The 57671-nt window shown below is 63.6% G+C and carries 47 protein-coding genes, 1 tRNA gene and 2 riboswitches (2 of these 50 cut by a window edge); of the genes, 30 read left to right on the top strand and 18 right to left on the bottom strand.

Features of this window, described 5'->3' with window-relative positions; all coding sequences use genetic code 11:
- Positions 1-610 carry the 3' portion of an alpha/beta hydrolase gene (locus P9255_RS18775; protein ID WP_309790259.1) on the top strand. 338 nt of this gene lie to the left of the window's left edge, so the window shows 610 of its 948 coding nt (coding positions 339-948); its start codon lies beyond the left edge, outside the window; the stop codon is at positions 608-610.
- A 4-nt stretch (positions 611-614) separates the two neighbouring features.
- Here the strand turns inward: P9255_RS18775 and P9255_RS18770 are convergent, their stop codons facing one another.
- Complete coding sequence (locus P9255_RS18770) at positions 615-1445, bottom strand: transporter substrate-binding domain-containing protein (RefSeq protein WP_309790258.1); 831 nt, start codon at positions 1443-1445, stop codon at positions 615-617.
- Between the two features lie 179 nt (positions 1446-1624).
- On the opposite strand from P9255_RS18770, the gene hemE reads away from it, so the two are divergent.
- Positions 1625-2710 carry a uroporphyrinogen decarboxylase gene (gene hemE, locus P9255_RS18765; protein WP_309790257.1) on the top strand — a complete coding sequence of 362 codons (1086 nt, stop codon included), beginning with the start codon at positions 1625-1627 and terminating at the stop codon, positions 2708-2710.
- Between the two features lie 417 nt (positions 2711-3127).
- Positions 3128-5362: a primosomal protein N' gene (locus tag P9255_RS18760; RefSeq protein WP_309790256.1), complete on the top strand. Its 2235-nt coding sequence runs from the start codon at positions 3128-3130 to the stop codon at positions 5360-5362.
- A gap of 6 nt (positions 5363-5368) precedes the next feature.
- Here the strand turns inward: P9255_RS18760 and P9255_RS18755 are convergent, their stop codons facing one another.
- The gene (locus tag P9255_RS18755; RefSeq protein ID WP_309763751.1) at positions 5369-5527 is read right to left on the bottom strand and encodes a hypothetical protein; all 159 of its coding nucleotides are present in this window, start codon (positions 5525-5527) and stop codon (positions 5369-5371) included.
- Positions 5528-5825: 298 nt separating this feature from the next.
- Between P9255_RS18755 and putA the strand changes: the two genes are divergently transcribed.
- Positions 5826-9755, top strand: a complete 3930-nt coding sequence (gene putA / locus P9255_RS18750) for a trifunctional transcriptional regulator/proline dehydrogenase/L-glutamate gamma-semialdehyde dehydrogenase (protein WP_309790255.1) — start codon at positions 5826-5828, stop codon at positions 9753-9755.
- A gap of 97 nt (positions 9756-9852) precedes the next feature.
- A complete protein-coding gene (locus P9255_RS18745) occupies positions 9853-11001 on the top strand; it encodes a branched-chain amino acid ABC transporter substrate-binding protein (RefSeq protein ID WP_309763754.1) in 1149 nt (382 codons plus the stop codon).
- Positions 11002-11133: 132 nt separating this feature from the next.
- Here P9255_RS18745 and P9255_RS18740 read toward each other — a convergent pair whose 3' ends face one another.
- The 3 genes from P9255_RS18740 to P9255_RS18730 form a co-directional block, all read right to left on the bottom strand.
- On the bottom strand, positions 11134-11655 hold the full coding sequence (locus P9255_RS18740) for a cytochrome b/b6 domain-containing protein (RefSeq protein WP_309790776.1): 522 nt from the start codon (positions 11653-11655) through the stop codon (positions 11134-11136).
- A 20-nt stretch (positions 11656-11675) separates the two neighbouring features.
- The gene (locus P9255_RS18735; protein WP_309763755.1) at positions 11676-11939 is read right to left on the bottom strand and encodes a PepSY domain-containing protein; all 264 of its coding nucleotides are present in this window, start codon (positions 11937-11939) and stop codon (positions 11676-11678) included.
- 76 nt (positions 11940-12015) lie between these two features.
- Complete coding sequence (locus tag P9255_RS18730) at positions 12016-13707, bottom strand: thiamine pyrophosphate-binding protein (protein ID WP_309790254.1); 1692 nt, start codon at positions 13705-13707, stop codon at positions 12016-12018.
- 249 nt (positions 13708-13956) lie between these two features.
- On the opposite strand from P9255_RS18730, the gene flhF reads away from it, so the two are divergent.
- The 3 genes from flhF to P9255_RS18715 are packed head-to-tail and all read left to right on the top strand — an operon-like array spanning position 13957 to position 17337.
- Positions 13957-15675, top strand: a complete 1719-nt coding sequence (gene flhF / locus P9255_RS18725; protein WP_309790252.1) for a flagellar biosynthesis protein FlhF — start codon at positions 13957-13959, stop codon at positions 15673-15675.
- Entirely contained in the window at positions 15668-16585 is a 918-nt protein-coding gene (locus P9255_RS18720; RefSeq protein ID WP_309790251.1) for a MinD/ParA family protein, read from the top strand. The genes flhF and P9255_RS18720 overlap by 8 nt, the downstream gene beginning before the upstream one ends.
- A 20-nt stretch (positions 16586-16605) precedes the next feature.
- Positions 16606-17337 carry an RNA polymerase sigma factor FliA gene (locus tag P9255_RS18715; RefSeq protein WP_309763758.1) on the top strand — a complete coding sequence of 244 codons (732 nt, stop codon included), beginning with the start codon at positions 16606-16608 and terminating at the stop codon, positions 17335-17337.
- Between the two features lie 231 nt (positions 17338-17568).
- Here P9255_RS18715 and P9255_RS18710 read toward each other — a convergent pair whose 3' ends face one another.
- The gene (locus P9255_RS18710) at positions 17569-19614 is read right to left on the bottom strand and encodes a DUF262 domain-containing protein (RefSeq protein WP_309790250.1); all 2046 of its coding nucleotides are present in this window, start codon (positions 19612-19614) and stop codon (positions 17569-17571) included.
- Between the two features lie 544 nt (positions 19615-20158).
- Positions 20159-20234 (bottom strand) — tRNA-Arg (locus P9255_RS18705).
- Positions 20235-20518: 284 nt separating this feature from the next.
- Here P9255_RS18705 and P9255_RS18700 point away from each other — a divergent pair.
- Positions 20519-21418, top strand: a complete 900-nt coding sequence (locus P9255_RS18700) for a c-type cytochrome (RefSeq protein WP_309790249.1) — start codon at positions 20519-20521, stop codon at positions 21416-21418.
- Positions 21419-21471: 53 nt separating this feature from the next.
- Here the strand turns inward: P9255_RS18700 and P9255_RS18695 are convergent, their stop codons facing one another.
- Positions 21472-23559 (bottom strand): UvrD-helicase domain-containing protein, encoded by a 2088-nt coding sequence (locus tag P9255_RS18695; protein ID WP_309790248.1) that lies wholly within the window; start codon positions 23557-23559, stop codon positions 21472-21474.
- 241 nt (positions 23560-23800) lie between these two features.
- Between P9255_RS18695 and P9255_RS18690 the strand changes: the two genes are divergently transcribed.
- From P9255_RS18690 to P9255_RS18680, 3 genes are all read left to right on the top strand, one after another.
- Positions 23801-24844, top strand: coding sequence for an oxidoreductase (locus tag P9255_RS18690; protein ID WP_309790247.1), 1044 nt, complete (start codon positions 23801-23803; stop codon positions 24842-24844).
- Between the two features lie 108 nt (positions 24845-24952).
- A complete protein-coding gene (locus P9255_RS18685; RefSeq protein WP_309790246.1) occupies positions 24953-25744 on the top strand; it encodes a hypothetical protein in 792 nt (263 codons plus the stop codon).
- Positions 25741-26133 carry a hypothetical protein gene (locus P9255_RS18680; protein WP_309790245.1) on the top strand — a complete coding sequence of 131 codons (393 nt, stop codon included), beginning with the start codon at positions 25741-25743 and terminating at the stop codon, positions 26131-26133. The genes P9255_RS18685 and P9255_RS18680 overlap by 4 nt, the downstream gene beginning before the upstream one ends.
- Positions 26134-26150: 17 nt before the next feature.
- Here P9255_RS18680 and P9255_RS18675 read toward each other — a convergent pair whose 3' ends face one another.
- Positions 26151-26477 (bottom strand): hypothetical protein, encoded by a 327-nt coding sequence (locus P9255_RS18675; RefSeq protein WP_309790244.1) that lies wholly within the window; start codon positions 26475-26477, stop codon positions 26151-26153.
- Between the two features lie 151 nt (positions 26478-26628).
- Positions 26629-26739: riboswitch (glycine riboswitch) on the top strand.
- 9 nt (positions 26740-26748) lie between these two features.
- A riboswitch (glycine riboswitch) is annotated at positions 26749-26882 on the top strand.
- Between the two features lie 116 nt (positions 26883-26998).
- On the opposite strand from P9255_RS18675, the gene gcvT reads away from it, so the two are divergent.
- The 6 genes from gcvT to P9255_RS18645 all read left to right on the top strand — a co-directional run bounded on the left by gcvT (position 26999) and on the right by P9255_RS18645 (position 34670).
- Positions 26999-28123 carry a glycine cleavage system aminomethyltransferase GcvT gene (gene gcvT / locus P9255_RS18670; RefSeq protein WP_309790243.1) on the top strand — a complete coding sequence of 375 codons (1125 nt, stop codon included), beginning with the start codon at positions 26999-27001 and terminating at the stop codon, positions 28121-28123.
- 63 nt (positions 28124-28186) lie between these two features.
- Entirely contained in the window at positions 28187-28567 is a 381-nt protein-coding gene (gene gcvH / locus P9255_RS18665; protein WP_309790242.1) for a glycine cleavage system protein GcvH, read from the top strand.
- A gap of 55 nt (positions 28568-28622) precedes the next feature.
- The gene (gene gcvP / locus P9255_RS18660; RefSeq protein ID WP_309790241.1) at positions 28623-31553 is read left to right on the top strand and encodes an aminomethyl-transferring glycine dehydrogenase; all 2931 of its coding nucleotides are present in this window, start codon (positions 28623-28625) and stop codon (positions 31551-31553) included.
- Between the two features lie 221 nt (positions 31554-31774).
- Positions 31775-32821 carry an alginate lyase family protein gene (locus tag P9255_RS18655; protein ID WP_404980442.1) on the top strand — a complete coding sequence of 349 codons (1047 nt, stop codon included), beginning with the start codon at positions 31775-31777 and terminating at the stop codon, positions 32819-32821.
- Positions 32822-32841: 20 nt separating this feature from the next.
- Positions 32842-34230, top strand: coding sequence for an L-serine ammonia-lyase (locus P9255_RS18650; RefSeq protein ID WP_309790239.1), 1389 nt, complete (start codon positions 32842-32844; stop codon positions 34228-34230).
- Positions 34231-34265: 35 nt separating this feature from the next.
- Positions 34266-34670: a hypothetical protein gene (locus tag P9255_RS18645; protein WP_309790238.1), complete on the top strand. Its 405-nt coding sequence runs from the start codon at positions 34266-34268 to the stop codon at positions 34668-34670.
- Here P9255_RS18645 and flhA read toward each other — a convergent pair.
- From flhA to flgA, 5 genes are all read right to left on the bottom strand, one after another.
- Positions 34651-36756, bottom strand: coding sequence for a flagellar biosynthesis protein FlhA (gene flhA, locus P9255_RS18640; protein ID WP_309790237.1), 2106 nt, complete (start codon positions 36754-36756; stop codon positions 34651-34653). The two genes, P9255_RS18645 and flhA, sit on opposite strands and share 20 nt — an antisense overlap.
- Positions 36753-37961, bottom strand: coding sequence for a flagellar biosynthesis protein FlhB (gene flhB, locus P9255_RS18635; protein ID WP_309763774.1), 1209 nt, complete (start codon positions 37959-37961; stop codon positions 36753-36755). Before flhB ends, flhA begins: the two co-directional genes overlap by 4 nt.
- 178 nt (positions 37962-38139) lie before the next feature.
- Positions 38140-38574 carry a flagellar protein FlgN gene (locus tag P9255_RS18630; RefSeq protein WP_309763775.1) on the bottom strand — a complete coding sequence of 145 codons (435 nt, stop codon included), beginning with the start codon at positions 38572-38574 and terminating at the stop codon, positions 38140-38142.
- A gap of 83 nt (positions 38575-38657) precedes the next feature.
- Positions 38658-38993, bottom strand: a complete 336-nt coding sequence (gene flgM, locus P9255_RS18625) for a flagellar biosynthesis anti-sigma factor FlgM (RefSeq protein WP_309790775.1) — start codon at positions 38991-38993, stop codon at positions 38658-38660.
- A gap of 209 nt (positions 38994-39202) precedes the next feature.
- Positions 39203-40474, bottom strand: coding sequence for a flagellar basal body P-ring formation chaperone FlgA (gene flgA / locus P9255_RS18620; protein ID WP_309790236.1), 1272 nt, complete (start codon positions 40472-40474; stop codon positions 39203-39205).
- A 255-nt stretch (positions 40475-40729) separates the two neighbouring features.
- Between flgA and flgB the strand changes: the two genes are divergently transcribed.
- The 12 genes from flgB to flgL all read left to right on the top strand — a co-directional run bounded on the left by flgB (position 40730) and on the right by flgL (position 52961).
- Positions 40730-41215: a flagellar basal body rod protein FlgB gene (flgB, locus tag P9255_RS18615; RefSeq protein ID WP_309790235.1), complete on the top strand. Its 486-nt coding sequence runs from the start codon at positions 40730-40732 to the stop codon at positions 41213-41215.
- 8 nt (positions 41216-41223) lie between these two features.
- Positions 41224-41649, top strand: coding sequence for a flagellar basal body rod protein FlgC (gene flgC / locus P9255_RS18610; RefSeq protein WP_309763778.1), 426 nt, complete (start codon positions 41224-41226; stop codon positions 41647-41649).
- A 22-nt stretch (positions 41650-41671) separates the two neighbouring features.
- A complete protein-coding gene (locus P9255_RS18605; RefSeq protein WP_309763779.1) occupies positions 41672-42391 on the top strand; it encodes a flagellar hook assembly protein FlgD in 720 nt (239 codons plus the stop codon).
- Positions 42392-42437: 46 nt separating this feature from the next.
- Entirely contained in the window at positions 42438-43655 is a 1218-nt protein-coding gene (flgE, locus tag P9255_RS18600; RefSeq protein ID WP_309763780.1) for a flagellar hook protein FlgE, read from the top strand.
- A 37-nt stretch (positions 43656-43692) separates the two neighbouring features.
- Positions 43693-44445 (top strand): flagellar basal-body rod protein FlgF, encoded by a 753-nt coding sequence (gene flgF, locus P9255_RS18595; RefSeq protein ID WP_309763781.1) that lies wholly within the window; start codon positions 43693-43695, stop codon positions 44443-44445.
- 42 nt (positions 44446-44487) lie between these two features.
- Positions 44488-45276 (top strand): flagellar basal-body rod protein FlgG, encoded by a 789-nt coding sequence (gene flgG, locus P9255_RS18590; protein WP_309763782.1) that lies wholly within the window; start codon positions 44488-44490, stop codon positions 45274-45276.
- Positions 45277-45351: 75 nt separating this feature from the next.
- Positions 45352-46035, top strand: coding sequence for a flagellar basal body L-ring protein FlgH (locus tag P9255_RS18585; protein ID WP_309763783.1), 684 nt, complete (start codon positions 45352-45354; stop codon positions 46033-46035).
- 2 nt (positions 46036-46037) lie between these two features.
- Complete coding sequence (locus P9255_RS18580; RefSeq protein WP_309763784.1) at positions 46038-47165, top strand: flagellar basal body P-ring protein FlgI; 1128 nt, start codon at positions 46038-46040, stop codon at positions 47163-47165.
- A 12-nt stretch (positions 47166-47177) separates the two neighbouring features.
- Positions 47178-48224 (top strand): flagellar assembly peptidoglycan hydrolase FlgJ, encoded by a 1047-nt coding sequence (gene flgJ, locus P9255_RS18575; protein WP_309790234.1) that lies wholly within the window; start codon positions 47178-47180, stop codon positions 48222-48224.
- Positions 48225-48419: 195 nt separating this feature from the next.
- A complete protein-coding gene (locus P9255_RS18570) occupies positions 48420-49172 on the top strand; it encodes a flagellar regulator YcgR PilZN domain-containing protein (RefSeq protein ID WP_309790233.1) in 753 nt (250 codons plus the stop codon).
- A gap of 595 nt (positions 49173-49767) precedes the next feature.
- The gene (gene flgK / locus P9255_RS18565) at positions 49768-51711 is read left to right on the top strand and encodes a flagellar hook-associated protein FlgK (protein ID WP_309790232.1); all 1944 of its coding nucleotides are present in this window, start codon (positions 49768-49770) and stop codon (positions 51709-51711) included.
- Positions 51712-51722: 11 nt separating this feature from the next.
- Positions 51723-52961, top strand: coding sequence for a flagellar hook-associated protein FlgL (gene flgL, locus P9255_RS18560; protein ID WP_309790231.1), 1239 nt, complete (start codon positions 51723-51725; stop codon positions 52959-52961).
- A 182-nt stretch (positions 52962-53143) separates the two neighbouring features.
- Here the strand turns inward: flgL and P9255_RS18555 are convergent, their stop codons facing one another.
- From P9255_RS18555 to fliR, 4 genes are all read right to left on the bottom strand, one after another.
- Positions 53144-53347 (bottom strand): hypothetical protein, encoded by a 204-nt coding sequence (locus P9255_RS18555; RefSeq protein WP_309790230.1) that lies wholly within the window; start codon positions 53345-53347, stop codon positions 53144-53146.
- Between the two features lie 1129 nt (positions 53348-54476).
- A complete protein-coding gene (locus tag P9255_RS18550) occupies positions 54477-55673 on the bottom strand; it encodes an IS256 family transposase (RefSeq protein WP_309790226.1) in 1197 nt (398 codons plus the stop codon).
- A gap of 43 nt (positions 55674-55716) precedes the next feature.
- Entirely contained in the window at positions 55717-57087 is a 1371-nt protein-coding gene (locus P9255_RS18545) for an IS4 family transposase (protein ID WP_309790229.1), read from the bottom strand.
- 200 nt (positions 57088-57287) lie between these two features.
- Positions 57288-57671, bottom strand: partial view of a flagellar biosynthetic protein FliR gene (gene fliR / locus P9255_RS18540; RefSeq protein WP_309763790.1) — the final stretch only. It continues 411 nt past the right edge of the window; only the last 384 of its 795 coding nucleotides appear in the window; the start codon falls outside the window, past its right edge; its stop codon occupies positions 57288-57290.

Genomic DNA, 57671 nt, shown 5'->3' with positions numbered 1-57671 from the left:
CGTGGACTACCGCCTCGCGCCCGAGCACCCGTTCCCCGCGCCTTGCGACGACGCCCTCGATGCCCTGATCTGGTTCGCGGAACATCGCTCGCGCCTCGGCTTCGCGACGGATCGGCTGGGCGTCGGCGGCGACAGCGCGGGGGCGCATCTGGCGGTCGTTGCGGCGCGTGGCGTGAACGAGCGCGTGGCGGGCCTCGTCGGTTTGCAACTGCTGCTTTACCCGGTCATGCGCCGGCAATTCGAGAGTGCGAGCTGTATCGCCAATGCGAATGGCCCCGGACTGACGAACGACGAGATGAAGTGGTACTGGACGCAATTCCTGTCCGGCGTCACCCCCGGCGACCACGACGTCCGCGCCTTTCCGCTGGCCGAGCCGTTCGAGCGCACGCCAGCGCGCGCGCTGATCGTGGCCGCTGCCTACGATCCGCTGTACGACGACGCCTTCGAGCTCAAGCGCTTTCTCGAAACCAACGGCGGTCGCGTCGAACTGGTCGACGCCACCGACATGACGCACGGCTTCGCGCGCCTGCATACGCAGTCCGAGGCCGCGCTCGGCTGGCTGCGGAAGATCGGCGAGCGCGCTGGCGAGTTGCTGCGCGCCGGGCGATAGACGCCTACTTGAGCCACTTGTCGACGACCGTCTGAAACTCGCCGGTCGAACGCGTCAGATGCAGCCATTGATCGACGTACTGCTGCCACGCGACGTCCCCGCGCGGCAGCAGATACGCCTTCTCGCCGAACTGAAACGGCTTGTCGGGATGCACCGAGCACAGACCGGGATTGAGCTTTTGTTGCAGCAGCGTTTCGGAGGCGTCGGTGACCATGACATCGGCGTGGCCGTCGAGGATCTGCTTGAAGATCGTCACATTGTCCGGATACTCGATCAACTGCGAGTGCGAGAAGTACTGCTTCGCGAAGCGCTCGTTCGTGCCCCCGGGATTGACGATCGTGCGCACGCCCGGCTGGTCGATTGCGGCGACGGTCTGATACTTCTCGACATCGGCGCAACGCACGATCGGTGTCTTGCCGTCCTCCATGTACGGCGCGGTGAAGAACGCGCGCTTCTGGCGGTCCAGCGTCGTCGATACGCCGCCCACGGCGATATCGCATTTCGCGATGAAATCGTTCATCAGATTCGACCACGATGTCTTCACGTACTCGGCCCTCGCGCCCAGCGACTTTGCGAGGCTGTCCGCCAGATCGATGTCGATGCCTTCGAACTGCCCGTCCGGCTTGAGGAACGAATACGGCTTGTAGTCGCCCGTCGTGCAGACGCGCAGCGTGTGGCGCGCGAGAACCTCATCGAGCCGCGAGGAGGGGGGCGCAGGCGCGGGTGCGATTTGCGCGACGCTGCCGGCCTGAACCGTCTGGGCGCACGCGACGCCCGATGCGAAAACCGACCACGCGACTGCACACGTGGCGAGACTGAAGGACGTGCGTTTCATCGATGCTCCTGATTGTTGTTGTGGCGATGAGGCGGCATCGATGATAGCGAGCACGCGGTCGTCTGAACATCATCTTGAAAAGACGCGCGGCCGTGCGGATTTGCCGCCGCGCTGCTGCGAAAACGTGCAGCCGCTCCGGTAGAATGGACGATTCTCTTCTGGCTTCAGCACCGAGCGACGTGGCACAGACTCTTCTCAACGACACCTTCCTGCGTGCGCTGCTGCGCCAGCCGACCGACTACACGCCGATCTGGCTGATGCGCCAGGCGGGCCGCTACCTGCCCGAATACAACGCGACGCGCGCGCGAGCCGGCAGTTTTCTCGGCCTCGCGAAGAATCCGGATTTCGCGACGGAAGTCACGCTGCAACCGCTCGAACGCTTTCCGCTCGACGCCGCGATCCTCTTCTCGGACATCCTGACGGTTCCCGACGCGATGGGCCTCGGGCTCAACTTCGTGCAGGGCGAAGGCCCGCGCTTCGAGCGCACCGTACGCACGGAAGACGACGTGAAGCGCCTCGCGGTGCCGGATATCGACGCGACGCTGCGCTACGTCACCGACGCCGTGAGTCAGATTCGCCGCGCGCTGACGGACGCGCAGGGCCGTCAGAAAGTCCCGCTCATCGGCTTCTCCGGCAGTCCGTGGACGCTCGCCTGCTATATGGTCGAGGGCGGCGGCTCGGACGACCATCGCACTGTCAAGTCGATGGCTTATGCGCGTCCCGACCTGATGCATCGCATCCTGGACGTGAATGCGCGTGCTGTGGCCGCGTATCTGAACGCCCAGATCGGAGCGGGCGCGCAAGCCGTGATGATCTTCGACACCTGGGGCGGTGCGCTCGCCGATGGCGCTTATCAGCGCTTTTCGCTCGACTACATCGCGAAGGTCGTCGCCGGACTGAAGCGCGAGCACGACGGCGCACGCGTACCGGTCATCACGTTCACGAAGGGCGGCGGATTGTGGCTGGAAGAAATCGCCGCAACGGGCGTGGACGCAGTCGGTCTCGACTGGACGATGAACCTCGGCGTCGCGCGGGAGCGCGTGGGCGGCCGCGTGGCGCTTCAGGGCAACATCGATCCGTCCGTACTCTTCGCGCCGCCCGAGGCGATTCGGGCCGAAGCGCGCGGCGTGCTCGACAGCTTCGGGAATTTTCCGGGCCACGTCTTTAACCTCGGCCACGGCATTTCGCAGTTCACGCCGCCGGAACACGTCGCCGAACTGGTCGATGAAGTTCATCAGTACAGCCGCAAAGTGCGCGCCGCGTAACTCCCAACGGGCGATGCTGCGGTGCAGCGTCATCCGGATCGCCCGCCCTTCGCGGCGCGCCGGGATGTCAAGATCGACTTATGCACATTTTGTTCGTTGCGTCGCGCCATCAGACATATGGGCCGGTGCAAGCCATAAAGTGCCTCTATTTCTGATGCAAGTGCCTGTTTTTCAACAACTTTAATCAGCTTCGTCCGAAATGTGGGCAAACGCACATAAGCGATCCGTGACATTCCTCCCGGCGACGCAAGGCGGACTTCTCAACAAAGTTATCCACAGCCCTGTGGAAAGCACCGGAAATCCAAAAAAAATCGCTCACTTACGGGCGCTTTTGACGTTTCACTTCAACTTCTCCGTGGCACGGCTTGTCGCGCCGTGGGATTGCGCTACCACCGCTGCTGACGAGCGCGCCGGGCGATGACCGACCTGTTCGTGCGCGTCGCCATCGATCAGCCGATGCCCGTGCTGTTCGACTATCGCTACTCGCTGCCCGACCCGCCGGCCCCCGGCATGCTCGTGCTCGTGCCCTTCGGACGGCGCGAGGTGGTCGGCCTGATCTGCGAGATCACATCGGCGACCGATGTCCCTGCCAGCAAATTGCGACACGTGAGCAAGCTATGCACGGGCTGTCCGCCGCTGTCGATGCAATGGATCGCGCTGACCGCTTTCGCTGCGGATTACTACCAGCGCGGCCTCGGCGAAGTGGCCCTGCCCGCACTCCCGCAAGCATTTCGCGATGCGTCGCGCTGGGAGCGGCTTCTGACGGTCGAACCGCGCTTCGCTCTACTGCCGTCCGGCCGCGCGGAGATGCATGACGCGTTGCCGCCGCGTGCAACCGCGGTTCGCCGTCTCGCCGACGCGCTGACAGAAGAAGATCCGCTCGCGCTATCCGATGCCCGCGCGCTGCATCCGAAGGCCGCCGCCATCTTCGACGACTGGCTTGCACGAGGCTGGATCGAACACGCAGCGCCCGAACCCCCGCCATCGCAACCCTCTCCGACGGGCGCGGCGCAGCTTCCGCGCCTCACCGACGAACAGCGCGAAGCGGTCGAAGCCATCGCTGGCGCGCAGGGCTTCGCGCCGTTCCTGCTGCATGGCGTAACGGGCAGCGGCAAGACGGAGGTCTATCTCCACGCACTCGCCGGACTGCTCGTCGCGCGGCCCGACGCGCAGGCGCTCGTCCTCGTGCCGGAAATCAACCTGACGCCGCAGTTCGAAGCCGCATTCCGGTCGCGCTTCGCCGCGTTGACGGCAGGTTCCATCGTGACGATGCACAGCGGCCTTGCCGAAGGCGAGCGTGCGCGAAACTGGCTGGCAGCGCATACGGGCAACGCGCGAATCGTGCTCGGCACGCGGCTCGCGATTCTCGCGTCGGCGCCGAAGCTCGCGATGATCGTCGTCGATGAAGAGCACGATCCCGCGTACAAGCAGCAAGAGGGGCTGCGCTATTCCGCGCGCGATCTGGCGGTTTATCGCGCGAAGCAACTGGGTATTCCGGTCGTGCTGGGCTCCGCGACGCCATCGCTCGAAACGTGGTGGCAGGCCGAGCAGGGGCGCTACACGCGCCTGACGCTCACGCGCCGCGCCGTCGCAGAGGCTGCGTTGCCGGCGGTGCGGCTCATCGATCTCGAAGAAGAGCGCCGGCGCGGCCGCGCTTCAGTCGAAGGGTTATCGGGGCCGCTCATCGCCGCATTGAAGTCGCGGCTCGAGCGAGGCGAACAAAGTCTTGTCTTCCTCAACCGCCGTGGCTACGCGCCCATTCTTTCGTGCGAGGCGTGCGGCTGGGTCGCGGGCTGTCCGCGCTGCAGCGCCTACGCCGTGCTTCACAAGCCGGAGCGCGCGCTGCGCTGTCACCATTGCGGTTGGGAATCGCGCATTCCGAAGTCGTGTCCGGAGTGCGGCAATATCGACATTGCACCGATGGGACGCGGCACGCAGCGCGTCGAGGAGACGCTCGCGAGCGTCGTGCCGGGCGCGCGCGTGTTGCGCATCGACGCGGACAGCACGCGCCGCAAGGGCAGCGCACAAGCACTTTTTTCGGATGTCCACGCCGGTGAAGTCGATATCCTCGTCGGCACCCAGATGATCGCGAAGGGCCACGACTTTCGCCGCGTGACGCTCGTCGGCGTCCTGAATGCCGATACCGCACTCTTTTCGCACGATTTCCGCGCGAGCGAGCGGCTTTTCGCGCAGCTGACGCAGGTGAGCGGACGCGCAGGCCGCGCCGGTCTGCCGGGCGAAGTGCTGATTCAGACGCGCTATCCGCGCCACGCGCTTTATATGGCGTTATCGCGGCAGGATTACGTGGGCTTCGCCAATGCGACGCTCGCGGAGCGGCGCGACGCGCGGTTGCCTCCGTTCGTCTATCAGGCGATGCTGCGCGCCGAAGGCCGCACGCTGGAAGCGGCCATCGCGTTCCTGGCGGAAGCCGCAGCGGCGTTCGCGTCCTTGCCGGGTGCCGATCGCGTGACGGTCTACGATCCGGTGCCGCTCACCATCGTGAAGGTGTTCAACGTGCATCGCGCGCAACTGCTGCTGGAGAGCGGGTCGCGCGCCGCGCTGCAGTCCGCGTTGCGCGCGTGGCAGCCGGTGCTGCGCGCGCTCAAGGGCGTATTGCGCTGGAACGTCGAAGTCGATCCGCTCGACGTTTGAGCGCGGTCAGACTTGCTTGACGCGCGACCGGTCGGCGGGCGCGGGCGCAACCTCGTCGCGCGATTCTTCGACGGCATCCGTGCGCGCCGACGCACCGCGCACGAACAACACGACGCAGGCCGCAAATACGATCCAGACGCCGACAATCCACATCCAAGTGCTCATGCTGCTCTTCTCCCCGTAAGCCGTTAGCCGCGCCGTCGGCGGGCCTCGGCCTTTATATCGGCTGCGGGGATGCATTTACTTAGGGCTTTGTCCCAAAAAACTTGAGTTAGGGAAAGTACTAGGCATAATCCGCCATCCGCCAACGACGCGCTGCACCGTGCGGAGCCTTGTCGCGAAAGGGTTTGACGGTGGTGCAACCCTGCGGAAAACGTCGGTTGCACCTTTTATATCAGCGGGGTACGATTCGCCAACTTTTTGGTCTTTCGCCGGGTAGGCACGACCGGCAAACGAAGGAAATATGGCGAGCACAACCCTTGGCGTCAAAGTCGACGATTTGCTGCGGTCCCGGCTGAAAGACGCCGCCACGCGACTGGAACGCACCCCGCACTGGCTCATCAAGCAGGCGATCTTCGCTTATCTCGAACGTATCGAGCACGGCCAGCTTCCGCCGGAACTGTCGGGCGCGAATGGCGCGTCGGATATGACCGACGCCGCCTCTGTTGACACCGATGAAGACGGCGCACCGCATCCGTTCCTCGACTTCGCGCAGAACGTGCAGCCGCAATCGGTGCTGCGCGCTGCGATTACCGCAGCGTATCGGCGGCCGGAGCCGGAGTGCGTGCCGTTTCTCATCGGCCAGGCGCGCTTGCCCGCGACCGTCGCCGCGGATACGGAGAAGCTCGCGACGAAGCTCGTCGAAGCGCTGCGCGCAAAGAGCACCGGCGGCGGCGTCGAAGGGCTGATCCACGAGTTCTCGCTGTCGAGCCAGGAAGGCGTCGCGCTGATGTGCCTCGCCGAAGCGCTGTTGCGCATCCCCGATCGCGCCACGCGCGACGCGCTGATCCGCGACAAGATCAGCAAGGGCGACTGGCGCTCGCATATGGGCCAGGCGCCGTCGCTCTTCGTGAACGCCGCGACGTGGGGCCTGATGATTACCGGCAAGCTCGTCACGACGAACAGCGAAGCGGGTCTGTCGTCGGCGCTGACGCGGATGATCGGCAAGGGCGGGGAACCGCTGATCCGCAAGGGCGTCGACATGGCGATGCGCCTGATGGGCGAGCAGTTCGTCACCGGCGAGACGATCTCCGAAGCGCTCGCGAACAGCCGCAAGTTCGAAGCGCGCGGTTTCCGCTACTCGTACGACATGCTCGGCGAAGCCGCGACGACCGAGGAAGACGCACAACGCTACTACGCATCCTACGAGCAGGCGATTCACGCCATCGGCAAGGCGGCGGGCGGGCGCGGCATCTACGAAGGTCCCGGCATCTCCATCAAGCTTTCCGCGCTGCATCCGCGCTATTCGCGCTCGCAACAAGAGCGCACGATGACCGAACTGCTGCCGCGCGTGCGCGCGCTGGCGCAGCTCGCGCGCCGTTATGACATCGGGCTGAATATCGACGCCGAAGAAGCCGACCGTCTCGAGTTGTCGCTGGATCTGCTCGAAGCGCTGTGCTTCGATCCCGAACTCGCGGGCTGGAACGGCATCGGCTTCGTGGTGCAGGGGTATCAGAAGCGTTGCCCGTTCGTGATCGACTATCTGATCGATCTCGCGCGCCGCAGCCGTCATCGCTTGATGATTCGCCTCGTGAAAGGCGCGTACTGGGATACCGAAATCAAGCGCGCGCAAGTAGACGGCCTCGAAGGCTATCCGGTGTACACGCGCAAGATCTACACGGACATTTCGTACCTCGCGTGCGCGAAGAAGCTGCTCGCGGCGCCCGATGCCGTCTATCCGCAATTCGCGACGCACAACGCGTACACGCTGTCGGCCATCTATCACCTGGCGGGCCAGAATTATTACCCCGGCCAGTACGAATTCCAGTGCCTGCACGGCATGGGCGAGCCGCTCTACGAAGAAGTCACCGGCCGCGACAAGCTGAACCGTCCGTGCCGTGTGTATGCGCCGGTCGGCACGCACGAAACGCTGCTCGCTTATCTCGTGCGCCGTCTGCTCGAGAACGGCGCGAACACGTCGTTCGTGAACCGCATCGCGGATGAATCCGTGCCGGTGAAGGATCTCGTGCAGGACCCGATCGAAGAAGCGCAGAAGATCGTTCCGCTCGGCGCGCCGCACGCGAAGATTCCGCTGCCGCGCCAGCTTTACGGCAACGAGCGCCTCAACTCGATGGGCCTCGATCTGTCGAATGAGCATCGGCTGGCGTCGCTGTCGTCGGCGTTGCTCGCGAGCGGCAATCATCCGTGGCAGGCCGCGCCGATGCTCGAAGGCGGTTCGCTCGCCGACGGCGTTGCGCGCGATATCCGCAATCCGGCCGATCACCGCGATGTGGTCGGCACCGTGGTTGAAGCGTCGTCGGAACAGGTGAGCGCCGCGCTCGCGAACGCGATGGCCGCCGCGCCGATCTGGCAGGCGACGCCCGTCGAGGATCGCGCCGACTGCCTCTCGCGCGCCGCCGATCTGCTCGAAGCGCAAATGCACACGCTGATGGGCCTCATCATCCGCGAGGCCGGCAAGTCGCTGCCGAACGCGATTGCGGAGATACGCGAAGCCGTCGATTTCCTGCGTTATTACGCGTCGCAAATTCGCGCGGAGTTTTCGAACGATACGCATCGTCCGCTGGGTCCGGTGGTCTGCATCAGCCCGTGGAACTTCCCGCTGGCGATTTTCATGGGTCAGGTCGCGGCGGCGCTCGCAGCCGGCAATCCCGTGCTCGCGAAGCCTGCGGAACAGACGCCGCTGATCGCCGCGCAAGCGGTGCGCATCTTGCGCGAAGCCGGCGTGCCGGCGGGCGCGGTGCAACTGCTGCCGGGCGATGGCGAAACCGTGGGCGCGGCGCTCGTCGCCGATGCGCGCACGCGCGCCGTCATGTTCACCGGCTCGACGGAAGTCGCGCGCCTCATCAACAAGACGCTGTCGGAGCGGCTCGATTCGGAAGGCCGCCCGATTCCGCTGATCGCGGAAACCGGTGGCCAGAACGCGATGATCGTCGATTCGTCGGCGCTCGCGGAACAGGTCGTCGCCGACGTGATGCAGTCATCGTTCGATTCCGCCGGTCAACGCTGCTCGGCGCTGCGCGTTCTGTGCCTGCAGGACGATGTCGCCGATCGCACGCTCGAAATGCTCACCGGCGCGATGAAGCAACTCGCGGTGGGCAATCCGGACCGGCTGTCGGTGGATGTCGGCCCGGTCATCGATAAAGACGCGAAGCGCAGCATCGACGCGCACATCGCATCGATGCGCGAGAAGGGCCGCAAGGTCGTGCAACTGCCGCTGCCCGAAGGCTGCGCGCAAGGCACGTTCGTGCCGCCGACGCTGATCGAACTGGAAAGCATCGACGAGTTGAAGCGCGAGGTTTTCGGACCGGTGCTGCATGTGGTGCGTTATCGCCGCGCGTCTCTTGATAAACTGCTCGACCAAATTCGTACGACGGGTTACGGCCTGACGCTCGGCATCCATACGCGCATCGACGAAACCATCGCGCATGTCATCTCGCGCGCGCACGTGGGCAACATCTACGTGAACCGCAACGTGATCGGCGCGGTGGTCGGCGTGCAGCCGTTCGGCGGCGAAGGTCTCTCGGGTACGGGTCCGAAAGCGGGCGGCGCGCTGTATCTGCAGCGCCTGCTGGCCAAGCGTCCGACCGGCTTGCCGAAGTCGCTGGCGAGCACGCTCGTCGTCGATGAAATCGCATCCGGCGACACGCCCGCCGCCGCGCTGACCGCACTGCGCGACTGGGCGATCGGCGAGCGCGATCCGCAGACGGCCGCACGCTGTGACGGCTATCTGCAGCACGTGCTGGCGGGCGCGACGGCGGTGCTGGCCGGCCCGACCGGCGAGCGCAATACGTACACGTTGAGCGCGCGGGGCACGGTGCTGTGCGTGGCATCGACGGAAAGCGGCGCGCGCGCGCAGTTTGCCGCCGCGCTGGCGACGGGCAACAAGGCGCTTTTCGCGGGGTCGGCGGGCGAGCAGCTGGTGGCGTCGTTGCCGGCGTCGCTGAAGGCCCATGCGGCGGTGAGCAAGGATTCCGCAGCGGGCTTCGACGCCGTGTTGTTCGAAGGTGATAGCGATGAACTGCTGTCGCTCGTGAAGGAAATCGCCAAGCGTCCGGGACCGATCGTATCGGTGCAGGGCGTGGCGGCGGGCACCTTCGCCGACGCTGGCCACGACGGCGAAGACTATGCGCTCGAACGTCTGTTGACGGAACGCTCGGTGAGCGTGAACACGGCGGCGGCGGGCGGCAATGCGAATTTGATGACGATCGGTTGAGACGTTCGCGGCGCTCGGTTCAACAAATTCAAACAAACGGCAGCCGGCACGGCGATCCCGGCACAAGCTGCCATCCACACTGGTACTAGGAGAAGCTATGAAGTACACGATGAACAAGCTGGCAGCAGCCCTGACGCTCGCTGGCCTGTCGCTGGCGGGGACCGCGGTTGCACAGCAAGTCGAGGATGTGAAGGTCGGTTTCGCGGGTCCGATGACCGGCGCGCAAGCGCACTACGGCAAGGACTTCCAGAACGGCATCACGCTGGCCGTCGAAGAGTTCAACGCGACGAAGCCGGTGATCGGCGGCAAGCCGGTTCGCATCGTGCTGGATTCGGCGGACGATCAGGCCGACCCGCGCACGGGTACGACTGTCGCGCAGAAGCTGGTCGACGACGGCATCAAGGGCATGCTCGGCCACTTCAACTCGGGCACGACGATTCCGGCTTCGCGCATCTACGCGAACGCGGGCATTCCGCAGATCGCGATGGCGACCGCGCCGGAATACACGACGCAGGGCTTCAAGACCACGTTCCGCATGATGACGTCCGATACGCAGCAGGGTTCGGTCGCGGGCGAGTTCGCGGTGAAGAACCTGAAGGTCAAGAAGATCGCTATCGTCGATGACCGCACGGCTTACGGCCAGGGCCTCGCCGACCAGTTCGAGAAGGCGGCGAAGGCGGCGGGCGGCACGATCGTCGATCGCGAGTTCACGAACGACAAGGCCGTCGACTTCAAGGCGATTCTGACCAAGATCAAGGCGGCGAACCCGGACCTCGTCTATTACGGCGGCGCCGATTCGCAAGCCGGCCCGATGGCCAAGCAGATGAAGACGCTGGGCTTCCGCGCGCCGCTGATGGCGGGCGAAATGGTGAAGACGGACACGTTCCTGAAGATCGCGGGCGACGCGGCCGACGGCACGGTGGCTTCGCTGGCTGGCTTGCCGATGAACGAAATGCCGGGTGGCGCGGCATACGAAGCGAAGTACAAAAAGCGCTTCAACGAAGAAGTGCAGACGTACTCGCCGTACGCCTATGATGGCGCGATGGCCATGTTCAGCGCGATGAAGGCGGCCAACTCGACGGACCCGGCCAAGTATCTGCCGCTGCTTGCGAAGACCGACATGCAGGGCGTGACGGCGAAGCATCTGTCGTATGACGCGAAGGGCGATCTGAAGAACGGCGGGATTACGCTGTACAAGGTCGTCGGCGGCAAGTGGACGACGCTGCAGAGCGTGGGCGGGAAGTAAGGCTTAGGCGTTCAGCCTGCTTGAAACGGCTCGGTTCGCGATTGGCGGCCGGGCCGTTTTGCATTTAGTTTGCCGCTCGAATCTTGCTGGCGAACGGTCCTTTCGATAGCCGAGGCCCATCGGAAGCTGCACCTATTCCACCGGCTTATCGACCCGCTTATACCCCGTCACCATCGCACGAATAAGCTCCTCGCGTGTCCAGACGGTCATCAGCACGGCAGCGGCGATATGCACGCAGGCGAAGATTTCGATGACGAGCGAAAGCCAGGTATGAATCTCCTGCGGCCAGTCTTCGCCCCAGAAAACATCCAGCCGCATGAGCCATCCCGACAGGCCGAGCGCGAGGATCAGGAACCACAGAAAGAGCGCCATCAACCCGCCGAGCGGATTATGTGATCGATGATGAACCGGCCGGCCCGCCGCGAGCGAGCGCAGATGTTCACGCAGACGCGCGCGCGTCGGCCACCACGCCGAGAAACGCGCATTCGCCGAGCCGATGAAACCCCACACGATGCGCGCGACAACCAGCCCCGCCGCGATGTACCCCAGCAGCCGATGCGCGGCATCGGTCGGCCCGAACAGATTCCACACGACGATGCCCGCCACCGTCCAGTGCGTGAGCCGGACCCAGATGTCCCAAACCTTTACGCGCATCGACATGGAAGACAGCTCGCTCAGTCGACTTCGGACTTCACGACATCGAGCGTTTTCGTGTCGTAATAGATTTCGACTTTCTTGCCGTCCTTGTCGTGACCGTAGATCTCGTAGCAGTTGCCGTCGACTTTGAACTTGCGGATCTTGTAGCCCTGCGACTCGATCCTGGCCTTGGCGTCCGACTCCTTCATCCACTCGCCCTTCGGATGCGCCGTGCAATCGGCTTTCGCCAACGCCGCGCCAGAGAAGCCCAGCGCCAATGCAACCGCAAGAATCTTAAGCATCGCTAACTCCCAGTGTTTGGAGCGGATTACTCTACTGCCACCGGGAGTTAACCGCAAGCAAATCGAAAGCTGACGATCAACGCTTGCCTTGTTGACGAATCTGTTCGAGCGTCGCGCCCGGCGTGCTCTGATCTTGCGGAATGCGGATTTCGATGACCGCAGGCAGTCCTGATTCCACGGCGCGATCGAACGCGGGCATGAACTGGTCCGTCGTCTCGACGCGTTCGCCGTGCGCGCCGAACGCCCGCGCATACGCGACGAAATCCGGATTGGTCAGCCCCGTCCCGTGCACGCGATGCGGATAGTGCCGCTCCTGATGCATCCGGATCGTGCCGTATTGCGCGTTATTCACGACGACGAAAATCACGGCCAGCCGATACTGCATCGCCGTCGCGATTTCGTGGCTCGCCATCATGAAGCAGCCGTCGCCGGCGAACGCGATTACCGTGCGGTCCGGATACAGCGACTTCGCCGCGATGGCCGCCGGCACGCCGTAGCCCATCGCGCCGCTCGTCGGTGCGACCTGCGAGCGAAAATGCCGATACGAATAATGCCGATGCAGCCACGTCGCATAATTCCCCGCGCCGTTCGTGAGAATGGCATCGGCGGGGAGGCGTTCGGCGAGCGCGCGCATGATTTCGCCGAGCTGGACATCGCCGACCATCGGCCTGGGCTTGCGCCATTCCAGATACGCGGCATGTGCCGCTTCAGCCGATCCCGCCCACGCGATCCCGGCAGGCGGCTCGAGCGCCGCGAGCATCGAGGCAATCTCCGGCATGCCCGATACAACGGCCAGGTCCGCGCTGTACACGCGCCCCAGTTCCTCCGCGCCCTGATGCACGTGAATGAGCGTCTGCTTCGTCTTCGGGATATCGAGCAGCGTGTAGCCGCCCGTCGTCGATTCGCCCATGCGCGGACCCAGCACGAAGAGCACATCGGCTTCGCGCACGCGGGCAGCGAGCGCCGGATTGATGCCGAGGCCCACGTCGCCCGCATAGTTCGGATGCTCGTTGTTGAGCGTGTCCTGAAAGCGGAAGGCGCAGCCGGCCGGCAACTGCCATCGCTCGATGAAGCGCGCGAAGTCTTGCGTCGCGCCTTCGGTCCAGCCGCTGCCGCCCGCGATCACGAACGGCTTCTCGGCATTGGCGAGCATGTCGCGCAGCCGCTCCATCTGCGCCGGCGAAGGCGATGCCGCCACACGCTGATAACGCGGCGCAGCGGGTACGGCATCGCACGCTTCGGTCAGCATGTCCTCGGGCAGCGCGAGCACGACCGGCCCCGGACGCCCCGCCGTCGCGACGTGAAACGCATGACTCATGTATTCGGGAACGCGGCGCGGATCGTCGATCTGCGCGACCCACTTCGCCATCTGCCCGAACATGCGCCGATAGTCGATTTCCTGAAACGCCTCGCGATCCATGTGGTCGCGCGCGCATTGGCCGATGAGCAGGATCATCGGCGTCGAATCCTGATACGCGGTGTGCACGCCGATGGAGGCGTGCGTGGCTCCCGGCCCGCGCGTCACGATGGCGACGCCCGGCCGGCCGGTCAGCTTGCCGACCGCTTCGGCCATGTTCGCCGCGCCGGCCTCGTGGCGGCACACGATGGTCTGAATCTGGTCCGTTTCGTCGTGCAGCGAATCCAGCACGGCGAGGAAGCTCTCGCCGGGCACGCAGAACACGCGCTCGACGCCGTGATGCACGAGCGCATCGACGACGAGCCGCGCGCCGGTGGTTTGAGTGGAAGCGGGGGAAACATCGGACGCCATGCGTAAAAGTCTCCTGTCTGTTCTGGTTGGCGGATGCGCGCCCTCTAGCTTACGCCGTGGACGGCGCAGCAAGCCGATTCTTTACCCCGATCCGTCCATCAGCCGAAATACCCCTTTTTCACACCCTTTATCCAGCGATAGGCGAAGCGGCTTCTTCGCAATAATGGCTTCACTGAAAAGCGGGCACGTCGAAACATCCGGCGACGCCCGCCTCGCAAAGATCGCAGTCATTCCTCATCGGGGGCAAGTTTGAACATTCGTAAATTCATTGGCGCGAACAGCCGCGACGCACTGCGACAGGTTCGCGAAGCGCTCGGCCCCGATGCAGTCGTGTTGTCGAACCGTACGCTGGACGATGGTTCCGTCGAGATCGTCAGTGTCGCGGATAGCGATATCGCGTCGATTTCGCCGGATGCGCAAGACCTGGCCGTGCCCGCGACGTTCGCGAGCGCCACGCCGCGCGCCGCGCTGGCGCAGGCAGCCGCCGCCGCGGCCAGGCAGGCCGCACCGAATCCGTATGCAAGCGGCGATGTGTTCTCGTCCGTATTCGGCGCGAACACCGACGCGGACGATGAAGCAGCGTCTTCCGCCGACGAAGCGTCCCGCACGATGGCCGATTCCAACCCGTGGCTGATCCAGCATGCGCGACGCATCGCCGAACAAGCGGCGACGCCGTCGAATCGTCCGTTGACGGCATCGTCGGCGATTGCGCGCGGCCTGGGCGTGCCGGTGCCGCCGAAAGCGCAAGGCGTCGACAAGACCGAGACGGCGAATCACGCGTTGCGCCAGCTGGCGCAGCCGAAGATCGACACCCCCGACTGGGCCCGCGAAGCCGCGCAGGTCGCCGCACGCCGCGCCGCGCAAAAGATCAACGCGAGCGCGCCGCAAGCGGAAGCATCGCCGGCATCGACCGAGGGTGCGTTCGATGGCTTGCCCGCGAACGCGGCGGCCGTCGTCACCGAGGCGATCCGCGCCCGCATGGAAGAGGTCGTCAACGAAACGGTGATGAACGAACTGTCGTCGATGCGCTCGATGATGGAAGAACACTTCTCCGGCCTGCTGTGGGGCGATCGCCAGCGCCGCACGCCGAGCAACGCCGTGCTGACCAAGCGCCTGTTCGCTGCCGGATTTTCCGCGCAGCTCGTACGCATGGTCATCGACAACATGCCGGAGATGGAAAGCGCCGAGCACGCGATGGAATGGGTGCAGCAGGTGCTCGAATCGAATCTGCCGGTGATGGCGAGCGAAGACGCGCTGATGGAACGTGGCGGCGTGTTCGCGCTGATGGGCCCGACGGGCGTCGGCAAGACGACGACCACCGCGAAGCTTGCCGCGCGCTGCGTGATGCGCTTCGGCGCAAGCAAGGTCGCGCTGCTGACCACGGACAGCTACCGGATCGGCGCGCACGAGCAACTGCGCATTTTCGGCAAGATTCTCGGCGTCTCGGTGCATGCGGTGAAGGACGCAGCCGACCTGCAACTGGCGCTGTCGGAGTTGCGCAACAAGCACATCGTGCTGATCGACACCATCGGCATGAGCCAGCGCGATCGCACCGTCTCCGACCAGATTTCGATGCTGTGCGGCGCGGGTCATCCGGTGCAGCGCCTGTTGCTGCTCAACGCGACCAGCCACGGCGACACGCTGAACGAAGTCGTGCAGGCGTACAAGAGCGCGGCCGATCAGCCGCCGCTCGCGGGCTGCATCCTGACCAAGCTCGATGAAGCGACGAACCTGGGCGGCGTGCTCGATACGGTTATCCGCTACAAGCTGCCGGTGCATTACGTATCGACCGGACAGAAGGTGCCGGAAAACCTGTACGTGGCGACCAAGCGTTTTCTGATCAAGAGCGCGTTCTGCATTCCGCGCGACGGTTCGCCGTTCGTGCCGCAGGACGAGGAAGTGCCGGCGCTGCTTTCCGCATTGTCCGCGCGTGCCGCGGCCGAACTCCACGAGGTCCGCTTTGGATAAGCTCGTGCTCGACCAGGCTGAAGGCCTGAGACGGTTGCTGACGCGTGCAGGCTCGCGCGTGGTGGCGGTCGCGGGCGGACCGGCGGGCATCGGCTGCACGTCGGCGGTGGTGAATCTCGGTGCGGCGCTCGCCGTGCATGGCAAGGATGTGCTCGTCATCGACGAGCGGCAGAACGGAACATCGGTGAGCCGCATGGCCGGGCTTTCCGGATCGCAGGCGATGAGCGCGGTGATGTCCGGCCGCCACGCGCTGCAGGACGTGGTCACGCGCTCGCCGCTCGGCTTTTCGCTGATCGCCGCGCCTCGCGAGGAACGCGTGAGCCACGATGCCGCGCAGTGCCGCGCGCTGCTCGACGGATCGGCGGACATCGTGCTGATCGATACGCAACTGGATCGGCATGGCGCGTTGTCGTCGCTCGCGGCGCAGGCGCATGACTTTCTGATCGTCACGCGTGCGGCTGCGCCGGCGATCACCGAGGCGTATGCGTGCATGAAGCGTCTGCACTACGCGCATGCGATCGGCCAGTTCCGTGTGCTGATCAATCATGTGCAGAACCCGGCCGATGCAGCGGTCGCGTTCGAGAACCTGTCGGGCGTCGCGAGCCGGTATCTGGCTGTGTCGCTCATGCATGCGGGATATGTGTCCGAGGATGCGCGCATTACTCGGGCGAGGGAGCTGTCGCGTTCGGTGGTGGAGGCGTTTCCGGCTACGGCTGCGGCGCGCGACTATCGCCAGATTGCGGCGGAGCTTCTTCACTGGCCGATGCGTCCCGCGCTTCTTGCGGGCGATGCGGAAATTCAAAACGAAGTGCAGTTTTTGGTTGGCGAGTCTGACAAGGGCGGGCGGGAAGTGGCGCGAAGGGCGCCGATGTTTCCCGGCCATGCATTGAGCAGCACGGCGTCGATGTGATCAAGACAAAGGTGACCCAGATGTACAACGCCCAAGGCAAACTCTCGCAGTCCGACGTGTTGACGCGCTACGCGCCGCTCGTTCGCCGGCTGGGACTGCAGCTCGTCGCCAAGATGCCGGCGAGCGTGGATCTCGACGATCTGATCCAGGCCGGCATGATCGGCCTGATGGATGCGGCGAGCCGTTACAAGGAAGATCAGGGTGCGCAGTTCGAGACGTATGCGAGCCAGCGCATCCGCGGCGCGATGCTCGACGAGTTGCGCGCGAACGACTGGTTGCCGCGCAGCATGCGCAAGACATCGCGCGAGGTGGAATCGGCGGTGCACAAGGTCGAGCAGAGTCTCGGACGTTCGGCGAGCGAGGTGGAGATCGCCGAGCACATGAAGCTGCCGCTCGACGAATATCAGTCGATGCTGCAGGACTTGCACGGCAGCCAGTTGATCTATTACGAAGACTTCGATCGTTCGGCGGATGACGAGCCGTTTCTCGACCGGTATTGCGTGGATCGGTCGGACCCGCTGTCGGCGCTGCTCGATGAGAGCTTGCGCGGGGCGCTGATCGAGGCGATCGATCGGTTGCCGGAGCGGGAGAAGCTCTTGATGAGTCTGTATTACGAGCGCGGGTTGAATCTGCGCGAGATCGGCGCGGTGATGGAAGTCAGCGAGTCGCGCGTTTGCCAGCTGCATAGCCAGGCGGTGGCGAGGCTGCGGGCGAAGTTGCGGGAGCAGGAGTGGACGGGGGTGGAGGCTTGAGGGGGTAGATCCCGCAGCGGCCATCAGCTTCTGCAACGCCTAAGAGATTGAACGTCTGAAGAGCCGCGCGCCTTCAGATTGTCGTGAAGCTAAGCGGATTCGATGCATCGGTTGCCGGTCCGCTTCTTCCGGTCTCCGAAGTGGCATAACCCAGACCTCCAGTCGCCACCGGTTCGCAAATTCGTTTGACGAAGCGGTCTTGGTTCACGCGTTCGGGATGAAGGCGCTGCGTCATAAGGCGGCTTCTTGCAAACGCTCAGGAGCCCAGACATGTTCGATCAATGCGACTACCAATTCGCGCCGGGTCCGCTGTTCCTCCTTCGTGAAAGTGTCGAAGGCCCTGAATGGCAGTTGATGTTCTGCAGCAAACTGCTGGAACTTCGGTTGGTGCTGGTAAGCGCTCGCGTCCAAGCTTGCCGCGTAGAAGTTCTGCTTGGCGTAGTGCGGGCGCTTGTCGGCGAATGACTTGTCTTGCAGACTACGGTTCACGTCGGCAGGCAGCAAAAGGAGGGAAGCCACGTAGTTCCGCCACTCTTGGAACTCCTGCTCGTCTGCGAAGTGCTCGGCCACAGCCTCATAGTCGTCGGCCCAAATGTGCTCGATGTCGAACGGATTCTTGACATCCCGCCTGACTAGTTTGTCGAAGGACTCGGTGCGGCCCGCGCCGGCCTCGGTCGCGGCCGTCAGGCGCGCCAACAGGTGAGCGATATAGCGACGGCTGAATTGATTAAGTCCTAAACCATCAATGCCCGTTCGGCCTCTGGCGACGCTGCCCTCAAACGTTACGTCGTCTTCTTCCAGCTTTTTAGTCAGCGCCTCTACCAACTCCGACAAAGGTTTGCGACGAATATCGCGGCATAGCAGCCACATGGCATACGACACACTTGAGTATCCGACGCGGATGTAGTTCACCACACGGCGCATCAGCCAGATGTCAAGGTAGGTGGCCGTCACGGCTAGCTTCCGACGCACGGTGTCGTCGTCGTCCGTTTCGATGAGCGGCGCCAGCAGCACCGTGCCCTGCCACGTGAAATCGTTGTGAGCGTTGTAGTAGATGGGCTCCAGACCGGGCGTGTAGTGTCGGCTGGCGGCGAGAACGCGCCGGTAGGCTCTAGCGAAGAACGGGAAGCTCTGGGCCATCAGATGCTGATTGGCTTGTGCCTTGCCCAGGCCGAGTTGCACGCTGTGATCGCGCACCCAGCGGTGAAAGACTGATCCGATGAGTTCCCAGTCCTTGTCCACGGCGCCTGCCTTGCGTTCGCGCGTGGAGTCGGCGTATTGCGCGCGTAGCCAAGCCTTGATGCAATTGGCGTCGCGCTCGGGCTCGTGGCTACCGCCCCACGAGATTAGCTCTAGAACCTCGTGCTTCCAGGTCTGGTTAGCGTGCATGCGGGCTTGCGGGTCTTCGATCGGGGCCAGCAAGTAGGCCTTGAGCATGTCCACCGGGCTGAGCGGTTTGCCGCGATCATTCATGGTTTCGAAGATCGCGTACGCGTAGTTGTCGTTGTCAGTGGCGATCTCGATCAAGCCCACCCGCGTGAGGAGCCAGTAGATGAAGTGTGGCAGCGCGTCGCCAAGATCGACCAGCAGGTCGTTGGCCTCGATGTCGCTGTAACGGGCGTACATCGTTTGAATGGACTCATCTTTGCCATCAGGGCTGTAGTCGTAACCCTGGAACAGCGCCTGGATAACTGGAAGGCGCTCGGGGATGTCGAGGTTGAACTTGGGCTCGCCCAAGTTGTCGCTGAAGATCAGGGGCGCCATGGTCTTCGACACCGGCAACTCCCGTGCTTCCGCCGCGCGGTATAGGCAGATGAGCAGCAGCGTAAGCGAAGTCACCCGCTGCTGGCCATCGATCAGATAATTTTTGCCGTTGCGCTTGCTGACGATGATGGAGCCGAGAAAGTATTCACCGTAGCTGCTCACTGCCGGAGTCTCGTCCCCTGCCTGGTACTGAGAGAAGAACTTGGCTTGTAGGTCTGATAGCAGTTCGTCGATATTCTCCTTTTCCCACTTGTACTCGCGCTGATACTCGTCGATGGAGAAGGACTGACTTTGCAGCAATTGCTGCACGCTACGGTAATGCGGTGTGATGGCGCTCATGGCGTGTCCCTCACGCGTCTTGGTTTTGGGTTTCAGCTTGTCGCCGGCCACTTCGACTTGGTCGGCAGTCGGTAGCAGCAGGGTTCTGCCGGTTACCAGCTCTTGCATCATGCCCTGCTCGAAGGCGCGCATTTTGGCGGGTCGTTCTTCTAGGGCGGGAAGGTCGACCTGCATGTCGGACAGGACCTTGCTTCGCGTCAATCAACGGCGGAATGAGGTGGGCATTGATTTTGTCGCCGATATCGGTCTTGCCCTTCAGCGCGATCATGTCCTTGAACCTGGCCCCGTTTGAGATATGCATCGGCGGCGCGAGATTGTCGCTACCGGCGTATTTGTCCCTGATGCACTTGATGAACAGCATGGACAGGGAGTAGTCCTTGTAACTGGCTGGCATCCATGCCGCCACGCAGTTCATCGCAAGAGGCCCAGACGAAGGAGTAGAGGTCTGATTTCTTGATGGCCATGAAGCGGTCAGGCTCGTGTGGTGAGTCGTCGCAAAGGCCGAAATGTTACCCTTCCGGCAGGCGGACATTGCAAAAAGTCATCGCGCGTTGTGGCGAAGTCGTTTCGCGCGATGGGCGCTCCCGATACACAGCAGCAACGGCGTGGGCACTTCAGTAATCCCCAGGTCACCGCCCGAAAGGCGAAGACTGCTTTCCGGCACGAAACCGATACCTGAAGAATAGAAAGGGTGGACTCTTGCTAGGCAAATTATCGTTGGCGCGCCCGGCTGGGATCGAACCAGCAACCCCTGCCTTCGGAGGGCAGTACTCTATCCATTGAGCTACGGGCGCATCTGCTGAGAATCTTGCTTGCGGGGTGCCGGAAGGCGACAGCAAGACCCATGCGAATCCGAGAGGATACCTGTTTTCCGTGCATCCGTCCATGTCAGGCGTTTCAGCGCCACATCCGGCATCGATGAACTGCGGGTAAACGCCCGCCACGCGCTCCATCGCCCCGACGCCTTCCGTTAAACGTTCCGTCTATAATCGACCGTGCCCCTGGCGACGCCAGGGCGAAGCGGTAGCCGTCACGCTGTCTGAACCGACTCAATCAAAAAACGGGAGACGAGACAAGCATGAGCGAAGCACCCCACGGAGCCCCGATCAGGACACCCGGCCAACTCATCGCGGCGGTCATCGCGGGGTTCGGCATCCCGGTCGCCATCATCATCCTGCTCGCCGTCTACGTCGATACCTCGACGCGCACCGGCGCGGGCACCGACATCGACGCCTCCGTGCAAGAGCGCATCGCGCCCGCCGCGAAAGTCGATATCCGCGATGCCAACGCCCCCCGCGTCTATAAAACCGGCGAAGAAGTGTTCAAGGCCGTCTGCTCCGCATGCCATGCGACAGGCACCGCTGGCGCACCCAAGCTCGGCGATGCCGGCGCATGGGCTCCGCGTATCGGCGAAGGCTACGACACGCTGCTGCACAACGCGCTCAACGGCAAAGGTGCGATGCCCCCGCGCGGCGGCGCCAGTCCCGACGACTACAGCGACTTCGAGATCGCGCGCGCCGTCGTCTACATGGCGAACAACGCCGGCGCAAAGTTCGCGGAACCGGCGCAACCCGCACCGGGCGCGGCGGCGGGTGCATCGGCTGCCGCATCCGCTTCGGCGCCGGCCGCCGCTTCCGGCGCGACCGACAACGCCCAGGCCGCAGCCGCCCTCGCTGCGCTGGCCTCAGTGCCGCAGACCGCATCGGCGCCGGCTGCTGGCGCCCAAAGCGCCGATGCCGCGCAAGCCGGCAAGGCGCTCTACGAACAGGTGTGTCAGGCGTGTCACGCGGCAGGCGTACTGAACGCGCCGAAGTTCGGCGACAAGGCGACCTGGGCGCCGCGCCTCAAAGAGCCGATGGAAACCGTCTACAACTACGCGCTTCACGGCAAGGGCGCGATGCCGCCGAAAGGCGGATCGAATGCATCGGACGCGGATGTGAAAGCCGCCGTCGATTACATGGTGAACGCGTCGAAGTAAGGCCGCGGCGATAACAAACCCTGCGCACGTCCCAGGCGTCGCAGGGTTTGCCGTCAGTTCTTCTGCAGCAGCGCCTTCAGCATCGCCATCCGGTCCTTCGGCGACAACGGCGCTTCTTCCGCCGTCGGCGGCGGCGCGTCGTCGAGCAGCATCTCCGGGATAAAGCGCGACGGCTCGCACACCACCGTCTCCCGCGCGCGCTTGCGTTTCTTGCACCAGTTCAGATGCAGGCTGCGCTGCGCCCGCGTGATCGCCACATACATCAGCCGGCGCTCTTCCTCGATGCGGGCATCGTCGATCGGACCGTCATCGTCCGAACTCCCGCGATGCGGCATGATGCCTTCCTCGACGCCCACCAGAAACACGTGCGGATACTCGAGCCCCTTCGACGCATGGACGGTCGAGAGCCGCACCGCGTCCGGGTCCTCGTCCTTGCCTTCCAGCATCGACATCAGCGCGACGGTCTGGATCAGCCCGAGCAGGTTCTTCCCGTCGTCGGTCAGGCCATCGGCGGTGTCGTAGCCGGTCTGTTCGGCTTCCGGCGACAACTCCGGCTTCGTGCCCTTGCGCTTCAGCCATTCGCAAAATTCGAGGACGTTCTGCCACTTGGACTGAGCCTGCCGCTCGTCGAAGGCATCGTACAAGTAGGCTTCGTAGTGGATGGCTTCCATCATGTCGTCGAGCACGGTGCTTGCCGGATCACGCGCGGCGCGGTCCGACAGCCGGCGTATCCACTCGCAGAACGTGCGCAGCGGTTCGACTTGCCGCGCTGACAGCCGCGCCTCGATGCCGCCCATGAACACCGCCTCGAACAGCGACACCTTCGCCGCGCCCGCGAACGCGCCGAGCGCTTCGAGCGTCGTGTTGCCGACGCCGCGCCGGGGCGTCGTGATCGCGCGGATGAACGCGGGATCGTCGTCCGGATTCGCGATCAGCCGCAAATACGCAATGATGTCCTTGATCTCCGCGCGATCGAAAAACGACTGCCCGCCCGACAGCACATACGGAATGCGCTCGCGACGCAGCACCTGCTCGAAGATGCGCGCCTGAAAATTCCCGCGATACAGAATGGCGTAATCGCGGAACGCCGCGCGCCGCTCGAACTTGTGCGCCGAAAGCCGGAAGACAACGGATTCCGCTTCGTGCTCTTCGTCGTTGCATCCGGTGACGGTGATGGTGTCGCCCATGCCGTGCTCCGACCACAGCTTTTTCTCGAAGAGCTTCGGATTGTTGGCGATGACGTTGTTCGCCGCCGTCAGAATCCGCACCGTCGACCGATAGTTCTGCTCCAGCTTGATGACGTGCAGCTTCGGGAAGTCCTTGCTCAGCTGCGCGAGGTTCTCGAGCGTGGCGCCGCGCCAGCCGTAGATGGCCTGATCGTCGTCGCCCACGGCGGTGAACGCCGCGCGCGGACCGGCCAGCAGCTTCAGCAATTCGTACTGGCAGGCGTTGGTGTCCTGATACTCGTCGATCAGCAGGTAGCGCAGGCGGTTCTGCCACTTCTCGCGCACCTGCTCGTTCTCCGCGAAGAGTTGCGCGGGGCGCAGGATCAGATCGTCGAAGTCGAGCGCCTGATACGCATGAAGCGTCGCGGCATAGCTGCGATAGACGATCGCCGCCTGATGCTCGTCCTCGTTGCTCGCGAGGACGGCGGCCTGATCGGGCGAGACCATCGCGTTCTTCCACAGCGAAATGATCGACTGCACCTTGCGGATGAGGCCCTTGTCCGTCGTGCCGAGCTGTTCCTGGACCATGCCGAAGCAGTCGTCGGAATCCATGATCGAGAACTGCGGCTTCAGCCCGACGTGCTCCGCTTCCTGGCGCATGATCTGGACGCCGAGCGAATGGAACGTGCAGATGGTCAACTGATTGACCGGCACCTTGCGGCCTTCCTTGCCGGGCGTCGTCAGTGTCTTGCCTTCGAGGAGCTTGGCGGTCCGCTCGCGCATTTCGAGCGCGGCCTTGTTCGTGAAGGTGAGCGCGGCGATGTGCTTCGGCTCGAAGCCGCGTCCTTCGATCAGGTGCGCGATCTTCTGCGTGATCACGCGCGTCTTGCCGCTGCCCGCGCCCGCGAGCACGAGACAGGGACCATCGAGATAGCGCACCGCTTCGCTTTGCGCGGCGTTGAGACCTGCGGACATCGTTCTGGACTTTGGAGAGTGAGGCGCGCGGCAACCGGTAAAAAACACCGCCGCTGATGGACTGCGAGCATTCGCCCGGCGACACACGGTTCGTGCGCGCGGCGAATTCGAGAGCGCGATGTTAACACGATAAAACGCGATGGGATTTGGCCCCGCTTGGCGTTCGGCTTGCCGCTGCGGTTTGCCGCGATCGGGCCGCGTGCCACAATATCCGGTCGATTCAAACAGGATGATGCCCACAATGAGTTCAGCACTGAAAGTCGGCCTGATGGGCTATGGCCTTGCCGGCGCGACGTTCCATGCGCCCGTCATCGAGCATTGCGGCCGCGCGAGCGTGGCGGCCATCGCGACGAGCCAGGCCGAGCGCGCGCAGGCCGATTATCCGGACGCGCGGATCGTTGCGGACTTCGATGCGCTCGCCGCCATCGATGAGATCGCGTGCATCGTTATCGCAACCCCCAACGATACGCACTTCGACCTCGCGCGCCGTGCGTTGTCGGCGGGCAAGCACGTGGTCGTCGACAAGCCGGTGACGCTCACCGCTGCCGACGCGCGCGCGCTGGCTGATCTCGCGCAGCAGAATGGCTTGCTGTTCGCGCCGTTTCACAACCGCCGCTGGGACGGCGATTTCATGACGGCGCGCGGGCTGATCGAAAGCGGGCGGCTCGGGCGCATCACGCATTACGAATCGCATTTCGATCGGTTCCGCCCGAAAGTGCCGCAACGCTGGCGCGAGGAAGCGTCGAGAGGCGGCGGTCTGCTGTTCGATCTCGGGCCGCATCTGATCGATCAGGCGCTCGCGCTTTTCGGCGTGCCGCAGACGGTGACGGCTTTCGTGAAGGCGCATCGCGACCACGCGCACGCGCCGGATTATGTGCATCTCGTGCTCGGCCATGCGGACAAGGAAGTGGTGCTGCATGCGAGCGCGCTCGCCGCGCTCGAGCCGCCGCGGTTCGCGATTCACGGCACGCGCGGCAGTTATGTGAAGACCGGCCTCGACGTGCAGGAAGATCAGTTGCGCGCTGGCCTGCGCCCTGGCGATGCAGGCTTCGGCAAGAATCCGCCCGGACTGCTGCGCGAAGTGGATGGCGATCACGACCTGCGCCATGAATTCGCGACGCGCGATGGGGCGTACGTGGAGTTCTATCGCGCGCTGGCGGCGTCGGTGCTGGATGGCAAGCCGTTCCCGGTGACGCCGCAGGATGCGGTGGATACGATGACCGTCATCGAGCTGGCGATGTTGAGCGAGCGGGAAGGGAGGAGGGTGGAGTTCGTGCGGGGGTGACGTGATTCCTGCTGTTTAGCAGACGTTGCGGGTGCGTAATAAAAAGATAAACGCTGAACCAGTAGGGCCTGTACTATTCCGAACACTCGAATAACAGGCCAACGCTACTTGGACCTCCCTCAACCCGTTACTCATGATTGGCTCGACGCTCTTGTCGAAATGACGATCAGTGCGCAGAGCAACGAGTTCGTTGTGAAGCGCATAGAGCGAGACGCGCAGCAGTCACTTCAACGAAACGCTGATGAGCCGCAGATGTGCTGGCTCGTACTGGCGTTTGTCGCGTTCTTGCGCGGCGACCGGGATGGATTCATTCGTTGCGCCGAAGCGGCCCATGCGTTGGCCAACTATGACTCGATGGTGCTGGGTAACGCCGCGTCGCTAGCGTTGAACCTCGGAGCGACCGATCTGGCGGTGAAGTACGCCCGTCAACTCGCTGCAATGAAGCACGGTCACGTCCGGATGTTCCTTGCTGCGGCTCGTGCGCTCTATGGCGCAACTCTTTTCGAAGAAGCGAATGCGGTCATGCACTCCGGCAACATCCAGCACGCGCTCACAGAAAGCGACTGCTTTCTCGTTGAGATGAACGATCTGATCGCGTCATTTCAGCGTTCTGGCGTCGATCCACAAACGCGCATGGCCCTGTTGCAACTCGCCAGTTCGACGATACGGGCATCCGGCCACGCGATAAGGCGGACGCGCTCGGTGCGCTTTCCCGACCACACCGTGCGATACGAGTTCTACATCGACCAGTCTGCGAGCCAGTGCGCCAACGTGAACTTTGCCATCGCGGAAGCGCTCACCGACGAGTTCGATGACGCCCACCCCGAGTTGATTACCTTCGTTTGCCGCCCGCTCGCATCGTTCGTACCGCGCGGCACGTCCTTTGAAATTGCGCGATGAGTATCGAAGTCGAGGATCTGATCGGCCTGGCGCAGCAACTCGCTGCGGGCGGCAGTGAGTGCGAATGGCGCTCGGGCGCATCACGTGCGTACTACGCTGCTTATCACCAAGCTTTGCAGGTAGCGGACAAGTGCTTGCCGCCCGGCCATGACGCAGCAGGAGTGCATCAACGCCTGACTGATCGATACGCCGCGCACGGAAAGAAGGGCAAAGTGCTTGCCTACCTGCTCATCGACCTCAAGAAGATAAGAACACTCGCGGACTACCATCTTGCGGATGCGTTCGACCAGCACGACGCGACCGACCTCGTCGCAAACTGCGTGGCCTTCCTGACGCGCGCGGACGCGTTCCGATCAATGGCGGAAGCCGACGCATCCGCAACGGTCTGAAGCCGTGCCGCCGAAGTTCACCGCCGATTCACATTCCCCGACGTCGTACTCACGTTTCCGCCGATGTCCCGGCAATTGACATTGCCGGAAACCGTCTCCACGGACCCGCCGACATCGCCGCAAGTGATGTTGCCCGACACGACCGACACGCGGCCCGCCTGACCATGCACGCTCAGCCGTTCGCAACTGTCCACGTCGATTCGTTCGACATCGCCCTGAACTTCGATGATGACGCGCAGCGAGTCATCGACGGTCACGGTCTCCCCGTCGACCGTCACCTGCTTGCCGCGGACGGAAATGTTCTTGCCAGTCACCGTCCTGCCGTTGATCGTGATGGATGCCATGATCGAGTCGAAATGAAGTTCCCAAGTAAGAAAGTGTAGGAGACAGCGCCGCCCCGAACGTAACGAATCGTGCCGATCACAGCGGCGCGACGCGCGCAATCGCCCGCCTCCGAATCCGTTTGACAACCCCATTTCCGTCGCGTAAATTCTGCCGCACGCGTCGGGAGAGCGCGTGGCCGTCGTCGTGCACTGCACAGCGAACGCCGCGCCGCCGAAGGGGCACACCCGCAAACTCTCAGGCAAAAGGACCGGCCGCGTCGGAGGATCGAATCTTCCGTACTCTGGAGAGCGGCAGCGGCTTCCTCCAAGGAAGAAGCCAGTTGCCCACCGAAGGGGCGCGCGATGGATCATCGGCACACGCCGGGTCCGCGCAATCTCTCAGGTACCGAGGACAGAGGGGTCACGCATCGCAATTGCATCGTGGGTCGCGCTTTGTATGCCGCATCGGCGGCGAGCGAAGCGGCATCCCGCAGGCAGACCGCGCTGCGTGGCCTTTTTTGTTTTCGCGAACCGAGGCCCCGATGACCGCACTTCAACACACGCCCCTGCACGCCGCTCACCTCGCGCTCAACGCGCGCATGGTCGATTTCGGCGGCTGGGACATGCCCGTCAACTACGGTTCGCAGATCGACGAACACCGCGCCGTACGCACCGACGCCGGCATGTTCGACGTCTCGCACATGCGCGTCGTCGATTTTCAGGGCGACGCCGTCCGCGATTTCTTCCGCTACGCAATCGCCAATAACGTCGACAAGCTCACGACGCCGGGCCGCGCGCTCTACTCGTGCCTGCTCAAGAGCGACGGCGGCGTCATCGACGACCTCATCGTTTACTTCTTCTCCGAAACGAACTTTCGCGTGGTCGTCAACGCGAGCACGGCGGACAAGGACATTGCGTGGTTCGGGCAACTGAACGCCGAAGGCGGCTTCAATCTGTCGATCACGCCGCGCGGCGATCTCGGCATCATCGCGGTGCAAGGGCCGAACGCGCGCGAGAAAGTCTGGCAAGTGCTGCCCGACACGCGCGCCGCGACCCAGGACATCAAGCCGTTCAACGCCGTCACGTTTCCCGCCACCGCATACGGCGAGCTGATGCTCGCGCGCACCGGCTATACGGGCGAGGACGGCTTCGAAATCGTCGTTCCGGCGACGCACGTCGAAGCGCTGTGGAACGCGCTGCACGCCGCTGGCGTGAAGCCCGCCGGCCTCGGCGCACGCGACACGCTGCGCCTCGAAGCCGGCATGAATCTCTACGGCCAGGACATGGACGAAAACGTGTCGCCGCTCGACGCGGGCCTCGCCTGGACCGTCGATCTCAAGACGCCGCGTGACTTCGTCGGCCGCGCGGCGCTGGAAACGGACGGCACGAAGGCCGGCTTCGTCGGGCTCGTGCTCATCAAGGAAAACGGTCGTGCGGGCGGCGTGCTGCGCGCCCATCAAAAAGTCGTGACGCCGCACGGCGAGGGCGAAATCACGAGCGGCACGTTCTCCCCGTCGATGCAGGAGTCGATCGCATTCGCTCGCGTGCCGGCCGCTGTCGCGCCGGGCGACACGGTGCAGGTTGTCATCCGCGACAAGCAAGTCCCCGCGCGCGTGGTAAAACTTCCGTTCGTGCGCAACGGCAAGGTTCTCGTAGCCCCCCAGTAAGCCGATGCGCGCGTTTTCCCAGTCAAAACTTCACGAACGAACGAACCACGCAAGGAGCATCCAATGAGCATCCCGGCCGATCTGAAATACACCGAATCGCACGAATGGGTCCGCACGGAATCCGACGGCACGCTGACCGTCGGCATCACCGATCACGCGCAGGAAGCGCTCGGCGACATCGTGTTCGTCGAACTGCCCGCCGCGGGCAAGTCGGTTGCGGCAGGCGACGCGATCGCCGTCATCGAATCGGTGAAGGCCGCCTCGGACATCTACGCGCCGGTCTCGGGCGAAATCGTCGCGGCAAACGACGCATTGACGTCATCGCCGGATCAGGTGAACGGCGCGCCCTACGAAAGCTGGCTCTTCAAGATCAAGCCCGCGAGCGACGCGGGTCTCGAGAAGCTGCTCGACGCCGATGGCTACGGCAAGTCGATCGGCGAATAACCCTCTATCAGACGAGAGCGGTTTCGAGGAAGGAGCCGCTTTCGCAGGAATTCACATGAAGCTCGAACACCCGGATCGCCTGATGAACCGCACTTCCCTGTCACTCGCCGCGCTCGAATGCCACGATGCGTTCGCTGGCCGGCACATCGGCCCCGACGCTGCCGACCAGCGCGCAATGCTCGACGCGCTCGGTTTCGCATCGCGCGCGGCCTTCATCGACGCGGTGATTCCCGAAGCGATTCGCCGCAAGGAGACGCTGCCGCTCGGCGCGTTCACGCAGCCGAAGAGCGAAGCAGAAGCGCTCGCGTCGTTGCGCAAGCTCGCGGACGAGAATCTGGTGTTTCGAACCTTCATCGGCCAGGGTTACTACGGCACGCACACGCCGGCGGTGATCCTGCGCAACGTGCTCGAAAATCCGGCGTGGTACACGGCTTACACGCCGTATCAGCCGGAAATCTCGCAAGGGCGCCTCGAAGCGCTGCTCAATTTCCAGCAGATGGTGATGGACCTCACGGGCCTCGCGATGGCCAACGCATCGCTGCTCGACGAGGCCACCGCCGCTGCCGAAGCAATGACGCTTCTGCAACGCGTCGGCAAGCCGAAGTCGAACGTGTTCTACGTTGCGGACGACGTGCTGCCGCAGACCATCGAAGTGGTGAAGACGCGCGCGAAGCCGGCGGGCATCGAGGTCAAAGTCGGCCCCGCAGCCGACGCCGCGAGCGCCAACGCGTTCGGCGTGCTGCTGCAATATCCGGGCGCGAACGGCGACGTGCGCGACTACCGCGCGCTGGCCGAAGCCATTCACGCCGCGGGCGGACATGTGGTTGCGTCGGCGGACCTGCTCGCGCTGACGCTCATCACGCCGCCGGGCGAATGGGGCGCGGACGTGGCCATCGGCAATACGCAGCGTTTCGGCGTGCCGGTCGGCTTCGGCGGGCCGCACGCTGCCTACATGTCCGTGCGGGACGAGTTCAAGCGCCAGATGCCGGGCCGTCTCGTCGGCGTGACGGTTGACGCGCAAGGCAATTCCGCGCTGCGTCTCGCGCTGCAAACGCGCGAACAGCACATCCGCCGCGAAAAGGCGACATCGAACGTCTGCACGGCGCAGGCGCTGCTCGCGATCATGGCGAGCATGTACGCGGTCTATCACGGCCCGCAAGGCTTGAAGACGATCGCGCTGCGCGTGAACCGCGTCGCGTCGATCTTCGCGGCGGGCGTCGCGAAGCTCGGCTATTCCATCGCCAACGAGACGTTCTTCGATACCGTCACCATCGACAGCGGCGCGAACACCACCGCGCTGCATCAGGCCGCTCACGCCGCGCATATCAACCTGCGGCACGTGAGCGCCAGCCAGGTCGGCGTATCGCTCGATGAAACCACCACGCGCGACGACCTGCTGAAGCTGTTCGCATTGTTCGCGGAAGTCGCGGGCAAGACCGAAACCTTCGACATCGACGCGCTCGACGCCGCGCTGAAGGACTCGCTCCCGGCCGGACTCAAGCGCACGAGCGATTACCTCACGCATCCGGTCTTCAACCGCCATCACTCCGAACACGAAATGCTGCGCTATCTGCGCTGCCTCGCCGACAAGGACCTCGCGCTCGACCGCACGATGATCCCGCTCGGCTCGTGCACGATGAAGCTGAACGCCACGTCCGAAATGCTGCCGGTCACGTGGCCGGAGTTCGCGCAGATTCATCCGTTCGCGCCCGCCGAACAGACGCTCGGCTATCGCACGATGATCGATCAGCTCGAACAAATGCTCGTCGCGTGCACGGGTTATGCGGCTGTGTCATTGCAGCCGAACGCGGGATCACAGGGCGAGTACGCGGGCCTGCTCATCATTCATGCGTATCACGAGTCGCGTGGCGAAGGGCATCGCAACGTGTGCCTGATTCCGGCGTCCGCGCACGGCACGAACCCGGCATCGGCGCAAATGGCGGGCATGCAGGTGGTCGTCGTCGCGTGCGATGCGAACGGCAACGTCGATATCGAAGACCTGAAGGCGAAGGCCGAGAAGCATTCGGCGAATCTCGCGGCGATCATGATCACGTATCCGTCGACACACGGCGTGTTCGAGCGCAACGTGCGCGAGATTTGCGACATCGTGCATCAGCATGGCGGCCAGGTTTATGTCGATGGCGCCAACATGAACGCGATGGTCGGCCTCTGCGCGCCGGGCCAGTTCGGCGGCGACGTGTCGCATCTGAACTTGCACAAGACGTTCTGCATTCCGCACGGCGGCGGCGGGCCGGGCGTCGGTCCGGTCGCGGTCGGCGCGCATCTCGCGAAGTTCCTGCCGAACCAGACGTCCACCGGCTATAAGCGCGATGAAGCGGGCATCGGCGCGGTATCGTCGGCGCCGTATGGCTCGGCGGCCATTCTGCCGATCTCGTGGATGTATATCGCGATGATGGGCGCGCAGGGCCTCACCGCCGCCACGGAAAGCGCGATCCTCGCCGCGAACTATGTCGCGAAGCGCCTCGCGCCGCACTATCCGGTGCTCTATAGCGGCCCCGGCGGGCTGGTCGCGCACGAGTGCATTCTCGACGTGCGGCCGATCAAGGAAGCGAGCGGCATCTCGGTGGAGGACGTGGCCAAGCGGCTGATCGACTACGGCTTCCACGCGCCGACGATGAGCTTCCCCGTTCCCGGCACGCTGATGGTGGAGCCGACAGAATCCGAGTCGAAGGAAGAACTGGATCGCTTCATCGACGCGATGATCGCCATTCGCGAAGAGATTCGCGCGGTCGAGGAAGGCCGCGCCGATCGCGAGGACAACGTGCTGAAAAACGCGCCGCACACGGCTGCGGTCGTGACCGCCGACGCGTGGAATCATGCGTACACGCGCGAGCAGGCGGCGTATCCGGTGAAGTCGCTCGTGGCGCGCAAGTACTGGTCCCCCGTGGGCCGTGCGGACAACGCGTACGGCGATCGCAACCTGATGTGCTCCTGCGTGCCCATTTCGGACTACGCGGACGCCTGAGCGCGGAAGCGAGCGTGACAGCCGCGAGTCGCCCGGAAGCGTAAAGCATTGTCGGGTGAACTTGCGGCGTGTTCGGGAACGGCTAACATCTCACCCCTGACCAAAGCAATCAGGGAGTGCATATGGCGCTGAAGGTGCGAAAGGTGAACGAGGCGAGCCGTTTCCGGACGACGCACACAACGCTGGCAACGCTCGCCGCGATCTGCGCAGCGTCCGCGCAGATGGCCGCGCCGGCCGCGCACGCGGCAATGAACTTCTGCGCCGCGCCCGCCATGCAGACGAGCGAGCGCACCCACGCCGATCCGGGCGTGAAGGCGCTGGTGAATGCGGTGCAATCGCACGTTGACGATCAGCCGAAGCCGCGCGCCACGCTGCACACCGAAGGCACGCTGCACACCGAAGGCACGCTGCCGCACGAAGGCATCCACGATGAAAGCGTCGAAGCCGCGCGCGATCTCGGCCTCATGCGCGATGCCGCGCTGGCCTGGCGCGCGACCGGCAACGAACGGTATCTGCGGCTGGTCGATCGCTTCCTGTTCGCGTGGACCACTCAGTACAAGCCGAGCTTCAATCCGATCGACGAAACGAATTTCGAATCGCTGATTCTCGCCTACGACCTGACGGCGAGCGCGCTGCCGGTCAGGACGCGCAATGCGGCGAACGCGTTCATCGCGAAGATGGTGACGGGCTATATCGCGGATATCGACAAGCAGCCGCGTCCGCTCACGGGCACGTATCGGAACAACTGGCAGAGTCATCGCGTGAAGCTGGTGGCGATGGGCGCGTTCACCATCGACGATCGCAAGATGATCAACGCGGCGCAGCGGCTCTTTGTCGAGCATATCGGCGACAACATCGCGCCGGACGGGTCCACGGTCGATTTCTCCGAACGCGATGCTTTGCACTACGTCACCTACGACCTGCAGCCGCTCGTGACGGCCGCGCTTTCGGCGCGGCGGCACAACCGCAACTGGCTGCCGGAACGCGCGGCGACCGGCGCCACGCTCGCCGATGCGCTCAACTGGCTCACGCCCTATGCGCTCGGCACCCGAACGCACGAGGAGTTCGTGCGCTCGACCGTACCTTTCGATGCCAGGCGTCGCGAGGCCGGCCTGCCGGGTTCATCGGGCCAGTGGGACCCGAAGAACGCGGCGGAACTCTTTCATCTGGCGGCGCGTCTCGACGGCCGCTACGCGCCGGTGGCGTTGCGGCTCGCGCCGACGCCTCCCGCGTGGCTCGCGGTCTGTCTGCCGCTGCCGGCGCGCTAATCTCTTTCGCAGGAACAGTCATGGCAGTCAGCGTTTTCGATCTCTTCAAAGTCGGCATCGGCCCTTCCAGCTCACACACTGTCGGACCGATGCGCGCCGCGCTGATGTTCGCGCAAGGCCTGGAACGCGACGGGCTGCTCGGCGCGGTGGCATCGGTGAAATGCGAGCTGTATGGATCGCTCGGCGCGACGGGCAAAGGCCACGGCACGGATCGCGGCGTGATGCTCGGCCTGATGGGCGACGCACCGGACACCGTCGATGCCCGTACCATCGTCCCGCGCCTCGAGGCGGTTCGCACGTCGAAGACGCTTGGCTTGCTCGGAACGCGCGAGATTCCGTTCTCGGTGAAGGAGAACATCGCGTTCTATCGGCAAGCCCTGCCCGAGCATCCGAATGGCATGAAGCTGCATGCATTCGATGCGAGCGGCCAGCCTTTGCGCGATGCGACGTATCTGTCCGTGGGCGGCGGCTTCGTGGTGACGGCGGGCGCGGCGAACACGGCGGTGCTGACGGCGCACGAGCAGTTGCCTTATCCGTTTCAGACCGGCGACGAACTGATGAAGATGTGCGCCGATTCGGGCCGGTCGATTGCGCAGCTCATGTGGGAAAACGAGCGCATCTGGCGCAGTGAAGACGAGATTCGCGCGGGCCTGTTGCGCATCTGGGACGTGATGCAGGATTGCGTCGCGCGGGGGTGCGGCATCGGCAATCCGGAAGCGGATGGCAATTTGCCGGGACCGTTTCAGGTGAAGCGCCGTGCGCCGCAGCTTTATCGGGCGCTGGCGGGCAAGCCTGAGCAGGCGCTGCGCGATCCGTTATCGATGATCGACTGGATCAATCTTTATGCGATCGCCGTGAACGAAGAAAACGCGGTGGGCGGACGCGTCGTGACGGCGCCGACGAACGGGGCGGCGGGCATCATCCCGGCCGTGCTGCATTACTACGATCGCTTCGTGCCGGGTTCGAACGAGCAGGGCGTGATCGACTTCCTGCTGACGGCGGCGGCCATCGGCATTCTGTACAAGATGAACGCGTCGATATCCGGTGCGGAAGTGGGATGCCAGGGCGAAGTGGGCGTCGCGTGTTCGATGGCGGCGGGCGCGCTTGCGGCGGTGCTCGGCGGCACGCCGGCGCAGGTGGAGAACGCGGCGGAAATCGGCATGGAGCACAACCTCGGGCTGACGTGCGATCCGGTCGGCGGGATGGTGCAGATTCCGTGCATCGAACGGAACGCGATGGGATCGGTGAAGGCGGTGAACGCCGCGCGCATGGCGATGCGCGGGGACGGGTCGCATTACGTATCGCTGGATTCGGTCATCAAGACGATGCGCGAAACCGGCGCGGATATGAAGACGAAGTACAAGGAGACGTCGCGCGGCGGGTTGGCGGTGAATATTGTGGAGTGTTGAGGGCGTTGGCCCCGCACGCTATGGAAGCCACTGAGTTGCTGGAGCGCTGCATTCGCTCGCTGTTCGAAGTGCACGCCGACGCCAACGGCGTCCAGCGAATCGTCACGCCGCTCGAATACGCCGGAACGGGCGACCGCGTCGTCGTGCGCGTTCGGCCGAGGGACGGTGGCTACGTGATCGACGAGAACGGCGAAGCCTGCCTGAGCGCGAGCATGGCCGGTGGCGACGTCGCTTCGGAAGCGGTTGCTCGATGGGCCCAAGCGTTGGCCGAAATCAGTCCCGCGCGTCTTGATGACGATGAAGTCATTCGCGCAGCGACGAACGAGGAGCGGCTTGTTGCAAGTTGCGTGTTCCGCGTTGTCGAAGCCGCGCTGCAGCTTCAGGCCGTCGCGACCCATAGTCCGACTCACGCCCGAGCCATCACCCCCCAATCAGATTAACCACCTTCACATTCCGCGTATCCGGCACTTCCGCATAAGAGATCACCTTCAACTGCGGCAGGCTCCGGCGCAGGAAGCGCGCCAGCATCGCGCGCAGCGAATGCTGCACGAGCAGCACCGGCGGCAACCCCAGATTCTGCTGACGCATCATCGCGTTTTGCGTCGACGTCATCAGCGTTTGCGCCAGCCCCGGCTCCAGACCGGGATTCGGCCCCGTCGATAACGCCTGCGACAACACCCGCTCCAGCGTCGGATCGAGGCCCATCACCTGCAGATCGTTGCTGCCCGGATACCACTGCTGCGTGATCGCGCGCCCCAGCGCCAGACGCACCGCAGCCGTCAGCTCGTACGGATCGGAAATACGCGGCGCATGCTCCTGCAGCGCATCCAGAATCGTGCGCATGTCGCGAATCGGCACGCTTTCGTCGAGCAGGTTCTGCAACACCTTCTGCAAGGTCGTGAGCGACAGCGTCTTCGGCACGAGATCGTCGGTGAGCGAAGGCGTGTCCTTGCCGATGCGCTCCAGCAGCGCCTGCACCTCCTGTCGTCCGAGCAGTTCCGCCGCATGCGTGACGACGAGGTGATTCAGATGCGTCGCCACCACCGTGCTCGCATCGACGACCGTATAGCCGTAGACCTGCGCCTGCTCGCGCATCGCCGTTTCGATCCACACCGCCGGCAGGCCGAACGCCGGGTCCGTCGTCTGCGCGCCAGGCAGCGTCGCCGAAACCTGCCCCGGGTTGATCGCGAGCCACTGACCCGGGAACGCTTCGCCGACGCCCACTTCCACGCCCTTCAGCGCAATGCGATACCCGTTCGGACGCAACTCGAGGTTGTCGCGGATATGAATGACCGGCGGCAAGAAGCCGATCTCCTGCGCAAACTTCTTGCGGATCCCCTTGATGCGCTTCAGCAATTCGCCGTCCGCGTTGCGATCCACGAGCGGAATCAGCCGATAGCCCACTTCGAGACCCAGCGGATCGATGAGCGCGACATCCTCCCAGCTCGCCTCCGCGCTTTCAGCGGACGCGGCAGCGGCGGCGGCGATCGGCGTGACGTCCGTGACGACACCCGATTTCTTCTTCGCTTCCGCACGCTTGTTCATCGAACGTGCGGCATAAACGAGGCCGCCCCCAAGCAGCAGAAACGCGAAGTGCGGCATGCCCGGAATCAGCCCCATGATGCCGATGATGACGCCCGTGATCATCAGCACGCGCGGATTCTGGAACAACTGGCCGGTCAACTGCGTGCCGATGTCCTCTTCCGTCGCGACGCGCGACACGATCACGCCCGCCGCCGTCGAAATGATGAGCGACGGAATCTGCGCAACGAGGCCGTCGCCGATGGTCAGCAGCGTGTAATTGGTCGCCGCGTGCGCGAAGTCCATGTCGTGCTGAAGCATGCCGACGATCAGCCCGCCGACGATATTGATCACCATGATCAGCAAGCCCGCGATCGCGTCGCCGCGCACGAACTTCGATGCACCGTCCATCGAACCGTAGAACTCGGACTCCTGCGCGACCGCCGTGCGGCGCTTCTTCGCGACTTCCTCGTTGATGAGGCCGGCGTTCAGATCGGCGTCGATGGCCATCTGCTTGCCGGGCATCGCGTCGAGCGTGAAGCGTGCGCCGACTTCCGCGATACGTCCCGCACCCTTCGTGATGACCATGAAGTTGATGATCATCAGGATCACGAACACGACGATACCGACCGCGAAGTTCCCGCCGACGAGAAAGTGCCCGAACGATTCGATCACCTGGCCCGCCGCGTCCGGACCGGTGTGGCCCTGCAGCAGCACGATACGCGTCGACGCGACGTTGAGCGACAGGCGCAGCAGCGTCGAAAAGAGCAGCACGCTCGGAAATGCCGCGAAGTCGAGCGGCTTTTGCGTGTACATGCTGACGAGCAGCACCATCACCGACAGCGCGATGTTGAACGTGAACAGCAGGTCCAGCAGAAACGCCGGCAACGGCAGGATCATCATGCCGAGGATCATGCAGATGAGGATCGGGCCGGCAAGCGCCCGAAGGTTCTGCGTGCCGAGCGCGTCGGGTCGTTTCGCGAAAAATCCAGCGCGCGCGTTCATGCTGCGGCTCCTTGTGATGAGTTGTCGCCGGAAAGCGCTTCAGCGGCTTCCTGATCGGCGTCGGCGTCGGATACGCCGCCTTTGTCCAGTTCCTTCGGCACGTCGAGATCGGTCGGATCGTCGGGCTTGATGCCGCCGTCTGCCTTGTAGCGCTTGAGCTGATACACCCACGCCAGCACTTGCGCGACCGCGCCGTACAGCGCGCCCGGAATCTCACGGTTGATCTCGACGTTGTGATACAGCGCCCGCGCAAGCGGCGGCGCTTCGAGCAGCGGCACGTTATTTTCACGGCCGAGTTCGCGGATGCGCGCCGCGACCAGATTCACGCCCTTCGCGACGACCTTCGGCGCGCGCATCTCGCCGTCGGCATACTTGAGCGCGACCGCAAAGTGCGTCGGGTTCGTGACGATGACATCGGCGGTCGGGATCGCCTGCATCATCCGGCGACGCGCGGCCGCACGCTGCTGCTGGCGAATCTTGCCCTTGATATGCGGATCGCCTTCGTTTTCCTTGTGCTCGCGCTTCACTTCTTCCTTGCTCATGCGAAGCTTCTTCGCATGCGACCACATCTGATACGGCACATCGACGACCGCGACGAGAAACAGCCCGCCGATCGCCATGCCGCAGCACACGAGGATCAGGTGCATCACATCGGCGAGCGCGAGGCCGAGCGGCTTCGTGAGCAGGCCCAGCACTTCGGCTTTGCGGCTCCACATCGCCGAGCCCGCCATGCCGCCGACGACGATCGTCTTGAGAATCGACATGCCGAGCTGAATCGGACCCTGCGACGAGAACATCTTGCCGAGCCCGCTGATCGGATTGAGGCGGCCGAAGTTAGGCGCGAGCGGCTTCGTCGTGATGAGCCAGCCGCCGAGAGCCATCGGCGCGGCGAGCGCGGCGACGGCCGTCAACGCGAGCACCGGCAGCACGGCAAGCATGCCTTCCTTGCTGGCGTTGGCCGCGCCGATCATCATCTGGCGCGTGTCGAGCACGGTCTCGTGATTGAAGGTGAACGCGCCGCGCAGGATCGACTGCAAATGTCCGCCGATCGATCCGGACAACGCCCATACGCCGCAGAAGCCTGCCGCGAGCAACGCGAACGAGGCGAGTTCCCGCGAGCGCGCAACCTGGCCTTCCTCCCGCGCCTTTTCCAGGCGCTTGGGAGTGGCTGATTCGGTTTTTTCGAGATCGCTTTCTTCCGCCACCGCTTGCTCCGCTTCGTGCTCGCTTTCTGTGATGGAAGCGATTATTGCGGAAGGCGTCGAGCGGCCATCGGCGGATTAAGCCGCGGAAAACCGGGTTAATCGATGAATAAGGCGCCGGGCAATGCAAACGGCGCATGACCGGTGAAGTCATGCGCCGTGGAGAGAAAGCCGGCGGCGATCATGCGCCCGGCACGCGTCCGTCCGGGCCGTAGAAGCCGGACTTCGACGGCGCGACCTGCAGCGCCGCGAGCGCCTTGCGGTTGTATTCCATGCGGGTGCGGATCAGCACGCCGTTGTTGTTGTTGCCCTGCTTCGCACGGCGGGCGGCGGCGCAAAGGAGCGTCCATTGTTCGGCGAGTTGCGCATCGCCCTCGGCGGCGGCTTCCATGCCGATGAATCCGCCCGGCAGGCCGAGCGCGCCGAGCTGCGTGTCGCGCTGCTGCTCGAGCACGCCGATGCGCTCGGTCAGCGCGGTCTTTTGCCCGATGATCTCCGGCAGCGCGGCGAGCGGCTGCGCGGCGATCAGCGCTTTTTCCTCGTGGGCGAGGAGGGATTCGAACGCCTGAACAGCGGCGATTTCTTCGATGACAGTGGCAAGCAGGGCGTCTCTCATTGCAGTTCGCTAAAACGCGGGTTTCGTCAAAGCCGCCCGGCGCCGTCCACGTCGTGCTCCGGGCGAGCCCGGGCCGTTGCGTTTCAGCCGCCAGTCGGCGGGGTTCTCGTTTGCAGCAGGTCGCGCGCAGTGCTCAGAATGCCGTCGGCGATCTTGCTGGTATCGATCTTCAGGCTGCCGTCGCGGATCGCGGCCTTGATCGATTCGACCTTCGCCGTATCGATGTCCGAGCCGTTCGACGCACGCAAGTCCGACGACAACGTCGACAGACTCACCGGCGATGCCGCGCCCGCTTTCACGCCGGTGGCCGGCGTGGTGGTGGCGGCAGCCGCAGCAGTTTTCGCATCGCTTTGCGATGCGCGTTGTGAGCCTTCCTGCAGGCTCGCCAGAGTGGTGTTGCTTTTCGATTCGATTTTCACGATGTCCATTCCCGAACGTGTTGAGTCCTTTATCGGCGGGGGGTCTCGGAAACTTTACCCTGCCTTGGTGGCGCAGCACACGCTCGGCGACATCATCGCCCGCAAAACCTTACGGGGCGGGCCTTCGATCGAATTGCAACAAAGTGAAACATTCGGTAATCAATTCTTCGGACGGTCCTGGCCGGGTCGGGAATGGACGGCGGCGCCCGTCACATGCGGATTTCCACCGTCTGACTATCCTTGACGACGCCCGTCACGATCTGGCCGCCAGCGGTCTTCACGCGGACCTGCTGGCCGGGCGTGGCGTTGTTCATCGCGCTGCCTTCGGACGATATCGAGAAGCCCGAGCCGTCGGTGACGACGCGAACCGTCTGCCCGATCGCCACCGAGCTTGCTGCGCGCAGCATGTCGGTGCGCAGCGGCAGGCCCGCCGGCACGCGCGACAGCGTCACCGCGCCGACCGCCTGCGACGGATCGGTGACGACCGCTTGCGGCATCGCGGTGAGATCGCCGTCGCGGGCGACGAGATCGGCGTTGCCGAGCATTTCGCCCGGCGCGACCGCGCGTGCGGCGACGTAGTACGTCGCGTTGATCGACACCCGCGCCTGAACATACAGCGTCCACGGCCGCTCGCCGACGCAGCGCACGCCGACCGTCACGCGGCCCCAGAGGCGCGCGCCCGTCGGCATGAACGGATCGAGCGCCGTGCAGGCGGCGAGGCCGCGCGGGAAGACGGGCGTCACGGTGATATCGACTTTGCCGGGCAAGCCGGCGGCTTGTTGCTGCAAGAACGCGAGCGCGGCGGCGCGGATGGTCTCGCCATCCTGCATCGTCGCAGCGCCAGCGCCAGCGGCGGCGGGCTGCGGCGTGAAGCTCGCGCGCTTCATGGCGGGCGCATCCGGAGCGGACGGCGTGAAGTTCACGCGCCTGACCGGCGATGCGTCGCCCGCCGCGATCGGGCGTGCGTTGGCCGTGCGCGACGCGGCGGCGTCATCGCGCGTGACGACGACGGGGATCACGTCGCGCGCGGCGGATGCAGCCGCCGCCATCGGCTTGACGGCTGCGGCAACGGGAGCCGGCTTCGCTTCGCCAGCGCCGGGAATGACGATCATCCCGCTCGCATCGTCCATTGCGTCGTCTGCGGATTCGGCGCGCGCTTCGAGCGCGAGCGCGGCGTGGCGCATCGCGGCATCCGCGGCTTTGGTCGCAGCGCGATAGCCGGGCGCGGGCGCAAGATAAGGCGCGGGCGTCGGCGCAACCGTGGATACAGCAGAAGCAGCGGCGGGAAGCGCCTTCGCCATATCCGCGACCGCCGAAGGATTCGTCTCCGCGTTGCCGGGAATGGCGATGAAGCCGTCGCCCTGCTGCGCGAACGCGCTTGTGACGAGCCCCACGACGCCGACGAACAGCGACGCGCGGCGTGCAAAAGACGCCACGCACGGCGACGCGACTTTCGACGGATGCCCGGCGGACCTGCTCATCACTTTCTCCTTGCTCGCCGCGCTAGGCGCAGACACGTTGTTCGACTCGATCGTTGAGCGCGGAATCGATCCGCCTCTCACCACGACCCAGATTCTAGATAGCCGGCGTCACGCTCAAGCCTCGAATAGAGGCCGCGTTTCCCGGTTATTCATCGGATCAGTCATTGCGCGCCGCTCCTAAGATGCGTGTCATGCAAAAAGGCCCGCGCGGTACGGCGGGCGTCTGCGACATCACGAACTTGGGGAATCCAGGGAATGCTAGACAAGCTCGACAAGGAATTGGCGTTCGGCCGCGAAGCGCTCGATGTGCGCGCGTACCGGCAGGAACTGCTGTCGTCGAATATCGCGAACGCCGACACGCCCGGCTACAAGGCGCGCGACGTGAACTTCTCCACGGCGCTCGCCGGCGCGCTGAAGCAGGGCGGCGGATCGGCGGCGTCGAACGCATCGACGCTGAAGATGGCGCAGCCAGTATCGATCTCGAGCGGCGCGTCGATGGCCGTGACCGCGAAGGGACACCTGTCCGGCACGTCAACGCTCGCCGCATCCGGCGGTTCGAGCGACGACTACGGCCGGCTCGCGTATCGCGTGCCGAGCCAGCCATCGCTCGACGGCAACACGGTCGATCTGGACGCCGAACGCGTGCAGTTCGCGGACAACGCGCTGCACTTCGAAGCCGGCATGACGGTGCTCACCTCGCAGATCAAGTCGATGCTGTCCGCCATTACAACCAATAGCTGAGGAAGAGCATGCCTTCATTGATGAACATATTCAGCGTCGCCGGCTCGGCGATGTCGGCTCAGGCGCAGCGCCTGAACGTGACCGCGTCGAATCTGGCGAACGCGGACAGCACGACCGGACCGGACGGCCAGCCGTACAAGGCGAAGCAGGTCGTCTTCGCCGTCGATCCGCTCGGCGGCGCGAGAAGCGGCTCCGGCCAGCAGGTCGGCGGCGTGCAGGTGACGGGCGTCATCGACGATCCGAGCCCCATGAAAACCAGCTACGACCCGAGCAATCCGGCGGCGAACGCGGACGGCTATGTGACGCTGCCGAACGTCGATCCCGTGCAGGAGATGGTCAACATGATTTCCGCGTCGCGTTCCTATCAGGCGAACGTCGAAACGCTCAACACCGCCAAGCAATTGATGCTCAAGACCCTGACCATCGGAACCTGAACCGGACTCTGAGGAATAACCCGTGACGACCAACACCACGATCGGCAGCAACGGCACCCAGGTGTCGCAGACGCTGCTTGACACCATGAACGGCGCGTCGAGCGCATCGAGCTCGTCGGCCAGCAGCACGAGCGGCACGTCCGCTTCGGACCTGCAGAACACGTTTCTCACGCTGCTCGTGACGCAACTGAAGAACCAGGACCCGACCAATCCCGCCGACAGCTCGCAGATGACTTCGCAGCTCGCGCAGATCAACACGGTGTCGGGCATCGGCCAGTTGAACACGTCGCTGAGTTCGCTCGCGACGCAACTCTCCGCGGGCCAGTCGACGCAGGCCGCGTTGCTGATCGGCTCCAACGTGCTCGCGCCAGGCAATGCGCTGACCGTATCGAGCGGGGCGTCGTCGAGCTTCGGCGTGCAGCTCGCCAACGATGTCAGCGACCTGCAGATCGTCGTGAAGGACAAGTCGGGGAACATCGTCAATACGCTCGACCTCGGCGCGCAGGGCGCAGGCGTGGTGCCGGTATCGGGCTGGACGCCGGTCGATTCGAAGGGCGCGACGCTCGCCGACGGCAGCTACACGATCACCGCGCAAGGCACGATCAACGGCCAGCAGGCCACCGCCACGACGCTTTCCGCTTCGCAAGTGCAGAGCGTCGTGCAGATGTCGGGCGGCGCGCCGGGCCTGAAGCTCGCGAACGGCTCGACGGTTGCGCTGACCAGCGTAGCTTCGATTCTTTGATTCCAACTTCCTTTGCTGCCGGGATGCCCCGGCTAAAGAGTAAAACATGAGCTATCAACAAGCACTGAGCGGTCTGGGCGCCGCGTCGAGCGATCTGGATGTGATCGGCAACAACATCGCGAACGCGAATACCGTCGGCTTCAAGCAGGGCGCCGCGCAGTTCGCGGACATGTACGCCAGCTCCATGGCCACCGCCGTGTCGAACCAGATCGGCATCGGCACGCGCCTCGCCGAAGTGCAGCAGCAGTTCTCGCAAGGCACGATCACCACGACGAACCAGGCGCTCGACGTCGCGATCAACGGCAACGGCTTCTATCAGCTGTCGAACAACGGCTCGGTCGTGTATTCGCGCAACGGCGTGTTCCATCTCGACAACAGCGGCAACATCGTCAACTCGGCGGGCCTGCAACTGATGGGCTATGCAGCCGATTCCGGCGGCGTCGTCAACAGCGCGAGCACGGTGCCGCTGACGGTGCCGACCGCGAACATTGCGCCGACCGCGACGAAGACCATCACCGCTGCGTTCAACCTGAACTCGCAGGACGACGTGAAGCCCGTCGCCGACTTCGACCCGACCAACGGCAACACGTATAACGCATCGACTTCCGTGGATGCGTACGACTCGCTCGGCGGCACGCAAAAGGTCTCCGTCTACTTCACGAAGACCGGCACGAACACGTGGGAAGCGTTCGCAGGCTACGGCGATCCGGTCTCGCAGCAGACCGACCTCGGCGCGGTGAGCTTCGATGCGTCGGGCAATCTGACGTCCGGCAAGACCTTCACTTTCACGATCCCGAACGGCGCGGACCCGACGCCCGGCGCGACGCAATCGCTGACGCTGAACCTCGCGGGCACCACGCAATACGGCGCGAAGAGCGGCCTCACGAACCTGACCCAGGACGGCAACAGCACGGGCGAACTGACGGGCTTCACGGTCGGCACCGACGGCATGCTGACGGGCAACTACTCGAACGGCGAAACGAAGGCGCTCGGCCAGATCGCGATTGCGAACTTCAATAACCAGAACGGCCTGCAGAACCTCGGCGGCAACGTGTATGCGCAGACCGCGGCTTCGGGCGCGGCGCAAGTCTCGGTGCCCGGCTCGACCAATCACGGCACGCTTACGGGCGGCGCGGTGGAAAACTCGAACGTCGATCTGACCAACGAGCTCGTCAATCTGATCACCGCGCAGCGCAACTATCAGGCGAACGCGCAGACGATCAAGACGCAGCAGACCGTTGACCAGACGCTGATCAATCTGTAAGCACCGTCCGCACGCATAGGAAAGAAGGAAGCGATTCATGGACCGTCTGATCTACACCGCGATGACCGGCGCAAGCCAGTCGCTCGAGCAGCAAGCCGTCGTGGCGAACAACCTCGCGAACGCATCGACCACGGGTTTCAAGGCGCAGCTCGCGGCGTTCCGTCAGGTGCCGATGTCGTTCGAGAACCAGTCCGCCGACGGCACGACGCGCACCTTCGTGCTGTCGTCGACGCCGACCGCCGATTATTCCGCCGGCCCGATCCAGCAGACCGGCAATCCGCTCGACGTGGCGGTGCAGGGACCGGGCTGGCTGTCCGTGCAAACGGCGGACGGCGGCGAGGCGTACACGCGCGCCGGCAATCTGCATGTGGATCAGAACGGGCAGCTGGTGACGGCGAACAACTTGCCGGTGCTCGGCAACGGCGGTCCGCTGTCGGTGCCGCCGGGCGCTGAAATCACCATCGGCAAGGACGGCACGATTTCCGCGCTGATTCCCGGCGATCCGCCGACCGCCATCGCGACCGTCGATCAACTGAAGCTCGTCAATCCCGATCCGGCGACGCTCTCGCGCGGCGACGACGGCCTCTATCGCACGGCAAGCGGCGACCCCGCCGATGCGGACCCGAACGTCGTCGTGGTCGGCGGCGCGCTGGAGGGCAGCAACGTGAATCCGGTCTCCGCGATGGTCTCGATGATCACCAACGCGCGCCAGTTCCAGATGCAGACCAAGCTGATGGAATCGGCGGACCAGAACGAACAGTCGGCCAACAAGCTGCTCAACTTCTCCTAAGCGAAAACGCAAAGTCAGGAAACGAAAAGTCAGGAAACGAACATGAATCGCTCTCTCTACATCGCCGCGACCGGCATGAATGCGCAGCAAGCGCAAATGGATGTGATCTCGAACAACCTCGCGAACGTGGCCACCAACGGCTTCAAGGGCTCGCGCGCCGTGTTCGAGGATCTGCTGTATCAGACGACCCGCCAGCCGGGCGCGAATTCCACGCAGCAAACCGAGCTCGCATCCGGCATACAGCTCGGCACCGGCGTGCAGCAGGTCGCGACCGAACGTCTCTACACGCAAGGCAATCTGCAGCAGACGGGCAACTCGAAGGACGTCGCCATCAACGGCCAGGGCTTCTTTCAGGTGACGATGCCGGACGGCACGACCTCGTACACGCGCGACGGCTCGTTCCAGACCAACGCGCAGGGCCAGCTCGTCACGTCGAGCGGCTATCAGCTCAACCCGGCCATCACGATTCCGCAGAACGCGACGTCGATCACCATCGGCTCGGACGGCACGGTGTCGATCACGCAGCCGGGCTCGACCGCCGCGACGAACGTCGGCGCGATTCAGCTTGCGACCTTCATCAATCCGGCCGGTCTCGAAGCGCGCGGCGAAAACCTGTTCTCCGAAACGGGCAGCTCGGGCGCGCCGAACGTCTCGCAGCCGGGCCTGAACGGCGCCGGCTCGCTGCAGCAGGGCTATGTGGAAGCGTCGAACGTGAACGTGGTGCAGGAACTGGTCAACATGATCCAGACGCAGCGTGCGTACGAAATCAACAGCAAGGCCGTGACGACGTCCGACCAGATGCTGCAGACGCTCTCGCAAATGCAGGTTTAACCCTCTATTCGACGGATGGGATTGCCGAAGATGGCGTCACACTGACGCATCTTTCGCTTCAATCGAGTTATCAAGATGTCGCCTACTTCAATCTTCGCGCGTGCTTCGATGGCGGTGCTCATGTCGGCGCTCGCCGCATGCGCCCTCGTGCCGAAAGAGCCGATCATCCAGCAGCCGATGACCGCGCGTCCGCCGCAGCCGCCCGTCGGCACGCGTTCGCCCGGCGCGATCTACAACGCGGGCTATGCGGGCCGTCCGCTTTTCGAAGACCAGCGGCCGCGCAATGTCGGCGACATCCTGACGATCGTCATTTCGGAGAACGTCAACGCGACGAAGTCGTCGGCGGCGAACACCAACCGTGGCGGCTCGGGCTCGTTCTCGGTGCCGACGACGCCCGGCATCTTCGGCGGTCTCTTCAACAACACGAACCTGTCGGCCACCGGCGCGAACAAGTTCACGGCGGCCGGCGGCGCGAGCGCGGCGAACACGTTCAGCGGCACGCTGACCGTCACCGTCACCGAAGTGCTGCCGAACGGAAACCTGATGGTGAGCGGCGAGAAGCAAATGCTCATCAATCAGGGCAACGAATTCGTGCGCTTCTCGGGCGTCGTCAATCCGACGACGATCTCGGGCAGCAACACCGTGTACTCCACGCAAATCGCCGACGCCAAGATCGAGTATTCGGCGAAGGGCTATATCGACGAAGCGCAGAACATGGGCTGGCTGCAGCGCTTCTTCCTCAACGTCGCGCCGTTCTGATCATGACTCCGCTTCTTCGTTTCGTTTCGTTCTCGCTCGCGGCCGCGCTGGTCGCCATTGGCTCCGCGCAGCACGCGCATGCCGAGCGTCTCAAGGATCTCGTCTCGTTCCAGGGCGTGCGCGACAACCCGCTCATCGGCTACGGTCTCGTCGTCGGTCTCGACGGCACGGGCGACCAGACCATGCAGACGCCGTTCACCACGCAGAGCCTGACCAACATGCTCGGCAACCTCGGCATCACCGTGAACTCGGCAACGACGCAGAACATGCAGTTGAAGAACGTCGCCGCCGTGATGGTGACGGCGACGCTGCCGCCGTTCTCGCGTCCCGGCGAAGCGATCGACGTGACGGTGTCGTCGCTCGGCAACGCGAAGAGCCTGCGCGGCGGCACGCTGCTCATGTCCCCGCTCAAGGGCGCGGACGGCCAGGTCTATGCGATGGCGCAGGGCAATCTCGTGGTCGGCGGCGCGGGGGCGAGCGCGAACGGCAGCAAGGTGCAGGTCAATCAGCTTGCAGTGGGCCGCATTTCGGGCGGCGCGATCGTCGAGCGCGCGGTGCCGACGGCGTTGCAGCAGCAGGGCGGCGTGATGCAGATGGAAATGCGCGAGATGGACTTCGACACGACGCAGCGCGTCGTCGCGGCGGTGAACAACCAGTTCGGCATGGGCACGGCGCTCGCGCTCGATGGCCGCACCATTCAGCTTCGCGCGCCGCAGGACGCCGCCGAGCAGGTGGCCTTCATGGCGCAACTGCAGAACATCGACGTGCGTCCGGCGCAGGCCGCCGCCAAGGTCATCCTCAACGCGCGCACCGGCTCGATCGTGATGAATCAGATGGTGACGCTGCAGAACTGCGCGGTCGCGCACGGCAACCTGTCGGTGGTCATCAACACGCAGACGGCGGTGAGTCAGCCCAACGCGCTGTCGAACGGGCAGACGGTGGCGGCGAAGCAATCGCAGATTCAGCTGAAGCAGGACAGCGGCGCGCTCAAAATGCTGTCGGCGGGCGCGAATCTCGCGGATGTCGTGAAGGGGCTGAACGCACTCGGCGCGACGCCTGCGGACCTGATCTCGATCCTTCAGTCGATGAAGGCGGCAGGCGCGCTGCGCGCCGACCTCGAGATCATCTAAGGAGGACGGCACATGAACCCGAATACGAACGGTATCGCCAGCACGGCGCTGGCATCGACCGATACGAGCGGATTGTCGAACCTGTCGAATCGCTTTGCGCTCGACACACAGGGCTTCGATGCGCTGCGCGCGCAGGCGAGTGCGAATCCGCAGCAGGGCCTGAAGGCGGCCGCGCAGCAATTCGACGCCGTCTTCACGCAGATGATGCTGAAGAGCATGCGTGACGCGACGCCATCGGACAGTCCGTTCGAATCGAACGATACGAAGTCGTTCACGGCGATGCTCGATCAGCAGCTAGCGCAGCAGATGTCGTCGAAGGGCATTGGCGTGGCGGACATGATGCTCAAGCAGCTCATGCGCAACGCGGGCGGCAAGACCGACGCGCACGGCATGGGCAGCAACACTGCAATGAATGCGATGAGCGCGCTCGCGGGCGGCGGCAGCGGCGGCGACATCGAAGCGAACGCGGGCAACATCGCCGCGATGAACGCGATGGCGAAGGCGTATGCGGCGGCGCAGGCGAACCGGAACGGCGCATCGCTCGGCGATGGCCGCGGCTACACGGCGGCGAGTGCGCTGGAGCCGCCGGCGCGCGGCAACGGGTCGGACAAGGTGAATGCGTTCGTCGAGCGTCTTGCGGCGCCTGCGCAGGCGGCGAGCGCGGCGACCGGCATTCCGGCGCGGTTCATCATCGGCCAGGCGGCGCTGGAGTCGGGCTGGGGCAAGCGCGAGATCAGGCAGGCGAACGGCGCGACGAGCCACAACATTTTCGGCATCAAGGCGACGAGCAGCTGGACCGGCAAGACGGTGAACGCGGTGACGACGGAGTACGTCAACGGGCAGCCGAAGAAAGTGGTGGAGCGCTTCCGCGCCTATGACTCGTATGAGGAAGCGCTGACGGATTACGCGAGCTTCATCAAGAACAATCCGCGTTATGCGCCGGTCGTGGAGGCGTCGCGCGATGTGGCGGGCTTCGCGCACGGCATGCAGAAGGCCGGTTATGCGACGGACCCGCAGTACGCGAAAAAGCTGATTTCGATCATGAAGCAGATCGTCTGACGGCGGCCCGGAAGGTGCAAACGTTTTACGTGTGAACGCACGGCGCACCACACAAGTTTTACGCGACGGCCCCTAAACTTTTCGTGAGGCATGCCGCTAACTCGTGGACGACAAGTACCGGATCGAGGCGATGCGGATTGCCGCGTGGCGTCGAGAGGCGGGCGATGCGGGGGGAAAATGAACACGGCCAGCACCATGAATACCAATCACAAGCATGACTTTGCCGACGACGACTGCGACCACGAAGTGGATTTCGGGCGTCGGAATCCGCTGGAGATCGGCGTATCGCTGCGCAATCTCGCGAATCGGGGCGATTTTCTGACGGCGCAATATGGCGACGCGCAGATCGTCACGCGTTTGCTGGATGTCGATGTGACGTCGCATCGATTCACTTTCGACTGGGGCGGCGTGGCGGAGCAGAATCGCGATGTACTGCGTGCGCAGAAGTTGATTTTCCATGCGGCGCCGGAGGGCGTGCGGGTGGAATTCACGACGGGTGCGGCGCGCGAGACGACGTTCGATGGCCGGCCTGCGTTCGAGGCGGAGTTTCCGCCTGTGCTGTATTACATGCAGCGTCGCGAGTATTTTCGTGTCGAAGCGCCGGTGCTCGATCCGTATATTTGCAGCGGGTCGCTGCCGGGCGGGGATCGGTTTCGATTTGAAGTGCACGATTTGTCGCTGGGTGGCGTTGCGTTGCGCACGTCGGATGAGCGCGTTGCGGATATGGAGATGGGTGTCGTGATTCAGGATGCTGAATTGCACTTCACTGCAACCGGGAAGGTTACGCTCGATATCAAGCTGGTTTCGCATCGCGAGTCGCTTACACCTAAGGGCGATCGGCGGTTTACGCTTGGGTTCAAGTTCGTTTCGATGCCGGGGTCGGCGGAGAATACGCTTCAGCGGCTTATTACTCAGCTTGAGATGAAGCGGCGGGCTTTGGCCAAGTGAGTGCGGTTTTCTTGGGAACCGCCTGTTGACCGCTTTCTTTGCGTTGAACTTGTATTCGTGTCGGTCTATTAGTGCGCCCCTCCCCGGGGTGGAGGTCACTTTCTTGGCTGTCGACCAGAGTTGGCGCTTCAGCGCCTTACTCTGGTCCCATGCAAAGAAAGTCACCACAGAAAGCAGCTTTGCTCGAACCGCTCGATGCACTGATTCGTGTGGTCACTCCGTAGAACGTCGGTGGCACTCAGCTTGACAGAGCCCCGAATCACCTTTCGCGCCCACTGACTACTTACGTCCTCCGAGCCCCTCGGCTCGTCAAAACCTACTGTGCGTTTAGTACGTCGCGCACAAAAACTCACTCGGTGAATCAGTCAGTCTCTTTACGGCGCACCCCTATAGAGACCGACGCGACATAAAGCTCACCGAAAAGGCTCCGAATACCCCATCAGTTCGACAAATGAAAACGCAAAAGAAGAACCGATAATCAAAAAGCCAAGGCTCCAGCTAAAGGAACCGAAACGATCCGCCGATATAGAACGCAACGGCAAGCGCGGAACGAGGCACCACCCCCGCGGGCAGCGAAAAATAGGAACCCCCGTCAATGTCCAACAACATCTTCAACATCGGCCTGTCGGGCTTGAACGCGGCCCAATGGGGCCTGACGACGACTGGTCAGAACATCAGCAATGCGGCCACACCGGGCTATACGCTCGAGAAGGTCGCGTATCAGGAATCGTCCGGGCAATTCACCGGCTCCGGCTACCTCGGCAGCGGCGTGCAGACCGCCACCGTCACGCGCCAATACAGCCAGTACCTCACGACGCAAGTCAACAACACGCAATCGTCGAGCAGCGCAGCGAACACGTACTACACGATGATCTCGCAGCTCAACAACCTCGTCGGCGATCCGACCGAAGGCATCGCTGCAGGCATCACCAGCTACTTCTCCGGCCTCCAGTCGGTTTCGAACGCAGCAAGCAGCTCCGCGTCGCGTCAATCGCTCATCAGCAGCGCGCAGACGCTCGCCAATCAACTGACGTCCGCCGGCGAGCAATACGATCAACTGCGACAAAGCGTCAACACGCAACTGACCAGCGCCGTATCGTCGATCAACAGCTACGCGCAGCAAATCGCCGATCTCAACAAGCAGATCAACATCGCAAGCGGATCGGGACAGCAGCCGAATCAATTGCTCGATCAGCGCGACCAGGCCGTCGCCAATCTCAGTTCGATGATCGGCGTGCAAGTCGTGCAGCAGGACGGAAACTACAACGTGTTCATCGGCAACGGACAGCCGCTCGTCGTCGGCAGCACGCAATACGGTCTGCAAACCGTCGCATCGCCGTCCGATCCGAGCGAGCTCACCGTCGCCTTCAAGAGCCGCGACGGGTCCACGCCGACCGCCGCGCAGACGCAATACATCGACGACTCCGCGCTCACGGGCGGCGTCGTCGGCGGCCTCGTCGCCTTCCGCAACGAGACGCTCGATCCGGCGCAGGCGCAACTCGGCGCCATCGCGACCAGCTTCGCCGCGCAATTGAACGGGCAGAACGCGCTCGGCCTCGACCTCAACGGCAATCCGGGCGGCGCGCTGTTCTCGACCGGCGATCCCGTGATCTACGCCGACGCGCGCAACAAGGGCAACGGCAGCGTGTCGGTCTCGTTTGCCGATCCGACGCAGCCGACCACCAGCGACTACGACATCACGTTCGACGGAACCGACTACCAGGTGACGGACAGCGCGTCGGGCAAGGCGCTCGGCAGCTTCTCGGCGGCGGATGGCGAAGGCACGGTCGCCGGCCTCAAGATCACCGTGTCGGGAACGATGCAGAAGGGCGATTCCTTCAGCATCCAGCCGACGCGCGCCGCGCTCGACAACTTCGCACTCGCGACGACCAGCGCCGGCGCGATCGCGGCGGCATCGCCGGCGGTGTCGTCGGCATCGACGAGCAACACCGGCACGGCGTCGATCACATCGGCCACGGTCGCGGCGGGCTATACCATGCCGACGGGATCGGGCATCACGCTGACTTACGACACGGCGGCGAGCGGCTTCACGTCGAACGTCGATGTGACGGTGAACGGCGCCACGTATGCCGCGAACTCGACGATTCCGTACGACTCGTCGAAGGGACTCACGATCACGTCGAACGGCGTCAGCGCGACGATCAGCGGCAAGCCCGCCGATAACGACACGTTCAGCATCGCGCCGAACAAGGGCGGCACGAGCGACGGCAGCAATGCGCTCAAGATGGCGAACCTCGTGTCGGCGAAGTCGCTCGACGGCGGCAGCGAGACGCTGACGAGTTCGTATGCGGCGTATGTCAACACCATCGGCAACCAGACGAATCAACTCAAGGCGACGAGTTCGTCGCAGACCGCGCTGCTCAATCAGGCGACGACGGCGCAGCAATCCGTGCAGGGCGTGAACCTGAACGAGGAAGCGGCGAATCTGATTCAGTATCAGCAGCTTTATCAGGCGAACAGCAAGGTGATCCAGACGGCGTCGAGCCTGTTCCAGACGCTGCTCGGCATCTTCAATTAAGGCGAACCGCGATGCGTATTTCCAGTTCCCAGTACTTCAACATGAACGTCGCTTCGATGAGCGACCAGCAGAGCACGCTTGCGTCGATGTATCAGCAGATTTCGGCGGGCAAGCGCATTCTCACGGCATCGGACGATCCGCTCGGCGCCGCGCAGGCGGTGCAACTCACGCTGCGCAGCGGCGCGCTTGCGCAATACAGCACGAATCAGACGACGGCGCTGTCCGCGTTGCAGCAGGAAGATTCGACGTTGAGCGACGTGAGCAGCGTAATGCAGAGCATTCAGTCGAAGCTCGTGCAGGCGGGCGACGGATCGCTCAACGATTCGAACCGTGCGGCGGTTGCGGATGCGATCAAGGGCTATCGCGATCAGCTGATGGGCCTCGCCAACACGACCGATGGCAGCGGCAATTACATCTTCTCGGGCCTGAAGGGCGGCACGAAGCCGTTCTCGGATGATCCGTCGGGTGTCGGCACGACCTATTCGGGCGATTACGGCCAGCGCACGATGCAGATCAGCGAAGGACGCTCGATTGCCGTGGGCGATACGGGCGCATCGATTTTCCGCAGCGTATCGCCGACGGAGAGCGATCCGGTATCGAGTGCGGCTTCGGGCAATACGGGTACGGGCACGATCAGTTCGGTGAGCATGGAGGACACGAGCAACCCGAACAACGCGAGCACGTACACGATCACGTTTTCTGTCGATGCGACCGCTGGCACGACGAGCTATCTGGTGACGGCGACGCCGCCGGATTCGTCGTTGCCGACGACGCCGACTGCGTACACGGGCAAGACGGACATTGCGCTTGGCGGCCAGAAGGTGACGATCGACGGGACGCCCGCGAACAACGATACGTTCACGGTGCAGCCGGCTGCGACGGACAACAATGACATCTTTGCGACGCTGGATAATCTGGTGAACGCGCTGAAGCAGCCGACCGACACGCCTGGGGCGCAGGCGGCGCTCGTCAATGCGCTGACTACGGCTGGGACCAAGATCGACAATACGTTCAATAACGTGCTGTCGGCGCAGACGGTGGTCGGGGGACGGGAGCAGGAAGTGCAGTCCACGCAGACTGCGATGCAGACGACGCAGACTCAGACGGCTTCTGATCTTGCCAATCTGACTAGCATCGATCTTGTTTCTGCTATCAGCTCTTATGAGTTGACGCAAACATCGTTGCAGGCTGCGCAGATGGCTTTTACGCAGATTCAGAAAATGTCGTTGTTTGATTACTTGGGCAGTTGAGGCCTCTTTGGAGCTGCTTTCTTTGTCGCTGTAGTGAAAGTCTTCAAAGAAAGCTGCTTCTTGCGGGGAACTGGTATTCGTGTCGGTCTATTAGGTCGGCCCTTCCCGGGGAAGGGCAATTTTCCTTTGCGTTGACTTGTATTCGTGTCGGTCTATTTGTGCGCCCCTCCCCGGGGCGGGGGTCACTTTCTTTGCTGCTGCAAAGAAAGCACGATGAGCTGGGGCGTGAGCGGAACGAGTCGGGCGACCAGTTCGGCGATGCCGTCAGCGCAATTGGCGACACGGAAGTACTCGTTGGACTCGTGAAAGGCGACGTCGAGAAAGGCGCCGCTGACATCGATACCGACGAACAAGGGAGAAACGGAAGAGGATTGGATTTGGTTCACCACAGCACCCATACTTGCAAAAATACGAGCTCGAGGCTCATTCAACTGTCCGGGTTCTTAGCAGTAAGATGAAGCGGCGCCACCAGCTTTCTTTCGGGCTGCGAGCCCTTGTCACACAAACGGGCTACCGCTTCGGCGAACCGGAAGGGATCAGTTTCCGGACGCTGGGAACAATATACAAGTCACCAAAGAAAGCAGCTTTTCGGGCCCAAAGCACAATACGCGTGACCACTCCGTAGAACATCGGTGGCACTCAGCTTGACAGAGCCCTGAATCACCTTCCACGCCCACTGACGACTCACGTCCTCCGAGCCCCTTGGCTCGACAAACCAGTGGGGCACCATGCGCAACGCAGGCTCAGCGCGAATCGCGTTGCAACTCACGTTAGATGGCAGCGACCGATGCAAAACGTCGTTCGCTACGGACGACAACGGCTGGCTGTTGACGACCAGATTCTTGCCCGCGTGGCACCTACGTAGAACGGTCCGACGAGCCAAGCAGCTGAAAGTACGTTGACGTGCGACGCGCTTGAAGGCTGAGAACCTTAGGTTCATTACCGACTAGTTTCTTGCGTGCGCGGGCTTCCCACACGGCAGACTTTGACAAGCCAAGAGGCTCAGTAAGCGTATGTCATTAGTGGCTGAGGAGAGTGATCGAGGTAATGAAACTTAACCTGATGGGCGACTAAGTTCTTCTGCGTGGTGCTTGGCAGACGGTAGGTTTTGACGAGCCAAGGGGCTCGGAGGACGTTAGTCGTCAGTGGGCGTGGAAGGTGATTCAGGGCTCTGTCAAGCTGAGTGCCACCGATGTTCTACGAAGTGGTTACGCGTCTGTGCTTTGGGCCAGAAAAGCTGCTTTCTTTGGTTACTTTCTTTGCAGCGGCAAAGAAAGTGACCCCCGCCCCGGGGCTCACCTTTACCCACAAAGTGGAATCACTCGTTTTGCCGGAAGATCCGATACATCTCGGTGATCTCGTGCAAGGTGAGAAAGCCGCGCCACATGACGGTCGGTCCGGGTGGCGTGTAGTTCTGTGCGTCAAGTTGTGCAGAAACCGGATGCCGGTGGTTTCAGTTGATCCTTCTTTGCGGCGTGCGGTGCGAAGGGCGTAGCCCGCAGCGCCGCACGCCCGTTATGCAGCAGCGCGCAAGAACTCCTTCTTCTGCTCGGCCAGCAGGGCCATGTTCAGATAGCGGCTATCCTCCAGCCACGTTTCATGCGTTTCACTGCATAGCGCCCTGACTAAGCGCAGACACGCGGCCTCGTTCGGGAAGATCCTCACGATGCGCGTGCGCCGCTTGATCTCTTCGTTCAGGCGCTCAAGCATGTTGGTCGACTTCAAATGCTTGTGATGCGCACGCGGCAGCCGGTAGAACGTCAGCGTCTCGGCGATGTTGCCTTCAACCCAATCTACTAGCTTCGGATATTTTCCTTGCCACTTGGTAATCCACGCCGCGAGATCTCGTTGCGCCTCCTGCAAATCGCGTCGGTCGTACATCCAGCGCAACTCCTGCAAGCAGTCGTCATCGGCCTTGCGTGGCAGATAGTCCAGCGCATTACGCAGAAAGTGCACGTAGCAGCGCTGCCAGGCGGCCTCAGGAAGCACCTCGCCGATGGCCTTCTTCAGGCCCGCATGATCGTCCGAGGCGACGAACTCCACGCCTGAGAGCCCGCGCTTTTTTAACCCCAGCAAGAACTCCTTCCAGCTCGAATGGCTCTCGCGGTTCGCCAGCTCCACGGCCAGCACTTGCCGGTGACCTTCCCAGTTGATGCCGATGGCAATCAGCACCGCCTGCGAGCGAATCACGCCTGAATCACGCACCTTCTCATAGCGCGCATCGACAATCAGATACGGATACGCTTCCTCTAACGGCCGATGCGCGAACTTCGCCAGCGTCGCGTCCAGCCCTTTATTGATGGCGGAGATCGCTGAGGCCGAGAAGCTGTGACCGCATAGCTCTTCGGTAATCGCCTTGACCTTGCGGGTCGAGACGCCCTGTACGTACATCTCGGCGAGCGCGGCCACCAATGCTTTCTCGCTGCGCGCATAGCGCTCGAACAGCGCCGTTGAGAATTCACCATGCCGATCACGCGGCACGCGCAGCTCCAGTTTGCCGATGCGCGTTACCAGCCCGCGGCTGTAGTAACCGGCTCGATAGCCACTGCGTGTCTCGGTCCGCTCGTTAGGCGATGCCCCCAGCAGCTCGGTCATCTCCGCTTCGAGCACTTCCTGAAGCGCATCCTTCATGAGCGCCTTCATCAGGTCGCGGTCGCCGGCAACCAGCGCTTCCACTGGCCGCCGGTTCGTACTACGCTTGGTCGTGGCCATGGTGCAAGCCCTCCCGAAGGCAGGTTGACGAATTCGACACTCATCAACTTACACCACGGCCACCGTTCCTAAGCACTTTCCCGCCAGCAGCTTTTTGCACAGTTCTCGGTACATTACCTGGCGTGTCATGCTTGCGATTCAGATATCCGCCGAGCTTGGCGATCCACAACACGACTTGTGCAAGTGTTGGGGGGGCGTCAGGCAGTTTGGTCGTGCCATGTACGCGGCAGTACAACGCGCGCCATTCGACCGGCTGTAGCAACACCTCGCATGGCAAGTCGCCGTCCATCCGGGCGAGCAGCGTCGCGTACAGAATACGCCAGCTGATCACTGCAAATAGCGCAGTGGCCCGCACGAAGCGATCGAGGTTGCCGAATTGCCGCGCCTCGACACGGCACCCGCTCTTGAGCACGCGATGCCATGATTCGATGGTCCACCGGCGGGCGTACCATGCGAGACGTTCAAGGGCTTCGGCGTGCGTTCGCGTGGGCACCGAACTTAGCAGCAGCCATTCGAGCGGCTCGATGCCTTCGCTGGTGTCAGTCTCCAGGGCGTGGATGGCAAACACTTCAACTTCCGGTAACTTCTCGCTGCGACGCGCGCGCGGTGGGCGAAGCCGCACTGGGATACAGCGCACTGTCAGGCGTGCGGTGCGCGCCAGCCTCTTCGCGGTGGCAGGCACCTGGAGTTCGGTTTCGCCCAACACTGGCGCGGCTAGCACGGTTTGCCAGAGATACGCTTCGGGGTGGGCGACGCGCCGATTCCAGGACGCGCGGACTAGCCAATCGACGCCAGCAGGCCGGTTGGCCAAAAACACGTCATAGACGTCGCCCTCGCGATCGCTCACGCCGACGATGCGCGTGTTCGGGCAGTACGCCTTGAGTGCGGCAAGATGCTCGCTACCTTCGAGCCACTTGACGCTCTCCTTCTCACGGATAGTCCGGTGCCTGCGTTGGTGTTTCTTGCCGAATTCTTCCTGCGGGCGCACCCAGGTCTTCATGCCCAGCACACCAAGTGGCAAGCCCTCGGGTGTAACCGCCAGCAGGCTGTGCATCAGGAACCCGCGTTCGTTACCGCCCGTGCCATAGCCCAGACCCTGTGTCGCCGGCAGATGGGTGAGATTGAATTCGGTCGTGTCCTGGGCCGCCAGCACGATTGGCAACTGCCGCATGCGATTCAGCGTCTGGCCAATATGCGAGCCCAGCACGCCGTCGGTATTGACCTGCGGATTGTCGAAAAAACGGTACGCCGCCTTGAGCTGCGGGCCATCAAGCGACTGCGGAAACGAGCACTGTGGACTGAGCGACAGCCGGCGCGCGAGCGCAACCAGACGCTGAGTCAGGCGTGCGTCGCCCAGCTCAGCCGCGCCGAACTCCTCATTCGCCCAGTCGTCAAGCTCGTCGGTGTCAGGCACTGCCGTACATCGCCGTCAACGAAGTGCATCGACGTTAACATCGCCTACCGTCGTTTACAAGCACGTTCGGCCTTGCAACATTGCTGCCGTCCCGACTTGTGGGGAATCCTCAGCCCCGGGGAGGGGCGTGCTAATAGACCGACACGAATACAAGTTCCCCGAAGCGAAAGCCAAAGCCAAAGCCAAAGCCAAAGCGAAATCTAGAACATCCCTTGCGCAACGCGCCCCACCTGTGCAATTCCAGAATCAAAGACCCGCAAGAAGAAGGGCAAAAGGTTAGGCACCATGAGCTGCAGCAAGAGCAACCCCACGAGCATCGTGACAGGAAACCCGACCTGAAAGATGCCAATCTGTGGCGCAGCCCGGTTAAGAATCCCGAGCGCGAGGTTAGCGATAAGCAAAGCAGCCACAACCGGCAACGCCAGCAAAAGTCCGGTAGCGAAGATACTGCCGCCGTAGCCGACGAGCACCCGCCACCCCTGCGCATGTGAAGCCGCAGCAACGACATTCGCCCCGACCGGCACGTTCTGAAACGTGGTCACGAGCGCGCCGATCAACTGCAGATGCCCATCGAAGACGAGAAA

Origin of the sequence: Caballeronia sp. LZ019, from assembly GCF_031450825.1 — a bacterium.
Taxonomy (GTDB): domain Bacteria; phylum Pseudomonadota; class Gammaproteobacteria; order Burkholderiales; family Burkholderiaceae; genus Caballeronia.
This window is presented reverse-complemented; position numbering and strand designations above follow the sequence as displayed.

Bases quoted from the DNA above. Each gene is read 5' to 3' on its own strand.
- P9255_RS18770 (WP_309790258.1), bottom strand. From the start codon at position 1,445: ATGAAACGCACGTCCTTCAGTCTCGCCACGTGTGCAGTCGCGTGGTCG.
- P9255_RS18760 (WP_309790256.1), top strand. From the start codon at position 3,128: ATGACCGACCTGTTCGTGCGCGTCGCCATCGATCAGCCGATGCCCGTG.
- P9255_RS18755 (WP_309763751.1), bottom strand. From the start codon at position 5,527: ATGAGCACTTGGATGTGGATTGTCGGCGTCTGGATCGTATTTGCGGCC.
- putA (WP_309790255.1), top strand. From the start codon at position 5,826: ATGGCGAGCACAACCCTTGGCGTCAAAGTCGACGATTTGCTGCGGTCC.
- P9255_RS18745 (WP_309763754.1), top strand. From the start codon at position 9,853: ATGAAGTACACGATGAACAAGCTGGCAGCAGCCCTGACGCTCGCTGGC.
- P9255_RS18740 (WP_309790776.1), bottom strand. From the start codon at position 11,655: ATGCGCGTAAAGGTTTGGGACATCTGGGTCCGGCTCACGCACTGGACG.
- P9255_RS18735 (WP_309763755.1), bottom strand. From the start codon at position 11,939: ATGCTTAAGATTCTTGCGGTTGCATTGGCGCTGGGCTTCTCTGGCGCG.
- P9255_RS18730 (WP_309790254.1), bottom strand. From the start codon at position 13,707: ATGGCGTCCGATGTTTCCCCCGCTTCCACTCAAACCACCGGCGCGCGG.
- P9255_RS18715 (WP_309763758.1), top strand. From the start codon at position 16,606: ATGTACAACGCCCAAGGCAAACTCTCGCAGTCCGACGTGTTGACGCGC.
- P9255_RS18710 (WP_309790250.1), bottom strand. From the start codon at position 19,614: ATGCAGGTCGACCTTCCCGCCCTAGAAGAACGACCCGCCAAAATGCGC.
- P9255_RS18700 (WP_309790249.1), top strand. From the start codon at position 20,519: ATGAGCGAAGCACCCCACGGAGCCCCGATCAGGACACCCGGCCAACTC.
- P9255_RS18695 (WP_309790248.1), bottom strand. From the start codon at position 23,559: ATGTCCGCAGGTCTCAACGCCGCGCAAAGCGAAGCGGTGCGCTATCTC.
- P9255_RS18690 (WP_309790247.1), top strand. From the start codon at position 23,801: ATGAGTTCAGCACTGAAAGTCGGCCTGATGGGCTATGGCCTTGCCGGC.
- P9255_RS18680 (WP_309790245.1), top strand. From the start codon at position 25,741: ATGAGTATCGAAGTCGAGGATCTGATCGGCCTGGCGCAGCAACTCGCT.
- P9255_RS18675 (WP_309790244.1), bottom strand. From the start codon at position 26,477: ATGGCATCCATCACGATCAACGGCAGGACGGTGACTGGCAAGAACATT.
- gcvT (WP_309790243.1), top strand. From the start codon at position 26,999: ATGACCGCACTTCAACACACGCCCCTGCACGCCGCTCACCTCGCGCTC.
- gcvH (WP_309790242.1), top strand. From the start codon at position 28,187: ATGAGCATCCCGGCCGATCTGAAATACACCGAATCGCACGAATGGGTC.
- gcvP (WP_309790241.1), top strand. From the start codon at position 28,623: ATGAAGCTCGAACACCCGGATCGCCTGATGAACCGCACTTCCCTGTCA.
- P9255_RS18655 (WP_404980442.1), top strand. From the start codon at position 31,775: ATGGCCGCGCCGGCCGCGCACGCGGCAATGAACTTCTGCGCCGCGCCC.
- P9255_RS18650 (WP_309790239.1), top strand. From the start codon at position 32,842: ATGGCAGTCAGCGTTTTCGATCTCTTCAAAGTCGGCATCGGCCCTTCC.
- flhA (WP_309790237.1), bottom strand. From the start codon at position 36,756: ATGAACGCGCGCGCTGGATTTTTCGCGAAACGACCCGACGCGCTCGGC.
- P9255_RS18630 (WP_309763775.1), bottom strand. From the start codon at position 38,574: ATGAGAGACGCCCTGCTTGCCACTGTCATCGAAGAAATCGCCGCTGTT.
- flgA (WP_309790236.1), bottom strand. From the start codon at position 40,474: ATGAGCAGGTCCGCCGGGCATCCGTCGAAAGTCGCGTCGCCGTGCGTG.
- flgB (WP_309790235.1), top strand. From the start codon at position 40,730: ATGCTAGACAAGCTCGACAAGGAATTGGCGTTCGGCCGCGAAGCGCTC.
- flgC (WP_309763778.1), top strand. From the start codon at position 41,224: ATGCCTTCATTGATGAACATATTCAGCGTCGCCGGCTCGGCGATGTCG.
- flgE (WP_309763780.1), top strand. From the start codon at position 42,438: ATGAGCTATCAACAAGCACTGAGCGGTCTGGGCGCCGCGTCGAGCGAT.
- flgF (WP_309763781.1), top strand. From the start codon at position 43,693: ATGGACCGTCTGATCTACACCGCGATGACCGGCGCAAGCCAGTCGCTC.
- flgG (WP_309763782.1), top strand. From the start codon at position 44,488: ATGAATCGCTCTCTCTACATCGCCGCGACCGGCATGAATGCGCAGCAA.
- P9255_RS18585 (WP_309763783.1), top strand. From the start codon at position 45,352: ATGTCGCCTACTTCAATCTTCGCGCGTGCTTCGATGGCGGTGCTCATG.
- P9255_RS18580 (WP_309763784.1), top strand. From the start codon at position 46,038: ATGACTCCGCTTCTTCGTTTCGTTTCGTTCTCGCTCGCGGCCGCGCTG.
- flgJ (WP_309790234.1), top strand. From the start codon at position 47,178: ATGAACCCGAATACGAACGGTATCGCCAGCACGGCGCTGGCATCGACC.
- P9255_RS18570 (WP_309790233.1), top strand. From the start codon at position 48,420: ATGAATACCAATCACAAGCATGACTTTGCCGACGACGACTGCGACCAC.
- flgK (WP_309790232.1), top strand. From the start codon at position 49,768: ATGTCCAACAACATCTTCAACATCGGCCTGTCGGGCTTGAACGCGGCC.
- flgL (WP_309790231.1), top strand. From the start codon at position 51,723: ATGCGTATTTCCAGTTCCCAGTACTTCAACATGAACGTCGCTTCGATG.
- P9255_RS18550 (WP_309790226.1), bottom strand. From the start codon at position 55,673: ATGGCCACGACCAAGCGTAGTACGAACCGGCGGCCAGTGGAAGCGCTG.